The following is a 55681-nucleotide window of genomic DNA, read 5'->3' on the forward strand; positions in this document are numbered from 1 at the left end:
CCGACACCGCCGCCGCCGACCGCACGGCACCGACGGCCAGCACCGGAGACATCGCCGCGGCCGCCGCCGGTCTGCTGCTCGACCGCTCGTGGACGGGGACGGGCGAGGTCCCGGTGCTGGGCCCCGAGGACCTTTCGGCGAACGACATGGCGCGCATCATGTCCGAGGTGCTCGGCCGTCCGATCCGCTACCGGCGGCAGTCGCTGGAGGACCTCCGCGCCGCGTTCACCCGGCGCGGCGTCGGCGACGCCATCGTGCAGGGCTACGTCGACATGATGCGCTCCAAGGACGACGGCATCGACGAGGGCGTGCCGCGCACCCCCGAGACCGCCAGTCCGACGACCTTCCGCCAGTGGTGCGAAGAGGTCCTCAAACCGGCGGTCCAGGCGTGAACGCCCCCAGGACCGCGCTCATCGTCGGCGCGTCCCGCACCCTCGGACTCGGCCTCGCCACCGAGTACGCGCACCGCGGCTGGAACGTCATCGGCACCGTCCGGGGCGAGCGGCGCACCGGCCTCCACGACCTGGCCGAGGCGTCCGGTGGCCGGGTCACGGTCGAGTCGGTGGACATGACGAAGCCGGAGGAGATCGCCGCGCTGCGCGAGCGCCTGGCGGAGCGCACGCTCGACCTGCTGTTCGTCAACGCCGCCATCACCAGGGGCAACATTCCGATCGGCGACGTTCCGACGGAGATGTTCACCGAGGTCATGGTCACGAACGCGCTCAGCCCGATGCGCGTGGTCGAGTCCCTCCGCTCGCTGGTCGCCCCGACCGGGACCATCGGCGTCATGTCCTCACGCCAGGGCAGCCTCGGCATGAACACCAAGGGCGGCCAGGACGTCTACCGCGCCAGCAAGTCCGCCCTGAACCAGCTGATGCGCAGCTACGCCGCCCGGTACGCCGAAGCCGCGCACACGCTGCTGCTCATGTGCCCCGGCCACGTCCGCACCGAACTGGGCGGGCCCGACGCGCCGTTGAACATCGACCAGTCCATCCCGGGCGTGGTGGACACGATCGAACGGCACAGCGGCGAACCGGGCCTGAAATTCCTCAACCACCAGGACCAGCTGGTGCCCTGGTAGCCCAGGGAGTAGCCGCCGCACCCGGGTGCGGCGGTACCCGGGCCCTTCCCTCAGCCGGCCCGCATCCTTTCGTACAGCGTCGGGTCATGGGCGCAGATGATCGTCAGGTCGGGTTCCGCGCGCCGGTACAGCTCGCCGAGGCGGGCGTGGTTGGCGCGGACCTGTCTCCGGTCGTACGCGACGGCCGCCTCCATGGCGCGGAGGGCCGCGGGCACGGGGGCGCGGCCGTCGAGGGTGCCGGGGTGGTAGAAGGCGTCCCCGGCGTGCAGGATCCAGCGGGTGCCGGTGTCGACCGCGACGCAGGCGTGGCCGCGGGTGTGGCCGGGGAGGGCGACCAGGACGATGCCGGGCGCGACGGAGTCGAGCTCCTTGGCGGCGGCGAACCCGCGCCATGCCTCGCCGTCCGGGCTGTGTTCGACGACGCTCGGGCCGTGCGCCCACTGGGCCGGGCGGAAGCGGAGGCGTTCGCGCCAGGAGGGGGCGTGGATCGCGCCCTGTGCCTCGGCCGCGGTGACGTGGACGGTGGCGTGCGGAAAGTCGGCGAGGCCGCCGATGTGGTCGGCGTCGAAGTGGGTGAGGACGATGTGGCGGACGTCGTCGCGCCGGAAGCCGAGCCGTTCGACCTGGCGGGCGGCGGTTTCTTCGGGGTCCAGGGCCGGTTTGGTGTAGTGGCGGGCCGGGCCCACGCGGCGGCCTCGGGTGGCGATGTCCATGAGGCCGAAGCCGGAGTCGACGAGTACGAGCCCCTGGACGTCCGTCTCGATAAGAAGGACGTGGCAGACCAGCTTCGGTCCGCCGCGCAGGCGCATGGTGCCGCAGTTGAGGTGGTGGACCTTCACGACAGGTCCGCCTTCGGCGTGTTGACGAGGGCGGGGTGCGGGGTGCCGCCGGCTTCCCTCAGAAGTCCGCGCAGACAGCGGAAGGCCAGGGGCCAGTTGCGCGGGATGCGCAGATTCAGGCCGCCGATCAGCTGTTTCAGCAGCGTGAGGCTGTCGAAGTAGATCCGCTCGCAGATGAGGTTCTCGGCCCCGTCTCCGTCGTCCTCGAAGATGAAGTACGCGGTCATGCGCACTCGGAAGCGGTTTCCGGTGGGCGGGATCGCGCCCAGCGGGCCGAGGTGGGTGCCCAGCAGCCAGAATTCGACGATCACGGCGTCGCCGGAGTGGCGCAGGGCGATGATCTCGTGGTCCTGGTCGGGGAAGGCACGGCGACTGTCGCGGTAGTAGCCGCGCACCGCCGCGTCGCCGTCGTGGACCGTCATCGTGGGGATCAGCTCGTAGCGCGGATGCGGGAAGGTGGCCAGGACGTCGTCCCACTCCTGGCGGACCTCGTCGTGGAAGTGGTCCAGGACCAGCTTCTGGCGGGACGCGAGGATGTCGTCGCTGATCACGGTGGTCATCGGTGAGTCACTGCCTTGTGGGTGAAGGTGGGGCCGGTGCCGGGGTTGGTCCAGGCGGCGGTCAGCTCGCTGGAGGGGAAGAACTGAAGGAAGCGGGGGTCGGCCTGGGCGCGGTCGACGAGCGTCTTCTCGATGACGAGCGAGTTGTACTGCTCGGCGGTCGTCTCGATGGTGTTGGCGTTGAGGACGACCTCCTGCTGCCAGGCGCGGGCCCAGCGGGCGATGCCGGGCATGCGGGAGTGCTCGGGGGTCAGACACTCGGCGGCGATGGCGTTCTCACTGGACGCCCAGATGCCGCTGGAGGTGTTCAGCAGGAGGGTCTGGTTGCCCAGTACGTGGCCGGGGGTGGAGATGACCGCGACACCGGGGCCGAGGAGCAGCGAGCCGTCGACGGCGAGGAAGGCCTCGGGACGCACATCCCGATAGGTCTCGGGCTGGTACCAGGGCCGCTGGAGCGGGTGGAGCTCGGACATGGCCAGCAGCTCATGTCGCTGCACGATCACCTTGGCGCGGGGGAACACCGGCTCGACCGGAGCGTCGCCGAGGTCCGGCTGGGGTGTGCTGGTGCCGATCCACCGGCGCAGATCCTGGGTGTGCAGATGGTCGAAGAGGAGATAGTCGACATCCTCGGGCGCGATGCCGAGCCGGGCCAGATGCCCGAGGACGGTGCCGTGTTCGGTGACCATCAGGGATCGCACCGGGCCGGGTGTGCGACGGGCCAGTGCGGCGAAGTACGGGGTGTTGCGGCCGAGTTGGACATCGCTCGGCTCGAACAGCAGCACCCGCCGGCGCCCGTCGCTCTCGGTCCAGCGGATGACGAGCATCCGGTTGGTGATGGCGAGGAACGGGGCGATGGCCCGGGAGGCGCGGAAGAGGCCGAATCTCGTCGGATAGGGGAGGGTCACCAGGTCGCAGGTGGTGACGGTGTCCGGGGTGCCGGTCGCCGCGAACTCGGTGCGCAGCGCCTCCGCCCGGGTGCGGGCCCACACGAGCTGTGTGCCGTGGCCGCCGGGTATGTCCGCGAGGCCGTCGAGGGTGGTGATCGGGGTGCCGAGCGTGGGCATGTCGAGGATGTCGGTGTCCTGCCAGGCGAGTTTCATCGGTCGAGTCCTTCTTCCCCGGTCAGCTCGTGACCCCGGTGCGATCGCCCACGGCGACACTTGCACTGCAAGTCTTGTGGGCCGGAACGCTAGACTTGCGGCGTAAGTGATGTCAAGGGAGGGTGACGCATGGCGGCGCGAGGAACCGGCCGGGGCAGGCGGGTCGGCCTGACCCGCGAGAAGGTGGTCGCGGCGGCGGTGACGATGATCGACCGCGATGGCCCCGACGCCTTCTCCCTGCGCAAGCTGGCCACGGAGCTCGACATCGAGAACATGTCGCTCTACAACCACGTACCGAACAAGGAGGCCCTTCTCGACGGCGTCGCCGAAGCGCTGCTGGCCGGTATCGCCTTTCCCGAGGAGGAGGGCGGGTCATGGCAGAAGCGGATCCGGGCGCACGCCGCCGCCTTCCGTGCGGCCGCCAAGCGGCACCCGAAGGCTTTCCCCCTGGTGCTGACCCGGCCCACGCAGTCGCCCGCCGCCCTGGAGGCCATGCGCTCCACGCTGGCCTGCCTCGACGAACTCCGCCTCGCCCCCGAGGAGATGGTCCACGTCCTGCGCGGCTACACCGCCTTCATGGTCGGCTCGATCATGCGCGAACTGGGTTACGCCATCTATCTGGGCGCCATGGATAGCGATCAGGTCCAGCAGCGCACCGAAGCCATCGCGGCCTCCGGTGATCCGATTCTGACCGCGACCGCGCCCTATCTGGCCGACAGCGATCACGACGCGGAGTTCCAGTACGGCCTGGAGCTGATGATCTCCGGCCTGGCCGCCAAGGTCGGCGTTCCCTACGAGGCCCCGGCCGCGCGTCTCAGCTCGATGTGATGTGTCACGAGTGCGTATCCGTCTTGCGGTGGGGCGCCCACCTGGGGATGTGTGGCGTCGCGGCTCGCCTAGAGTGCCGATCATGTCTCAGTCAAAGATCTTCAAGAACCCTGTTCAGCACCCACGGTCCACCTCGATACCGTCCCGGCGGATGAAGAAGACCCTGATCGCGGCCGTCGGCATCGGCATGGCCGTCGCGTTGAGCGGCTGCAACGAGGACACCGGCAGCGCCACGGACAAGGACACCGGCGCCGCGGAGTCGAAGGCGCCTTCCGCGGGGTCGTCCCAGTCCTCGGCCCCGGCGAGCCCCTCGGGCGATCAGCCGTTGTTCACGGGGTGGCAGACGCAGACCTCGCAGAAGCACCACTTCCGTTACGACGTGCCCGCCAAGGCCGAGAAGTGGAAGACTCTCGACGAGGAGACGGCCCTCTCCTACACGGACGAGAACGGTCAGCCGATCGTCGTCATGACCGCGGCCGGCAACTACCGTGAGGGCGGCTGCGCGTCGAGCCCCAACCCCAAGGCCGTCGGCGAGGCGGGCAAGGGGCAGCTCGCCACCGTGGGCACCACGGGCGGCGGCAAGGACGGCTCGCTCCAGGAGAACGCCCGCAACTGGGCGGGGAACTGGGGCTTCGCCGCGTACGGCGGCGCGGACCACAAGCCCAAGATCAAGGTCAGCGAGCCCAAGCCGTGGAAGCAGGGGGGTATTGACGGCTACACCGCGACCGCCCAGGTCACCGTCACCAACCGGCCGAGCTCCTGCGTTCCGCCGAAGGCCGTCGTGCACAGCATCGCGCAGAAGCTCCCGGACGGGACGATGCACGGCTGGGTGATCTACGCGGACCAGGGTGTTCCGAAGGCGCTGACGGATGCCCAGATCAAGAAGATCATGAGCACCGTCCGGTCCACCGGCAGCTGACCACCGGCCGGCTGCCGGGCAGGGCGTGCCGCCAGGCCACGGAGCCGTACGGGGGTCGCCGGAGGTTCGGGTGCCGGACCCGGAAACGGGTCCGGCTCACCATCTCTTATAAGTATTTTTCGGATTGCGGATATTTTTTCGTGGTAGCTGCCGCGGAACCTCTCCAGTAGATTCCTGCTCGTGCGCGCACGGGAACGGCCGTGAAAATCCAGCGGGTTGCTTCCTGTTTTCCGTGCGCGACGTCAACGGAAGCCCATAGGCGTGATGGAGATCGTGGCAGTGCAGAGACGAGCGATGAATCTGATGGCGGCCGTGGTATGCGCCGGTGCCGTCGTGGTGGGTGCCGGTGCTCCGGCGAATGCGGTGGAGTCCGAGCCGGAAGTCATTCCGATCGACCTCCTGCTGGCCGGATCCTATGCGGATTCGGTCCGGGATGCGATGGGCATATGGAACAAGGCCGTTCCGGGAATCAGGTTCGTCGAGCAGGACACCCCGGCGGCTTTACGGGTCAAGGAATACACGACCGCGAACGGAACCGGTTCCCACGCCTTTGTCAATGGTTTGGGCAGGGGCTGGGTCTACCTCGAAACCGGGGATGCCCAGAAGTACAAGCCGTCCCGTATCGCCGTGCATGAACTGGGACACATTCTGTCGCTCAGCGACCTCGGACCGGGCAGCGTCTGCTCCAAGGTGATGTCCGGCGCCTGGGCCGGCCCCGAGTGCACCAACGATCAGCCGGACGCGGAAGAAGCCGCCGAAGTCGCGGATTTCTTCGCCGCGCACGATGTCGGTGACCCGGTACCGGGCTGGGGCACTCCCTCGGAGGGCTGAACACGCCGTCCGCGTGGCCGACCGCCCGATTCGGTCGGCCACCCGCCGTACCGCCCACCCGCCGTACCGGCCGCTCACCTCCGGCGCTCTCGCGCGCCGGGACGTATTGATCAAGCTCTCAACTGGCTGTTCCGCCTCGGGGAGGCATGCGCATGCCTCCCAACGGGCGGGAACCGATGCCATATCCGCCACGACTACTGGACCGGGGTGACGTTCCCTCCCCCTGTGGCAAGCGGATCCAGGAGTTTCGATGCGTTCTCGTGTGTGGTGGGGTGCGACGGCCGTCGTGCTGGGCGGCCTCCTCGTGGCGGGCTGTGGCGACGGAGACGGCAGTGGGGACGGCGACACGGCGGGCGCCGGCGCCGAGCAGCCCGCCACCGGCGGCTACCCCGTCACCGTCACCGACTGCGCGGGCGCCGAGACCACGTTCTCGAAGGCACCCGAGAGGATCGTCACCAGTAACGCCTCCAGTCTGGAGCTGCTGCTCCGCCTGGGCGCCGGTGACAAGGTGATCGGCACCGGTTTTCCGCCCGGCAAGGGCACGCTGCCCGGTGAACTCGGCGCGCGGGCGCGGAAGGTGAAGGTGCTCGCCCGATCCGTGATCCCGAAGGAGAAGCTCCTCGGTTCCGGCGCGGATGTGTACATCGACACCTTCGCCTCGATGAACATGGGCGGCGGCATGGGCGACGCTCCGACGGAGGAGGAGTACGAGGCGGCCGGGATCAAGCACATCTACCTCAAGTCCACCGCCTGTGCGGCGCGGAAGAAGCGCGCGCTGACCGGGTTGTCCGCGGTGGAGGCCGACATCACCTCCCTCGGCGCGGTCACCGGCACGAGCGCGAAGGCGAAGGAACTCGTCGACGGCATGAAGAAGAAGGTGGGCGCCGTCCAGAAGGCGGTCGGCGGGACGGCGGAGGACGAGCGGCCGACGTACTTCTTCTTCGACTACGACGCCGGTACCAAGCAGCCCATCGCCGTATGCGGGAGGCAGCTCGCCAACGCGGTGATCACTCTGGCCGGTGCCCGCAATGTCTTCGCCGACTGCGACGGCGACTACCAGCAGGTCGGCTGGGAGGATGTCATCTCCAGGAACCCGGACTGGATTCAGCTGGGCGTCCGGGACCGGGGCAGCGAGGCGGCGAACGAGAAGGCGTTCGACGAGGCGCGGACGTGGCTCGAGTCGAACTCCGCCACCAAGGGCCTGAAGGCCGTCAAGGAAGGCCACTTCCTGCGCATCGGCTCCGAGCAGACCACCATCGCCGGCGTCGAGAACGCCGACACCGTCCAGAAGATCGCCAAGACCCTCTACCCGGGCAAGGTCGGCTGACCGTGCTCGATGTCACGGTGAGCGGGAAGGGCACCGACGACGGCGCCGCCGACGCCGCCGCGCGCACGCGGCGTTCGGTGCCCGCCGGGCCGTCGGCGCTGCTCCTCGCGGTCGCGCTGCTCGCGGCCCTCACGGCGGCGGTCGCCTGGGGCTCCACGTCGATCCCGCCGGGCGAGGTGTGGAGCGTGGTCTGGCGCAGGCTGACCGGTCATGCCCCCAGGCCCGGCACGAATGACCTGATCGTCTGGCAACTGCGCCTTCCTCGCGCCCTGCTGGCCGCGCTGGTGGGCGCCGGACTCGGACTGGTCGGTACGGCGATGCAGGCTCTCGTCCGCAACCCGCTGGCCGACCCGTACTTCCTGGGCGTCTCCAACGGCGCCTCACTCGGCGCCGTCGCCGCCATCGTGCTCGGCCTCGGCACCGGGGGCGCCCTGGGGCTCGGCCTGTCCGCTGCCGCGTTCGCGGGAGCCCTGGCCACCTTCGCCCTCGTCTGGGCGGTGGCCCGGCGCGGCGGGGGATTCGCGCCGCTCAGACTGGTGCTCGCCGGGGTGGCCATCGGACAGTTCCTGTCCGGCTTCACCAGCTACCTCGTCCTCCAGGCCGGGGACGAGCAGCAGACGCACAGCGTGCTGTTCTGGCTCATGGGCAGCCTGGGCGGCGCGAGCTGGCCCCTGCTGGCCGCCCCGGCGGTGGCGGTTCCGGCGGTCCTGCTGCTGCTCCAGGCCAGGGCCCGAGGGCTCAACGCGCTGCTGATGGGAGATGAGACGGCCGCCGGGCTCGGCATCGACGTCGTACGGCTGCGCCGTGAGCTGTTCGCCGTCACCAGCCTGCTCACCGGCGTCCTCGTCGCGGTCTCCGGGGCCATCGCCTTCGTCGCGCTCATGGTCCCCCACGTCTGCCGTCTGGTCGTCGGCGGTGACCACCGTCGCCTGCTGCCGCTGTCGGCGCTCTTCGGCGCGCTGCTGCTGGTGGTGGTCGACCTCGTGTGCCGCACGGCCATGGAGGCGCAGGAACTGCCGGTCGGGGTCGTCACCTCGCTGATCGGCGCTCCGGCGCTGCTGTATCTGCTGGACCGGCGGTTGGGGAGCGGGAGTTGAGGAACGTACGGAGGGCGGGAGACGCGGTGCTGCCCGAGGAAGTGGGAGCCGGGGACGGACCGGGGGAGCGCCGGTTGCGGATCGACATCGAGGACCTGAATGTCGCGTACGCCGGACGCACGGTGGTGGCCGGCGCCCACCTCATCGCGGCCGCGGGCGAGATCACCGGCCTGGTCGGGCCCAACGGCAGCGGCAAGTCCACGCTTCTGCGGACCGTGTACCGGCACCTGAAGCCGGCCTCCGGGCGCGTTCTGCTCCAGGGCACCGACATCCGCGAGCTGAGCCCCGCCCGCTCGGCCCGGCACATCGCCGCCCTCCCGCAGGAGCGCGGTGAGGACTTCGAGCTGACCGTGCGCGAGGTCGTCGCCATGGGGCGCACCCCCTACAAGCTGGCGTTCGCAGGGGAGGACGCCAACGACCGGGACATGGTCGCCCGTGCCCTCGCCGATGTCGGCATGGCGCACCATTCCGCCCGCCGCTTCACCGAGCTGTCCGGCGGCGAACGCCAACGCGTGCTGCTGGCCCGCGCGTTCGCACAGGCGGCGGACGTCCTGGTCCTGGACGAGCCGACGAACCACCTCGACATCCGCCACCAGGTCGAACTGCTCGCCCTGCTGCGCGGCCGCCGCCGTACGACCCTGGTCTCGCTGCATGACCTCAACGCCGCCGCTTCGGTGTGCGACCGGCTCCACGTCCTGCACGAGGGCCGCGTGGTCGCCTCCGGCGCACCCCGCGACGTGCTGCGACCGGCTTTGCTGGCCGAGGTGTTCGGCGTGCGCGCGGCCGTGGTCGAGCACCCGCTGACCGGGGACCCGCTGATCGCCTTCGACCACCGGGAGGGCGCATGACGGACGACGCTTCCGGCGCGGAGCGGCGCGGGGACGCACCGGAGCGGCCCGGGGACGTACCCGAAGTCCACGACCGCTGGCTCCTGGTGTCCGTGGCGGGCGTCCTGTCGTTCGTGGCGATGCTCGACATGAACATCGTGAACGTGGCGCTCGCGGACATCTCCGAGGGCCTGGGGGTGTCGGCCGCGACGGCGCAGTGGGCGGTCCTGGGCTATCAACTCCCCGTCGTCGCCCTGCTGTTGCCCGTCGGCCACTGGCTCGACGACATGGGTGTCCGCCCCGCGCTGCTGGCCGCGACCGCCGGCTTCGGGCTGTGCGGCGCGCTCGCCGCCGCGTCCCCCTGGGCGTTCTGGCTGATCGCCGCCCGGATCGGACAGGGCGCGTGCGGCGCCGTGCTGTTCGTGCTGATGCCGGTGCTGGCGGTCCGCTCCGTGCGGCCGGAGCTGCGCGGGCGCGCGATGAGCGTGCCGGCGACCCTCGGCCCCCTGGGCGCCGTCGTCGGACCGGCGGCCGGAGGGCTGCTCCTGGACCATCTGGGCTGGCGCTGGATCTTCCTGGTCAAGATCCCGCTCTGCCTGGTGGCGCTGGCGGTGGTGTGGCGGGCGATGCCCCGGGGCGGGCGCCTGCGCGGTCCTGGCCGGCGCTCCCTCGCCGATGCGGCCCTGGTGGCCACCGGAGTAACGATCCTGCTGCTGTCCCTGACCCTGGGTTCCGTCGCGCCTGCCTGGCTCGCCCTCGTCGCCGTACCGCCGCTGTGGTGGTGGCTGCGGGGCCCGGGCGGCCGTCCGGTGACCGGTCTGCTGCGGGCCGCGGGGCTGCTGCGGGTGCACGGCGCGGTGCTGGCGCTGGCGGTGGGCTTCGCCGCCATGCACTACGTGGTCGCCCTGCGCCTCCAGCGCGACGAGGACGTCAGCGCGACCACCACGGGCCTGACCGTGCTCGCCTTCCCCCTCGGCATGGGGCTGGCGGGCCCCCTCGGCGGACGGCTCGCCGACCGCTGCGGTGCCAGGCCCGTCGCGGTCACCGGCGCCGCCCTGACCGCCACCGGACTGCTGCTGCTCGTCCTGCCGGGCGCAGGCTGGTCCCCGCCCGAGGTGGCCTGGCGGCTGGTCCTGGCCGGACTCGGCATGGGGCTGACCGGAGGACCCACCCAGGCTCTGGTCATGGGCGCCGCTCCGCCGGGCCGCGCCGCCACGGTCGGCTCCACGGTTCAGCTCGCCCGCAGCCTCGGCTTCACGCTCGGCCCGGCACTGGCCACGGCGGCCTGGAGGCTGACGGGCCCGGACGGCGGCGCACGGACGGGCCTGGCGCTGGCCGCCACCGCCGCCTGCCTCGCCGTGCCACTGCTCGCCCTGCCCGCCCGGGGCCCGGCGAGCCTCCCCGGAAGCGCCACCGACGCGGCACCCGCCGCACCCCGCTGAGCCATCGATCCTTAAGCCCTCACCGAGGAGTCGTACCCATGTGCGGAATCACCGGCTGGGTGTCCTTCCACAGGGACGCCCGCACCCAGGCCCCGGTCATCGAGGCCATGACCGCCACGCTCACCCCGCGCGGGCCCGACGCGGGCGGAGTCTGGCTCGGCGAGCACGCCGCGATCGGCCACCGCCGCCTGGCCGTCATCGACATCGAAGGCGGCGTACAGCCGATGACCGACCGGCCGGAGGTCCCGACGAGCGTCCTCACCTACAGCGGTGAGATCTACAACCACCATGAGCTCCGCGCCCGGCTGAGGAACCTGGGCCACGAGTTCCGCACCCGCAGTGACACCGAGGTGGTGTTGCGCGCCTACGCCGAGTGGGGCGAGGCGGTCGCCGATCACCTGGACGGCATGTTCGCGTTCGCGGTGTGGGACGAGCGGAGGCGGCGGCTGCTCCTGGTCCGCGACCGGCTCGGTGTCAAGCCCCTGTTCTGGGCGGCCGTCGACGGCGGTCTGGCCTTCGCCTCCGAACCCAAGGCGCTCTTCGCCCACCCCGAGATACGGCCGCGGGTGGACGCGGACGGGCTGCGCGAGGCGTACAGCCTGCTGTTCAACACCGGTCCGACGGTGTGGTCGGGCGTGCGGGAGGTCGAGCCCGGCGGCCTGCTCCTCCTGGACCGGCACGGCATCCGCGAACGCCGCTACTGGCAGCTGGAGGCCGGCGCCCACCCGGACGACCGGGACGCGACCGTCGCCCGCGTGCACGACCTGGTGAGCACCGCCGCCCGCGCCCAGCTGGAGGCCGACGTCCCGCTCTGCTCCCTGATGTCCGGCGGCCTCGACTCCACCGTCCTGACCGCCCTGCTCGCCGACGAACTGCGGCTGCGCGAGGGCCAGGACGCCCGCATCCGCTCCTACGCCGTCGACTACAGCGACCAGGCCGAGAGCTTCACCGGCGACGTCCTGCGCACCGGCCACGACACCCCGTACGCCACGGAAGCGGGCGCGTTCATCGGCACCGATCACCGCACGGTCGTACTGGACCCGCGTGCCCTGCTCGACCCCGAGCACCGCAAGGCCGTGGTCGTGGCCCGCGACTCGCCGATCGGCGTCGGAGACATGGACACCTCCCTCTACCTCCTCCTCGGAGAGATCCGGAAACACTCCACCGTCGCCGTGTCCGGCGAGGCCGCCGACGAGGTCTTCGGCGGTTACCCCTGGTTCCACGACCCCAAGGCGCTCGCCGCGCCCACCTTCCCCTGGCTGCTGGTGACCGGCGACGAGGCCGCCATGCCGCTCAACCCCGAACTCGACCTGCGCATCGGCGAGTTCCGCGACGACACCTACCGCGGCGCTCTGGCCGCCGTACCGCACACCGCAGGCGAGTCGAAGACCGAGCACCGGCAACGCGAGATGCAGCACCTGTCGCTCACCCGCTGGCTGCGCCAGCTCCTGCACCGCAAGGACCGGCTGAGCATGGCCCAGGGCCTGGAAGTGCGCGTCCCCTACTGCGACCACCGGCTCGTCGAGTACGCCTTCACCTCCCCATGGGCGCTGAAGAGCTTCGACGGCCGGGAGAAGAGCCTGCTGCGCGCGGCGGGCACGGGCCTGGCGCCCGAGTCGGTGCTGCACCGGCCCAAGAACCACTACCCGGCCACCCACCACCCCGACTACAACCGCGGTCTCCAGGACATGGCCCGCGACGCGCTCGCCGACGACCGGGTCCGCTCCCTCGCCGACGAGACCCGCATCAAGCCCTGCCTCGACACCGCGCCCGATCAACTCCGGTGGGGCCACCGGCTCCGCCTCGAACGCGTCGTCGATCTCGCCCTCTGGCTCGACCACCACCAGCCCGACCTCGCCCTCTGAGGAGCGCCCCCGCATGACCCTCCAAGAGCCCCTGCCCGCCATGAACGCGTACGGCCCACGCGACGAACCCCTGCCCGACCCGGTCCCGCTCATGGGCTGCCCGTACAAGGCCGACCCCTATCCGCTGTACGAGCGGATGCGGGAGAGCGGTCCCGTCCATCGCGTCCTGTTCCCCAGCGGTGTGCGCGCCTGGCTCGTCACCGGTTACGAGGCCGCCCACGCCGCGCTGAACGACGACCGCCTGGGCAAGAACCACGACCGCGGCAACGACCACTGGCGCGCCCGTGCCTCGATCATGCCCGAGCCGCAGCGCTCCCAGCTCCAGGTCCACCTCCTGCACCAGGACCCGCCCCACCACACCCGCATGCGGCGCTTCGTCACCGACGCCTTCACCCCGCGCCGTATCGAGCGGCTGAGGCCCCGGTTCCAGGAACTGGCCGACGCCCTCGTGGACGCCCTCCCGGACACCGGTCCCACGGACCTCGTCACCGGCTTCGCCGCCCACTTTCCGTTCCGGGTCCTCGCCGAAGTCATCGGCCTGCCATCCGAGTTGGCGAACCGTTTCGACCGCGACTGGGGCAAGGTCGTCCAGCCGGTGGGCCCCACCGACCCCGGACGCCCGCTGTACGAGGCCCGTCTGCACGGCCTTCAGCGCTATATCGCCGACGTCGTCGCCCACAAGCGAGAACACCGGGAGGACGACCTGCTCAGCGGCCTCGTCGAGGCCCGAGACCGCCGAGAGCTGTCGCCGGAGGAGCTGGACTCGATGATCTTCCAGCTCCTGGTGGCCGGTCAGGAGCCGGTCACGAACCAGATCACCACCTCCCTGATCGCCCTCTTCCGCCACCCCGCCGAGCTCGCCCGGCTGCGCGACGACCCGGACCTGACGCCCCGCGCGGTCGACGAACTCCTCCGCCACGACAGCGCCTTCGAGCTGACCACATGGCGCTTCCTCGACCAGGACGGCGATCTGCACGGTACGAGGATCCCGGCCGGCGACTCGGTGATCGTCTCGCTGTGTGCCGCCAACCGCGACCCGCGCCGCTTCCCCGACCCCGACGCACTCGACCTCGACCGCTCGCCCAACCCCCATCTGGCCTTCGGCCACGGCATCCACTTCTGTCCCGGCGCCGCCCTCGCCCGCACCGAGCTCCGGATCGCCCTGGACACCCTCCTGGCCCGCCTGCCCGGACTGCGCCTGGCCATCGACGACGCGGACATCGAGTGGATCCCCGCGGTCCTCGGCCGTGGCACCAACCACCTGCCCGTCGGCTACGACCGGCGCATATGACCCACCGCTCCACGAGCGGCACCAGCGCCGCCATCCTCGACCTGCTCCTGCCGCACCACCGCACGACCGGCCCTTCGCCCGGGGGAGTGGTGGCCTTCCCGCACCAACTGCGCCGGATCGCCGGCTTCGTACGCGCCGGAGAACCCGTGCTCTTCACCCTGCCCGGCTTCCCCTGCAAGTCCCCCAACCCCGCCAAGGTTCTCGGCCACCTCCCCGACCAGGGCGAACGCCTCTCCCTCGGCTTCCTGAACACCCTGTGCGAGAAGATCGAGCGGATCCACCCGCCGGGCGCCCGTGTGATCATCTGCTCCGACGGCCATGTCTTCGGCGACCTGATCCGCGTCCCGGACGACCACATAGACGCCTACGCGGACGCACTCGGACACCTCATACAGGAGGCGGACCTGCACCGCCTCTCCGTCTTCGACCTGCGCGATGTGCTGGGTGACCTGCCCCACGGCGCCAAGCGCGCCCGGGTGCACCAGGGTTACGCCCCCACCCTGGAGGCGCTGCGGGCGGAGGTCCGCTCCGAGGCCCACACCCTGGCCCTGTACCGGGGCATCACCCGATTCCTCGTCGAGGACACCGCCGACTTCACCGGCACCCGCTCCGCCCTCCAGCGCGAGTGCCGCCAACGCGCGTACGGCGTCATCCAGCGCAGTCGCGCCTGGGGCGAGCTGATCGCCGAGCACCACCCTCGCGCCGTCCGGTTGTCCATTCACCCCCAGCCCATCGGCGCCCCGAAGTTCGGCATCCGCCTGCTCGACGCTCCCGACGTCTGGACCACCCCCTGGCACTCCGCCGCCCTGCGCCGCGCCGACGGCACCTGGACGCTCCTGCCCCGCACCCGCGCGCGGCGGCTCGGCCGTCTCGTCCACCGGCACGGCAGGCCGAGCCATTACGAACAGGGCTGAGCCCGCGCCCCGCTGTGGCACGCGTCACCGCGAGGCATCGGAACTCGGGTGGAGGCCGTTCCGACTCCTCTACCGGTGCGGCCGGACTGGCTGAGGCCGTACGAAGCGATCGGAGTTTCGTCATATGAAGCAGAACCACCGACCCGCCCGCCGCCGGGCGGCCGCGTCGCTGTCCGGAGCGTTGCCCCCACCGGCGCTGTGCGGCTTCCTCCTGCTGCTCGTGGTGGTGTGCGCCGCTTCCTACGCCGTCGGCACGAGCGTCGGGCCCGTCGCCCCCGGCATGCACCGCACCGGCACGACACAGGACGGCTCAGGAGACGGCCACGAGGGTGGCGGCATGGAGATGGACGGCATGGGCACGGACCACGGAAGCGGGCGTTGATGGCCGCCGAATCGGCTTCCCGGACGGTCGTGACCGACCTCTCCGTCGGCGGAATGACCTGTGCGGCCTGTGTGCGGCGCGTCGAGAAGAAGCTGGCCAGGCTGGACGGGGTCACGGCGACGGCAAACCTCGCCACGGGCCGGGCCCGGGTGAACCACCCGCCCGGCGTCGGCCCGGACCAGCTGATCGCGACCGTCGAGCAGGCCGGCTATTCCGCCGCGCTCCCCGAGCCGCCCAGGAAGCGACGGCGCGAGGACGGGGATGGAGGGGATGAGGGGGACGAAGCGGAGGACGCCCGGCAGGAGCGCGACCGGCTGGTGATCACGGCCCTGCTCGCGGTGCCGGTGCTGGTCCTGTCGATGGTTCCCGGTACGCAGTTCCGCAACTGGCAGTGGCTGTGCTTCGTACTCGCCGCGCCCGTCGTCGTCTGGGGAGCCTGGCCCTTCCACCTGCGGGCGGCACGCGGACTGCGGCATGCGGCGGCGACCATGGACACCCTGGTGTCGCTGGGAGTCGCGGCCTCCTTCGCCTGGTCCTCCTACGCGCTGTTCCTCGGCGGCGCCGGCGCCCCTGGCATGCGGATGCCGTTCAGCCTGGTGCCCACCGCCTCGGACGGCGTCGCCCACATCTATCTGGAGGCCGCCGTCGGCGTACCGCTGTTCGTCCTGGCGGGCCGCTACCTGGAGGCGCGGGCCCGGCGGGGGACCGGCGCGGCACTGCGCTCACTGGCCCGGCTGGCCGCCAAGGAGGTCTCGGTACGCGACGGCGAGGGCGAGCGCCTGATCCCGATCGGACAACTGCGGGTCGGTCAGGTCTTCGTCGTCCGGCCCGGGGAGCGCCTGGCCACCGACGGCACGGTCGTGGAGGGCGGCTCGGCCGTCGATCTCTCCCTGGTGACCGGGGAGAGCGAGCCGGTGGAGGTCGGCCCCGGCGCGCCGGTGATCGGCGGTGCCGTCAACGCCGGAGGGCTGATTCTCGTACGGGCCACCGCGGTGGGAGCCGATACGCAACTGTCCCGTATCACCCGGCTGGTGACCGAGGCCCAGGCGGGCAAGGCACGGGCGCAGCGGCTCGCCGACAAGGCCGCGGGGGTCTTCGTCCCCGTCGTGCTCGCCCTGGCCGTCACGGTGCTCGGATTCTGGCTCGGGGCGGGCGCCGAGCCGCAGGCGGCGATCACCGCGTCCGTGGCCGTCCTGGTCGTGGCGTGCCCCTGTGCGCTGGGCCTGGCGACCCCCACCGCGCTGATGGCGGCGACCGGCCGGGGCGCCCAACTCGGTGTCCTGGTCAGCGGGGCACGGGCGCTGGAGGGACTGCGGCACCTCGATGCCGTGGTGCTCGACAAGACCGGCACGCTCACCTCCGGGCATATGAGCGTCGCCCGGGTCACGGCCGCGCCGGGCGGGCTCGGCGAGGAGCGAGTGGTCCGGCTGGCGGGCGCGGTGGAACAGGGATCGGAGCATCCGCTGGGGCGTGCCATCACCGCGTATGCCCGGCGAACCGTCCCCGGGGAGCCGCTTCCGGCCGTGGCCGACTTCCTCGCGCTGCCGGGGAGGGGCGTCCGCGGGCGGGTGGCGGGACGGCTGGTCGAGGTCCTGGCCCCGGACGACGTGTTGCCGCCCACCCTGGCCCAGGCGCTGCCGGCCGGCGGGACCGCCGCCCGCACCCCGGTCGTGGTCCGCGTCGACGGCGAGCCCGAGGCACTGATCGAGCTCGGGGACGTCCTGCGACCGGGAAGTTACCGGGCCGTGGACCGGCTCCGCCGCCTGGGGGTGCGACCGGTGCTCGCCACCGGCGACCGGGAGGCGCCCGCCCACGCCGTCGCAGCCGACCTCCGCATCGAGGAGGTGCACGCCCGTAGTACCCCGCAGGACAAGGCCGCCCTCGTCCGCGAGCTGCGGGAGCAGGGCTGCCGGGTCGCCGTCGTCGGCGACGGTGTCAACGACGCGGCCGCCCTGGCCGGCGCCGACCTCGGCATCGCCATGGGCACGGGCACGGACGTGGCGATCGGAGCGGCCGACGTGACCCTCGTACGCGGTGACATCGAGACCCTGGCGGACGCGGTCGGCCTCGCCCGCAGCGCTCTGGGCACGATCCGGGCCAACCTGCTCTGGGCGTTCGGCTACAACGCCGTGACGGTGCCGCTGGCCATGGTCGGCCTGCTCAACCCCATGCTTGCCGCGGCCGCGATGTCGGTCAGCTCGCTGCTCGTGGTCGGCAACAGCCTGCGGCTGCGGGTCTGGCGGCCGTCACCGACGGGCAGACGCCGACAGCCGTCACCGACCGGTGGCCCGACCGGTGGACCGACCGGCGGACGCCCTTCCCGGCCCGCCGCCCGGACGCCACTGTGATGCCCCTGCTGAGCGCTCCGCGGGAAGTGCCGCGAAATGCCGTCGTGCGTCTGCGGCCGCATCGTGGCTGGTCGCCCACGCGGCGGAGCCGCATATCGACACAGCCCCGCGCCCCTTCGGGGCGCTGCCCGAACCGTAGCGGACTTCCTCCGACCTGCTCAGCCGCTTGTGGACCGCCTGCCCGCGACCGCGCCCCGACACCGAGGTGGAGACCAGCCCGATGACGAACCCCTCCTGGACGCCCAGCCACCGTCGCCTCACGGACTCCCTGCGGGCCGCGGCCGCTCCGGCCTGCGCCTGTGTCCTGGCGCTGGGTGGCCTCGCCGTGTGGACCGCCTCGGGCAACGCGGGCAGTCCTCCGCGTATCGACGTCACCGGCGCACGGCTCTTCCTCCCCGCCCCGGGGGTGTCGCGGACCGCCGCGTTCTTCCGGATCACCAACACCGGCGGTGTGCGGGACCGGTTGGTCGAGGTGACGTCCTCCGCGGTCACCGGGGAGATCTCGCTCAGCCGCCACCGGATGACCGGGCGGGGATCGGCCTATCCGCAGGCCGCGGAGTCCCTGCCGGTTCCGGCGGGCGGCACGCTCGACATGTCACCGTTCACCAGCGATGTGACCGTCCCGGCCACGGCCCGCTGGCGGGCCGGAGACCTGGTGCCCTTCACCCTCCGTTTCGAACGCAGTGGACGTGTCGAGACCAACGCCGTCGTCGTGCGGCCCGGTGAGGGCTGAGTGAGGTCGAAGAAACCCGCCCGCGGTTTTTCCTTCCGCTGGGCAGAAAGCCGACTTCCGGGTGTCTCCGGCGCACTTTACGGTGCGGTCGCGCTGCGCTTCCGCAGCGCGCACCCGCGCCGCATCCTGGAGGTACACCGATGCGTCCAACCCGTCGTCGCTCCAGATCGACTGCCCCGTTACGGTCCCGATCCCGCCTCGTGGCCGTGCTGATCGCGCTGGCGGCCACCCTCACCTCGGCGCTGTTGACCGTCTCCGTCACACCCACCGCGGCCGCCGAACGGCCGTCCCGGAGCAATCCCGCTGCCGGCTCGGCCACCGAGAACGCCGCCGTCCCCGCGGCGATCCCGGATCCGACGACCGCTTCGCTCGAGGCCACGAACGGGCCGCTGGCCACCGCCAATTACACCGTTCCCCATCCGAACGGGTACGGGTCCGGCACGATCACGTACCCGACGGCCGGCGGCTCGTACCCGGGCGTCGTGCTGATGCCGGGCTATCAAGGCACCCAGCAGAACCTCCAGTGGCTCGCGCCCCGCCTCGCTTCCTGGGGCTTCGTCGTCATCAACGTCGGCACCCTTGCGCTGGGCGACGATCCCGCGTCGCGCGGCCGTCAGATCAGCGCCGCCGGCACCCAACTGCTCTCGCTCGGCTCCACCACCGGCAACCCGATCTACGGGAAGGTGAACGGCACGCTCGGCGCGGCCGGTCACTCGATGGGCGGCGGCGGTGTGATGGTGGCGCTCCGGGACGACTCCCGCTTCAAGGCGGGCGTGCCCCTGGCCCCGTACAACCCCAGCCAGAACTTCTCCGGAGTCACCGACCCCACCTTCTTCATGACCTGTCAGAGCGACCCCGTCGCCCACGCCAACACCTACGCTCTGCCCTGGTACAACTCCATGTCCCGGGCCGAGAAGCTCTTCGTCGAGGTTCCCGGCGACCATCTCTGCCCGATGACCGGCTACGGCAACAAGGCCAAGCAGGGCAAGTGGATGGTGTCGTTCTTCAGCCGCTGGCTGTACGGCGACACCCGCTTCAGCCCGTTCCTGTGCGGTGCCGCGCGGGAAGCGGACAAGAACAACCCCTCCCTGGTCACGCGCTGGCAGGACACCTGTCCGTTCTGAGCGGATCCTCGTAGGGCCCCTGGGGAGGGCTCCCGCGGGTCCACCGCGGGAGCCCTTCTCACGAGCCCGTCCGTGCCCACTCCGCGCGCGGCGCCCCCTGGAGGCGTCGGCTCACGCGCCGTTCTGCCGACGGGACAACGCGCGGGAGATGGTCCGGCCGGTGGCCATGACCAGGGGCGCGAGCGCGTTCCGTCCGGCATCAGAGGTCCCCGGGACGACGGACACGGCGGCGACGACCTCGCCCGTCGCGTCCCGCACGGGGGCCGCGGCCGACACCGTGCCCCCGGGGCCGGGCCACCGGCCGTTCACCGCGAAGCCTGCCCCCTCCACCTCGGCGAGCACGCGACGCAGGCCGGTCGCCGGGGCGTGGTGGACCAGATAGTGCTCTCGGACGGTGGACCCCGCGTACGCGAGGAGCACCAGGCCGTCACCGGTGGTGTGCGCCGGGCGCCGGCCGCCGACCGGTTCGCCCGCTCCGCCGGTTCCCGGGGCGCCGATCCGCTCCACGAGCACGGTCTCCATGCCGTCCAGCACCGCCAGCCGAACCTGCTGCCGCCCGGTCTTCCGGTACAGGCCGAGGAGGAAGGGCATCGCCACGTCTCTCAGCTCCAGCCAGCGTGGGGCCATTGCGGCGACCGCCCACAAGTGCAGACCGATCTCGTAGCGGCCGCTCCGGTGCCGTTCGAGGGCACCCCAGGACAACAGCTCGCCGACGAGCCGGTGCGTAGTGGCCAGCGGCATCCCGGTTCGTCGGCTGATGTCCGTAAGGGTCAGCCGACGGCGTTCCCCCGCGAACGCGTCCAGCACGCTGAGAACCCGGCCGGCCACCGAGCGGGGGGCCGGTTCCTTCCCGGCGGGCGCGCCGCCGGGCGGAGGTGGAGGCGGCGCTGAACGCATCGGGGGATCCTCTCGGCGGATAGGGCCGTGTGCCGCACAAAGGAGGCATGCGGTTGATAGTTGACATGCCTGCAAGCTTCGGATGCGGGTAGCGGCAGGGCCACCCCTCGCCCTTGGATATGAAGCTGTCGTTTGCGCATAAGCCCGTTGTGCACGTCCTGGAGCCCCCGGGAGCGGGGCGCACGAGCACGCGGCCGGATTGATGCGGATGACGCATCGACAGATCCCGGTTTCGACGCTGGACACCGTTCGAACACAGCTTGGAGACTCACGGGTGGTACGGCGATGCCCGCCACCCGCCTCGCCCGCTGAACGACCCGGCCCGGCCACGCATCGGCGCTCACCCCGCCCTACCGCTCCTTCTCGGTTCCCCCGCACCAGGCGATCGGCTCCACGTCCGGCCCTCCCGGGCCGCCCGACATCTCACGGAGGACCCTTGAGAAAGATGACCAGACGTACGGCCTTCGCCATGGCGGCGGGCACCGTCACCGGCTCGTTGGTGATCAACACGGCCACCGCGGCGGCCGATGCCCCGGCGCCGGGACGGCCGGTGGCGGCCGGAGCCAATCCCGTGCTGCGGACCGCCCTCATCACGCAGGTGACGCCCAGGAACAACTGGCGGGTGACCGCCGTCGCCATCCGCTACGCGGCCCCCATCGACTTACGTGGCGGCGTCATCCCGCCCTCCGCCTTCCAGGTCACCGCCGACCTCGGCGGGCAGAGCGCGGCTCGGACGGTCACCCGGGTCTACCCGAACACTGCGGCCAGGACGGACGACGTCCCCGACGCGGGACGGCCGGGCAGATACCTCGTCATCGAGCTCGACCCGGACGACACCAATGCGCAGGCTGCCGGCACCGACCCGCTTCCGCTCCAGCGCGCCTACACCGTCAGGCAGGTGGCCGATGTGCGGACCCCCGGTGGTGACGTGGTGCTCGCGGCAGGTCCGTTGGCGATCCGGAACGACGACGTCATCACCCCGGTGGTCGACGACTTCACAGCGGGATCGTTCACCGACTCCACCGGATTCGAACTGGCCTTCCGGCTGTACCAGCCGGAGGGGTTCGTGCGGAGTCCGGGGGCGGCCGCGCGGTATCCGCTCGTCGTCACCCTGCACGGCGGTGGCGAGGTCGCCGACAACAACATGACCCAGCTCACCGCCAATCGCGTCGCCGTCACCTTCGCCAAGCCGGAACGCCAGCGTCGGCACCCGGCGTTCGTGCTCGCCCCTCAGATCCCACTGCCCCGCCCCATGGACGGACCCGACGGTACGGACTGGACCGACCCCAAGGTCCGCTCGGCGCTGGTCGAACTCATCGACGCCTTCACAACACAGCGCCCCGTCGATGCGGATCGGCTCTATCTCGTCGGCCTGTCATCGGGTGCGCGAGGCATCTTCAACCTGCTCCCGAGGCGTCCCCACACCTTCGCCGCGGCCCTGGCCACCGCCGGCTGGGGCGACCCGTCCACCATGGACGGGATCACGCACATCCCGATGTGGACCGACCACTCCATCGACGACCCGGTGGTCCCCTACCGCGAAGGACGGTTCGGAAAGCCCGGCACCTGGACGCTGATGAACGCGCTGGAGAGCGCCGGTGCGCGGGTCACCCGCGGGGAGTGGGCCAACGACCTGCCGAAAGCGGAGTTCGAAGCCCGCTCCAGGGCCCTGCTGCACCGGGCCCGCCGGGCCGGCAGCCATGTGCTGTTCACGAGCTACACGCCCGGCACGACGCCGGTGAGCCCGCACTTCGCGTGGGCCCAGACTTACGAGAACGACGTCGTCATCGACTGGCTCTTCGACCAGTCCCGTTAGGCGTACCGGACGCGCCCGGCCCCACCGCGCTGGTGGGACTGGCCGCTCCGCTACGCGGATGAACGTGCGCGGCGCTACTTGCTCACCTTGACGGAGAACCAGTCCACGCTCATTCCCTCACCGGAGGTGGTGTCCGCCGCCGGTGAGGTGCAGCCGCAGACCTTGTTCGGGTAAGAGCCGCCGACCGCGACGTTGAAGATGGCGAAGAACCCGTGGTCGACCGCCTTCTTCCAGGTCTCGGCCGACACCTGGTTCTGCTTCACCGTGAAGGTCTCCTTGCCGTCGCGGTAGAAGCGCAGCTGTTCGGCGGAGGTGTCGGTGCGATCCACGATCACGGAGTACGTGTGGTAGTCGGTCTGACAGCCGTCGCACGGCAGCAGATCGCTGGTGATCCCGTCCGGGTCGTGGCACTCGCCCGCCCACTCACCGCAGTGGAAGGTGCTCGAGTGCTTGCTCAGCCCGTTGACGGCCTCCATGATGTCCAGCTCACCGATGCTCGGCCAGTTGGTGGCCCCGACCGGGCGCGCGTCGGCGCCCATGGCCCAGAAGGCGGGCCAGATTCCGAGGGCCTTCTCCGGGTTGGGCTGCTTGAGGGAGGCACTGATCTCCAACTGCCCACCGGCGGGCGCCTCGAAGTCGGTGCGCTGGGTCTCCACGCGGCCGGAGGTCCACTTGCCGGAACCGTCACGGATCGGCTTGATCACCATATGCCCGTCACCGTCGTGGTAGACGTTGTCGGTGGAGTCCGTGACCGACTCGATCTCGCCGGTGCCCCAGTTCGCGGCGCCGCCCGGGTAGCCGGTGCCGATGTCGTACAGCCAGTCGTTCTTGTTCAGACCGGTGCCCGCCGCGCCGTCGAAGTCGTCCTGGAAGACGGTGGTCCACTCGGCCTTGGCCGCGGGCTCGCCCGCGGCGGCGGTGTTGGAGGACACCGTGAGAGCCAGCAGTCCGGTCACCGGAAGCGACAGGGCGGCCACGAAGGCCAGAACGCGTCGTCGGCGGCGGCGGGGTTTGGCCTCCGCCGTCGTAGCTGAGGAAGTGATCCTGAACATGTGGGGGGCTGCTTTCGTTCGAAGGAACAGCGGTGCCCGGATGTGCGAGCCCCCGTGGCCCGCTCCTGGCGTGGGGGTGATGGGAGATCGGGCTACGGGAACTCGGGCACAGTGGGCAGAGCGAGCGCCCATGGGGTCGAGAGAGCGCTCACACGGAACGACTGTCTTGGACCCCGCCCTTGTCGGTCAAGGGCCTTGCTGAATTCACTAGTTGAACGAAAGCCGTTTCGGTTGACCGCACCGCGGCGGATGTATCGATCGCCCCACTTCAGAGTTGGAGGCATGTTCGGGGTGCCGGTACTGGTGCTCGCCAACTCTTGACGACGCGGCACGCCGTCCTGGCGGACCTGCTGCTGGACGCGGTCCTCACCGAGGGGACCGACGAAAACGCCGCGCAGGCGGCGGTGCGGGCCGCCGAGCGGCGCGGCCGGCGGATGGCTGGCCGTTCCACCCGCTCACCGGGAAGGCCCCCGACTTGGTGTGCGGCATGAACCATGCCTTCCTCGCCGGTTACGTCAACGGGCTTGAAGAATGATGGGCGGATGGCCCGGGATCGCTGATACGGGCCGCTCTCGGGCGGCCCACTGGCCCGTCGATGGACGGCGGAGCCAGCGGGCGGCGGCCGGTTTCACCGGCGGGGTGATGCCTCGGAGAGGCGAAGAAGCCGAGAGGTCGAGAGGTCGAGATTGTCGACAGACTCAGCGGCCTGGAAGCCTAGAACAGGCGGTTCAGGCGGAGCGACAGGTAGCAGCCGCCGGCGCGGCCGTCGGTGTCGTCGCTCACGGTCACGGAGTGGCCCTCATAGGCCGTGTCGTAGGTGTCCTTGGGGCGGTAGTTCTTGCACTGCCCCCCGGCGTCGGCGCCGCCGTCTCCGTAGAACTGCACGTCGAGGCCGATGTCCGAGCGACCGGAGAGGGCGAAGGTGAGGTTGCACCAGCCCGCTCGGCCATCGGTGTCCACCCGGATGTTGTCGCCGAAGGTCTTGAACGGCTTGATCGGGATCACGTGCGTGCCCCCGTTCTGGCACTGGCTGTCGTCGCTGCCGGGCTCCGGCTCCCAGGTGTAGGTGGCGGTCAGGCCCGCGAGGGAGTTCGACGGGTCGTAGATGCCGAAGGCCAGCTGGCAGCCGCCCGCGCGATTGTCGGTGTCCAGGCGGATGGCGGTGGACCAGTCGGGCGCGGTGACCCACCGCTCCGGCGGATTCGTCGGCCCGTCGCACTGGCCGTCGCCGTCGGGGTAGAAACGAACGCCCAGCTCGGGCGAGGCGTTGGCCGAGGACGACGCGGCGCCGGCCGACGTGGCCGTCAGGCCGCTCACCATCAATAAGCCGACCGCCAGCGCGGATCCCATTCGGGTCGATCTTTTGCCCAGCTTCAGCTTTCTCACGTGTGTCTCCCAGGGTGTCTTCGCTTGATGCCGAAAAGGTGCCGAACCGTTCCACGAGCGCGCATGACCATCACTGAATTCCTGGCAGGTGCGTTGGAACAGGGCGGAGCAGGGAGGAGCGGAGAGGAACAGAGGGAAACCGAGGTGGATCCGATGGAGCAGACGGGAAGGCGAAAATGGACCCTCCCCGGACCGCGGCGCCGCTCTGGCAGGTCACGGCGGCGACGGCAGAATTATCCAGGCCACGTCGGGACGAGCGGCAAGCTGGATATCGGCCAGGTATGGCCGAATCAGAGGCGCCTTCAGGACGAAGGTGAATATGGGGTTTCCTGGTGGTGGAGCGATGGGCGCGCGCTATCAGATGGGGCTCTGTCCTGGGGAGGGGCCGGTCGACCCCGGGATATGGGCCAAGGCCATGGGCTGACGAGTGGGGCGCGCGCTGCCCGACCGGAAGCGCTCATGGCCGAATATGGCGGGGAAGGGAGAGGTATTTCTGGACACCACCGGCGCTTGCGGGAAGCATGACCACCTGGCATACGCAGGTGAAGGCCTCTCGCGTCCGAGGCGGGTCCGAGGCGGGTCCGAGGGCGGGCTGGGGGCGGGGCTCGGGTCGGGGGGAGACCATGCGCGTTCAGGTACTTGGGCCGTTACGGGTCTGGCACGGCGAGGCCGGAATCGACCTCGGCACACCTCATCAGCGAGCCCTCCTCGGCCTGCTGGTCCTGGCAGGGGGACGGTCGCTGTCCCGGGCGGAGCTGGCCGACGCCCTGTGGCGGGCCCGGCCACCGCGCAGCGCCGTCAATCTCATCCAGACCTACGTCAAACGATTACGCCGCCTGCTGGAGCCCACCCGTCCGGCCCGGACCCCCAGCGCGCTGCTGCCCAGGGTCGGGGACGGCTACGCGCTCCGCGTTCCCCAGGACGACGTCGACCTGTCCCGCTTTCGGCAGCTGGCGACGCGGGCCGAGGCCGCACGGCGCGACGGCGACGATCGCGGCGCGGCAGCGCTGCTGGCTGAGGCGCTCCGGCTGTGGCAGTCCCCGCCGATGGCGGATCTGCCCCTCCTGGCCGCCCATCCCGCGGTGGTCGCGCTGGCCGAGGAGCGGCGGGCCGCGGTGGCGAAGTACGGCGACGCGATGATCGCCGCGGGGGACGCCGAGGAGGCCCTGCCCATCCTGGCGGAGACCGCGGCCGCGCACCCGCTGGACGAGCGGGCACAGGCCCGTCTGATGCGGGCCCACGGCGCCGTCGGACAGCGGGACACGGCCTTCACGATCTATCTGGACAGCCGCCGCAGACTCGCCGACGAACTGGGTGTGGAGCCCGGCGCCGAATTGACCGCCGCCTACGCCGCGTTGCTGGGGGAGGCGGCCGGGAGACCGGGAGCCTGTGCGGCAGGCCCCACGGGAACCCGTTCCCGTGGGGCCGACGTCATTCCGGACGCCCCCGGGCACGAAGCCCGGCCCGTCCCCGGGCACGAACCCGGGCCCGCGTCGGGATCCGTCCCCGAGCCCGCGTCGGGATCCGCCCCCCGACCCCGGCCTGGGGACGATCAGCCGACGAGCCCGGACCGGCCCGCCCCGCCCGCCCAACTCCCGGCGGACGTCTACGGCTTCACCGGCCGATCGGCCGAGCTGTCCGCGCTCGACCGGCCCTGGGCCGGGGACGAGCGGCCCGGCCTCCGGGCGCCCGGACCCGCGACCATCGCGCCCGGACCCGCCACCATGACGATCTCGGTGATCTCCGGAACCGCCGGCGTCGGGAAGACCGCGCTGGCCGTCCACTGGGCGCATCAGGCACGCGACCGGTTTCCCGACGGGCAGCTGTACGTCAATCTGCGCGGCTACGACCCGGACCGGCCGCTGTCCTCCGGTGACGCCCTCACCCGCTTTCTGCGCGCCCTGGGGCTGAGCGGTCGGCACATCCCCCTCGACCCGGACGAGCGGGCGAGCCGCTACCGCACCGAGATGGCCGACCGCCGGATGCTCGTCGTGCTGGACAACGCCCTCTCGGTCGAACAGGTGCGCCCGCTGCTGCCGGGCACACCCTCCTGCGCGGTGTTGGTCACCAGCAGGGACAGCCTGGCCGGTCTGGTGGCGCTGCACGGCGCCCAGCGGATCGAGCTCGGCCCGCTGGTCCCCGCCGAGGCGACCGCGCTGCTGCGCCTGCTCATCGGCGACCGGGCTCGGACGGACCACACCTCGTCCGCCGTGCTGGCCGAGCAGTGCGCACGGCTGCCGCTGGCGCTGCGGGTGGCGGCCGAACTGGCTGCCACCCGTCCGGGAGTGACCTTGTCCGAGCTGGTGGCGGAGCTGAGCGACCAGCAGCGGCGGCTCGAACTGCTGGACGCGGGCGGGGACTCCCGGGCCACCGTGCGATCGGTGTTCTTCTGGTCGTACCGTCATCTGCCTCCCGCGGCCGCCCGGACGTTCCGGCTGCTCGCCCTGCACCCGGGGCCGGACTTCGGCGTCCACGCCACCGCCGCCCTCACCGGCGAGGACGTGGACCGGGCCGGCAGCCGGCTCGCCCTGCTGACCCGGGCCCATCTGGTGCGGTCCTCCGGGCCCGGGCGGTACGCCATGCACGACCTCCTGCGCGCCTACGCGGACCGCCTGTCGCTCAGGTACGACGAGCGGGCGGACCGCCAAGCGGCCGGCATCCGCCTGCTCGACCACTATCTGGCCGGTGCCACCGCGGCGATGGACACGCTCTACCCGGCCGAGCGGCACCACCGCCCCGGCACCGCGCCCACGGCGGCATCGGCCCCGCCCATGCGGGACCAGGCGGCGGCGCGGGCCTGGCTGTCCGCCGAGATCCCCGTCATGAGCTCGGTCTGCGCCAGGGCCGCGGACGGACACCGGGCCGACTACGCCGTGCGCCTGGCCGCCGTGCTCTTCCGCCACCTGGACGGCGGCCACCACATGGAGGCGCTGTCGTTCCACACCCACGCGCTGCGCGCGGCCGAGCACATCGGGGACAGCGCCGGCCGGGCCCACGCACTGACCAACCTCGGCGTCGTCCACTGGCGGCTCGGCGCGTACCGATCGGCCGCCGTCCACCTGCGGCAGGCCCTGGTCCTCCATCGCGCCTCGGGCGACCGTGCGGGCCAGGCCCGTACGCTGTCCAATCTGGGCAATGTGCACTGGCGGTCGGGCGACCACCCGTCCGCCGCGCACTGCCACCAGCAGGCCCTGTCGCTGTACGAGGAACTGGCCGACCGGGTCGGCCAGGCCCGCACCCTGACCAACCTCGGCAATGTGTGCCAGCGGCAGGGGGAGTACGACCTGGCCGACGCCTATCAGCGCCGGGCACTGGAGCTGCACGGCGTGACGGGCGACCAGATCGGCCGGGCCCGGACGCTGACCAACCTCGGCACCGTGTGTCTCCGCCAGGGCCGTTACGAGGCGGCAGCCGACCACCACGGTCAGGCCCTCGAGCTCTTCCGCCGGTTCGGTCACCACGGGGGGCAGGGATACGCGATGACCGGCCTGGGGGATGTGTATCTGCGGCAGGGGCTGCCTCTCGTGGCCGCCGACCACCACCGCCAGGCCCTGCGCCTGTTCCGTACCAACGGCGAGCGCTACGGCGAGGCGTCCGCGCTCAACGGCCTGGGCGAGGCGCTGCGCGGGGCCGGGCGCCCCGGCGAGGCCGTCGTCTACCACGTCAGGGCCGAGGCGGTCGCGGCGAGCACCGGTGAGCGCGACGAGCAGGCGCGCGCCCGGCTCGGCGCCGCGCTGGCGCGTGGCGACAGCGACGCCGCCGACGCGTCCCCCACCTTGCGTTAGCCCCACGCCGGCCCCCTCCCGCCACCCGGCCGCGCCTTCGGCTCAGACGAGAAGCTGACGTCCGGCCAGTTCCCGGTACAGGGGCGAGGCGTCGAGGAGTTCGGCATGGGTACCGCGGGCGACGACCCGGCCCTCTTCGAGTACGACGATGAGGTCGGAGCGGACGATCGTGGACAGCCGGTGGGCCACGACCAGCACCGTGCGGTTGACGGAGACGGAGTCGATCGCCTCGGCCAGAGCGGCCTCGTTGCGGGCGTCCAGGCTGGCGGTGGGTTCGTCCAGCAGGAGCAGCGGTGGCGCCGCCAGCAGCACGCGGGCGATGGCCAGCCGCTGGCGTTCGCCACCGGAGAGCAGCACCCCGCCGTCCCCGACCTGGGCGTCCAGCCCCTGGGGAGTGCGGTGGACGAGACCGCACAGGTTCACGGCGTCGAGTACGCGCAGCAGGGCGGCGTCGTCGGCGCCGGGCGCGCCCAGCAGCAGGTTGTCCCGCAGGCTGCCCGCCAGCGCGGGCGCGTCCTGCTCGACATAGCCGAGCTGGCCGCGCAGGACGGCGAGCGGCAGTTCACGGGCGTCGACCCCGTGGAGGCGGACGGCGCCCGCGGTGGGCTCGTAGAACCGCTCGGCGAGGGCGAGCAGGGTGCTCTTGCCCGCGCCGGACGGCCCGACCAGCGCGACCCGGAAGCCCCGCGGGATGTCCAGGCTGACGCCGCGCAGCACGGGTGTGCCGTCGGGATAGTCGAAGTCCACGTTCTCGAAGGCGAGGACCGGCCGGTGCGCCGGGCCGACGGGGACAGGACGGTGGACGGCCGCGGCGCCGGCCTGGGGTTCGGTGGGCAGGGCCCGTACCTCCTCGATCCGGGCGAGCGCCCCGAGCCCGGCCTGGAAGGTGGTGTACGCCTGGAGCGCCTGGGCCATGGGCTGGACGAACAGCAGGAGATAGAGGACGAACGCGACGAGGTCCGCCACGTCCACCGCGCCCGACGCCACGCGGGTGCTGCCGTAGCCCAGCACGGACAGCAGGGCCGCCTGCATCGCGACATTGGTCAGGGGTACGGCCAGCGACTCCAGGCGGGCCACCCGGAGCCCGGCTTCGTAGGCGGCCGCGGCGCTCCGCTCGATCTGCGCGGCCTCACGTTCCTCCGCGCGGGCGGCACGGATGGTGCGCACCGCGGTCAGCGCCCGCTCGACGGAGGCCGTCATGGCGCCCACGGCCTGCTGCGCCAGGCCGCTCAGGTGCCGGACCCGGCGCGAGACCGTGGCCACGGCGACGACGCCGGCCCCCACCGACAGCAGGGTCACCACCAGCAGTGGCGGATCGATGCTCCCCATCAGGACCACGGCACCGAGCGCGACCACCACGCCCGAGCCCAGGTCCACCAGACCGCCGGTCACCACGGACCGCAGCAAAGTGGTGTCGGCGCCCACCCGGGAGATCAGGTCCCCGGTGCGCCGCCGGTCGAACTCCCCGACCGGCAGCCGCAGCAGAGTCCCCACCAGGGTGCGGCGGGCCATGAGGACCACGCCCTCCGCGGTGCGCTGGAGCAGATAGCGCTGGACTCCCTCCAGGGCCGCGGCCGCCACCACCACACCGACCAGGAAGGCGAGGGCGGCGCCGAGACCGGAGCCCCCGCTCGCCGCCCCCAGCGTCCGCTGGACCAGCAGCGGCTGGGCGAGGGCCGCCGCCGCCGACACCAGGGACAGCCCCATGACCGCCAGCAGCGCGCCGCGGTGCGGGGCGAGGTACGGCCACAGCCGGGACGGCCGGCGGCCGGACGCGCCTGGTGCGCCGCTCACGGGGTGAGCCCCCGTCGCCGTCCCGGCGCCGCCGGAGTGTCCGCCGGCTGGGCGGAGCCGATGCGCTGGAGTACGCGATAGCCGACGGTGACGTCCTGGTTGTCGTTGAGCACGACGCCGTGGACCTCGGTCCAGGCATGGAAGGTGTCCTTCTCGAACGTGCTGGTCAGCGCCCTGGCCACACAGACCTCGGCGGGCAGGCCCAGCGCCGCCAGATAGCGGGCCAGGGCCAGTGAGCGGGGCAGGCAGTCCGCCCGGGGCAGCAGGACCCGCAGCACCGACTGGGACCAGAACACCTGTCGCCGGGCCAGGAGGACGCCCACATCCGGGTGGAGTTCGCGCGGACGCCAGGCGCCCGGGGCCGGCCGGGCTCCTTCGAGGAGCGGGCGGGCCCTGCTCCAGCCGCGACGGCGGTAGGTCCACGCTGCCACGGCGGTGGCCCGGAGCGCGCGCAGCCGTAAGAGCGGTGGCACGCCCGGCGGCGGCGCCGCGCCCGGGGCCGGATCCGCCAGGAAGAACTCCCAGTCCGCCAGCGGCTTGGTGAGGGCTCTCACGGTCGCCCCTCCTCGGCCGGGGCGAGCAGGCCGTGCTGGGCGAGCTGGTGCGCGAGGGTGGTGACGCCGGCTTCGAGGGTGCCGCTGGGTGCCTCCACCAGTTCCCCGAGATGGGCGACCACCTCCTCGACCGTGCCGAACCGCAGGGCGGCGCCGAGCATCAGCGTCGCGGTCGCGTTCAGGGCCAGATAGACGTCCTTACGGGTGTCGAGGATCACCCCCGCCTCGTCGGTCGGATCGAAGACGGCGTGGTCGGCCAGGCGCAGCAGAGGGGGAGCGGGGTTCACGGTCATGGGGTCCTTCCCTCGTAGTGACGCAGGAAGATCTCGGTCATGGCGGCGTGGACCAGCGTCTCGGCGTTGCGGCGCCTGCGGTGCGGGTCGGTCAGCACCTCGGTCAGCCGTGCCGGGTTCACCACACCCATGCGGACGAGCCGGGAGTCGGGCCCGCCCATCAGTTCATGGAAGGCGTCCGTGTCCGCCAGGGCGCGGTGCTTGTGCGCGGAGGACATCCACAGGCGTCCGTACCGGCGCCATACGGACGCGGGCAGCCGGGTGGACAGCAGCAGCCGGAGCACCGGCTTGGTGATCACCTGCCCCTGGTAGGGGATCATCCGGTACGCGTCGGGCATCCGCGCGGCCAGCCTGCGCAGGTCCCGGGAGCCCAGAGGGTTGCACATCATGATTCCGCGCGGCCGCCACGACGTCAGTTGCGCGCAGGCGTCCTTGACCGAGTAGTCGTCCTCGGCCGGTACGTCTGCGAACGGGTCGTCCGGGACGCCGGGCACGGGTTCGAGGAAATCCGTGGCCCGGGCGAGGCCGCCGCCGGACCGGATGTCGTCGAACAGCGAGCGGGTCCGGGAGGCGGTGCGGACGATCCGCGGGGATTCCCAGCGGGAGCTGATCAGACCCGCGCAGAGCGCCGCCCTCTCGCGGAACGGGATGTCTCCGGCCAGGGCGTCGTGCAGCCCGTAGCGGAGCGGGCCGAACCGCAGGTCGCCGTCCCTGCCCCACACCAGCAGTCTGACGCCGTCGGTGTGCACCCGCTCCGCCAGTTGCTCCAGCCAGGGAAACCCCACATTCAGGAAGGGGTGGGGGAAGGCGCGCCCGCGCGGTGGGAAGTCGCCGTCGTAGCCCGCCTTGACCATCTCCAGCGGAACGGACAGGTGGTCGCAGATCGTTCGCGCATAGGCGGACTCGTCGGCCAGCGGGTCGTCCACCACATGGTGGTAGGCCACCACATCGGCCCCGGCCTCGACCAGGGCGCACAGCACGGCCGCCGAGTCGAGCCCGCCGCTGACCATGACTCCGACCCGGCCCGCGCCCACGTACGCCCGGGCCTCCCGCAGCAGCATCTCGTAGGCGAGCTCGGCGTACTGGGCCAGGGGCGTGCGGCGCGGCAGGTCCAGCGGCGCGAGGGCGTCGAACCGGACGGTGGACAGGGTCCTTTGGTCGGCGACGACGAGCTCGCCGGGGCGCACGGGGGTCAGTCCGTGGTAGATGAAGACCTCGTCGCCGCGACAGCACCGCCAGATGGCCTGCCGGCTGAACTCCTCGCGTTCCCGGTCGAGCAGGCCGGCCGGGTCGGTGGACCAGCTCACCACCGGGCCGTCCCTGCGGTACAGCAGTCCCTCGGTGCTGACGAGGTTCCGGAACAGCGTCACCTTGCGCGGGGTCACCAGGGCCCCGCACAGCTCACCGGGCAGCCGCGCGAGTTCCGCGTGGCGGCCCTCGCGGACCAGATCTGCGATCCGCCGCTGCCATCCGTCCGCCGCCGGACGGGTCACCGGACCGGACAGCAGCAGATGCTCCCCGGGGCCGGTCTCCACCGGCCGGAGGGAAGTGTCCGGGGCCGGTCGCCGCACCGCCCGGTGAGGTGTCGGCGGTGTTCCCCGGTTTGCGAACGGCAGGCGGGCGAGCCCGATTTCCGCGTCGGCGGCGTCGAAGTCCACCCGACCGGAGATTCCGAGAAAGTCCCCGACCAGCAACAGAGCACCCCTTTTCGCCACATGGTCCAGCCGGTACCTGATGCCCCGCCCAGGTCAGGCGGGGCCGAGCGCATCCGCTCCCGCCCGAAGGGGGCGGGAGCGGAGCGGGTGGTATCGGCCGCCGTCAGCTGAGGCGCCGGTGCGTGGTGATGACGTTGTCGAAGGTCTGCCCGATGGTGAGCCATCCGGTCAGTTCCTCGACCGTGCCCAGCACGGTGACATTGGGCTCCACATACGCCAGCTTGATCTTCATCGGAGTTCCTCCCCTTTGGCCGGGTTCGGTGTGTGTTCCTCCTCAGGTTGCGTCGTACGTTTGGACGAGGACTGGACGTCCGGTGGACACGGCCGCGCCGTCCCTGTCAGGGCACCTCCGGTCCGCGGTACTCGCGCATCGCGTCGATGAGCCAGCGCGCCAGATAGTCGGCGAACGAGGACCGGGGGAGGAGCCGGTACGTGGGCGCGTCGTCGAGCTGCCAGAGCAGCACCGGGACGGGGCCCACCGTGGTCGACACCGCCCGGCCGGGGCCGAAGGCGCGGGGGTGCAGGTCCAGCCGGCAGCCCTTCTCCAGCACCTGGCGGGCGGCCGGGCCGCTCAGTTCGAGCGTGGTGCGGTTCGCCGAGACGTCCACGACCGAGCCCGGGTCTCCCGCGAGTGCCTGCCGCAACTCGGCGGTGTCGATGGGCGCTTCGCACAGCACGAGCCACTCGTCGGGGCCGAGCCAGACGGCCGTGTGGGGGCCGGACGCGGCGGTGTGTCCGCACTCCCGCGGCAGCGGCGCCCCCAGGGTCTTCTCCACGCGGCCGGCCGCCTCCGAAGCGGGGTCGAGGCGCAGGTTCACCATGGAGAGGAACGGCCGCTCGGCCAGGGTGACGCCGCGGGCGCCGGTGACGGCGGCCGCGCGCATCCGGTCCGCCAGATGTGCCAGGGGGCTGGTGCGCAGCCCCACCGGGCCCGCGTCGGTCGGCTCAGCCATCTCGCTTGGTCCCTTCGGGGTCGTAGAGCACGGGTTCGGTGACCTGGACGGATACGAGGTCGTCGCCGACGGGGGCGAGCAGCGTGTCCCCGACGCGGTCCCGCCCGGCGCTGACCAGGGCGAGGGCGAACGGCCGGCCCAGCGCCTGGCTGTGGTAGCTGGAGGTGACATGGCCGAGCATCGGCACCGGCCCGGCCTCGGGGGTGACGGGCACGTCCGGCGCGATGAGCTGGGTGCCCTCGGGCAGCCGGGTGACGCGATCGCTCGGCAGGAGGCCGACCAGGTGCTTGCGGTCGGGGCGGGAGGTGTCGGGGCGGGAGTACGAGCGCTTGCCGATGAAGTCCTTCTGCTTGGAGACCACCCAGGACATCCCGGCATCCTGCGGGGTGACGGTGCCGTCGGTGTCCTGGCCGACGATGATGTAGCCCTTCTCGGCCCGCAGGACGTGCATGGTCTCGGTGCCGTACGGGGTGATGTCGTACGGTCGGCCCACCGCGTACACCTCCTCCCAGACCGCAAGGCCGTACCACGCCGAGACGTTGATCTCGTAGGCCAGTTCGCCGGAGAAGGAGATCCGGCAGATGCGGGCCGGGACACCGGAGGCCAGGGTGGTCTCGCGGAGGGCCATGAAGGGAAACGCCTCGTTCGACAGGTCGACGTCGGGGGCGAGATGGGCGACCACCTCGCGCGACTGCGGGCCGACCACGGCGATCGTCGTCCACTGCTCGGTCACCGAGGTGCAGTGGACGTCGAGCTCGGGCCACTCGGTCTGGAGCCACTCCTCCAGCCAGTCCAGGACCCCGGCGGCGCCGCCGGTCGTGGTGGTCATGAAGTAGCGGTTCTCCTCGAGGCGCAGCGTGACGCCGTCGTCGAAGATCATGCCGTCCGGCTTGCACATCACGCCGTAGCGGGCCATACCGGGCCTGAGCTTCTTGAAGCCGTTGGTGTAGACGCGGCCCAGGAACTCCCCGGCGTCCCGGCCCCAGATCTCGATCTTGCCGAGGGTGGAGGCGTCCATGAACGCCACCCCCTCGCGGGCCGCGCAGCACTCGCGGGCCACGGCCGCGTCCATGTCCTCACCCGGCCGGGGGTAGTACCAGGGGCGCTTCCACTGCCCGACGTCCTCGAACACCGCCCCCTGGGCGACATGCCAGTGGTGGATGGAGGTCATGCGTTCCGGGTCGAACAGCTCACCGCGCTCCCGTCCGGCCAGGGCGGCGAAGGCCACCGGCGTGTACGGCGCCCGGTAGGCCGTTGTGCCGATCTCTCCGGGCGACGCGCCCGCGCCGAGGAGCTCGGCGATGACACCGATCGCGTTGACGCCGGAGGTCTTGCCCTGGTCGTTCGCCGTGCCGAGCGAGGTGTAGCGCTTGACGTGCTCGACACCGCGCATGCCGGTCCCGGTGGACCGCCGGATGTCGGCGACGGTGGCATCGCGCTGGAGGTCGACGAAGTGGGTGTCCCAGCCGCCGGGCTCGCCCTCGGGGGCGGGCACCAGCCACAGCGCGCGGATCGGGCCGGCTCCGGGCCGTGCGTCCCCGGGCGACGGCAGGGGGACCGGGAACCCGGCGTCCGTCGCGGCCCCCGCACCGGCCCGCGCCCCCTCGGCCAGACAGCCGTCGAGGTCGTAACGCCCCCGGGCCGCGCCGACGACCCGCTGGTCCCGTACGGTGCCGTCGGGTACGAACGCGACCAGGTCCTCGTCCCAGCGCAGCCTGCCCTGGCGCTGGCTGTGCAGGTGCACCACCGGGCTCCAGCCGCCCGAGACGGCGAGCAGGTCGCAGTCGAACGACTCCGGCTCGCCGGTGAGCCGACCCTCCTCGCCGAGGGCCTGGACGGTGACACCGGTGAGCCGGCCGCCGCCCGCGGTGCCGACCACCGCACTGCCCGTCAGCACCCGCACACCGGTCGCCGTGGCGACCTCGGCGGCCCGGCGGGACAGCTCGGGACGCGCGTCCACGACGGCGGCGATGTCGATCCCGGCGGCGTGGAGATCGGCGACCGTGTCATAGGCGCTGTCGTTGGTCGTGCTCACCACCGCCCGCGAACCGGGCACCACGGCGTACCGGTTGAGGTAGGAGCGCACGGCTCCGGCGAGCATCACCCCGGGCCGGTCGTTCCCGGCGAAGACCAGCGGACGCTCGTGGGCGCCGGTCGCCAACACCACCTGGCGGGCGCGGATGTGCCACAGCCGCTGGCGCGAGACGCCCTCGGCGGGGTCGGGCGCCTCGGCTCCGAGGTGATCGGTGCGCCGCTGCACGGCCAGCACATAGTTGTCGTCGTAGGAGCCGAACGCCGAGGTGCGGTGCAGGACGACGGCCTCCGGGGCGGCGTCGAGCGCGGCGCGGACCTCGGCGACCCACTCGAGGGCGGTCTGCGCGCCGACCCGCTCGGCGCGCCCGGAGAGCAGCGAACCGCCGGGCTCGGGCTGGTCGTCGAGGAGGATCACCCGGGCGCCGGAGCCCGCGGCAGCGGCGGCGGCCGCGAGTCCGGCCGGTCCGGCGCCGATGACCAGGACGTCGGTGTGGATGTACTTCTTGTCGTAGACGGCGGGGTCGGGGGCCGGGTCGAGCCGTCCCATCCCGGACAGCGTGGTGGCGGACAGCCCGTCGTACAGCTCCACGGTCGTCGCCGGAAGCATGCCCTCCGAGCACGGACCGCCGAGCTGTACCAGGGCGTTGGGCTCCTCGACGCCCGCGGCGACGATGCCGCGCGGGCGGCCGCGGTAGATCGACGGGGCGACCTCGACGACCCCGTTCGCCAGCATCGCCGAGGCGACGGTGTCCCCGGGGTGCCCGGTCAGCTCCCGCCCGTCGACGGTGAACCGCAGCACGGTGCCACGCTCGATACGGCCCCCTTGCCGGAGCCGGCAGCGCTGATGGGGCTGGTCGGTCATCGATTTCCTCCGGCCTGGGGCAGTTCGGGGCGGGGCGCGTCGAGCCGGTAGGAGGCCAGCACCTCGTAGCTGACGGTGTCGCGCAGGACGTTGAACCAGCGGCGGCAGCCGGTGCTGTGCGTCCACCGCTCGGCGAAGGGGCCCTTGGGGTTGTCCCGGTAGAAGACGTAGGCGGCCCACTGCTCGTCGTCGAGGTCGGCGGGGCGCTCGGGGTAGGGGACATGGGCCTGTCCCCCGTAGTGGTACTCGGCCTCGTCGCGAGGACCGCACCATGGGCAGGTGATCAGCAGCACGGTGTCCTTCTCTCAGCGGGCTCTCAGCGGGCTCTCGGCGGGCTCTCGGCAAGCGCTCAGTGGGCGCTCGGCCGGGTTCTCAGTGGGCCACGGCCGCGGCGCCGTGTTCGTCGATCAACGCGCCCGTCGCGAAGCGTTCGAGCGCGAAGGGGGCGTTCAGCGGATGCGGTTCGCCCCTGGCGATGGTGTGCGCGAAGGTCCAGCCGGCGGCCGGGGTGGCCTTGAACCCGCCGGTGCCCCAGCCGCAGTTGACGTAGAGGTTCTCGACGGGGGTGGTGCCGATGACGGGGGAGGCGTCCGGGGTGACGTCGACGATGCCGCCCCAGGTCCGCAGCACATGCGCGCGGGCGAAGACGGGGAACAGCTCGACGGCGGCGGCCATCTGCTGCTCGATGACATGGAACGAGCCGCGCTGCCCGTAGCCGTTGTACGAGTCGACGCCCGCGCCCAGCACCAGCTCGCCCTTGTGCGCCTGGGAGACGTAGACGTGCACATGGTTCGACATGACCACGGTCGGGTGCACCGGCTCGTGCAGCTCGGATACCAGCGCCTGGAGCGGATGGGACTGCACCGGCAGCCGGAAACCGGCCAGCTCGGCCAGCACGCTGCTGTGCCCGGCGGCCGCGAGGCCGACCCGGCCCGCGCGGATGCGGCCACGGCTGGTCTCGACGCCCACCACCCGGTCGCCGTCCTTGAGGAAGCCGGTGACCTCGCACCCCTGGATCAGGTCCACACCCATGGCGTCGGCCCGGCGCGCCAGCGCCCACGCGACATGGTCGTGCTTGGCGATACCGGCCCGCGGCTGGAAGGTGGCGCCGAGGACCGGATACCGGGTGCGGGACGAGACGTTGAGGATGGGGCAGACCTCAGCGACCTCGTCCGGCGTCAGCCACTGGGCGTCCACGCCGTTGAGGCGGTTGGCGCCCACCCGGCGCACGCCCTCGCGGACGTCCTGAAGGGTGTGGGCGAGGTTGAGCACGCCGCGCTGGCTGAACAGGAAGTCGTAGTCCAGCTCCTCCGGCAGCCCCTCCCACAGCTTGAGCGCGTGCTCGTAGATCGCCGCGCTCTCGTCCCAGAGGTAGTTGGAGCGGATGATCGTGGTGTTGCGCGCCATGTTGCCGCCGGCCAGCCAGCCCTTCTCCAGGACCGCGACGTTGGTGATGCCGTGGTTCTTGGCCAGGTAGTAGGCGGTGGCCAGGCCGTGGCCGCCCGCGCCGACGATGACGACGTCGTACGAGGAGCGTGGCTCGGGGTTGCGCCAGAGGAAGTCCGGGTGCTCCGGCAGCGGCTGGGCGGTCATGCCGCGCCTCCGTTCGGGCGGGGGTAGAGGGGGAAGGCGGAGGCGAGCTTCTCGACCCGGTCGCGGAGCAGGCCCGCGCGCTCGTCGTCGAGCCGCTCGTCCTTGAGGGCCTGGGCGATGATGTCGGCCACCTCCCGGAACTCCGTCTCGCCGAAGCCGCGGGTGGCCAGGGCCGGTGTGCCGATCCGCAGCCCCGAGGAGACCATCGGCGGACGGGGGTCGAACGGCACCGCATTGCGGTTGACCGTGATGCCGACGCGGTGCAGCCGGTCCTCGGCCTGCTGTCCGTCGAGCGCGGAGTCGCGCAGGTCGACGAGGACCAGATGGACCTCGGTGCCGCCGGTGAGCACCGTGATCCCGGCCTCGGCCACATCGTCGGCCAGCAGCCGCCCGGCGAGGATGCGGGCTCCGGCCAGGGTGCGCCGCTGGCGATCCCTGAACTCCTCACCCGCCGCCACCTTGAAGGCCACTGCCTTCGCCGCGATGACATGCTCCAGCGGGCCGCCCTGCTGACCGGGGAAGACCGCCGAGTTGATCTTCTTGGCCAGGCCGGCACGGCTGAGGATCACCCCGCCGCGCGGGCCGCCGAGGGTCTTGTGCGTGGTGGTCGTCACGACATCGGCGTACGGCACCGGGTTGGGGTGGAGGCCCGCGGCCACCAGCCCGGCGAAGTGCGCCATGTCCACCATCAGATACGCGCCGACCTCGTCCGCGATCCGGCGGAAGGCGGCGAAGTCCAGCCGGCGGGGGTAGGCCGACCAGCCCGCGACGATCATCTTGGGGCGGTGCTCCTTGGCCAGCCGCTCGACCTCGTCCATGTCGATGCGCAGATCGGACTCGCGCACGTGGTACGGCACGACGGTGTAGAGCTTGCCGGAGAAGTTGATCTTCATGCCGTGGGTCAGATGGCCGCCGTGCGCGAGGTCGAGGCCGAGGATGGTGTCGCCGGGGGAGAGGAGGGCGAACATCGCGGCCGCGTTGGCCTGGGCGCCCGAGTGCGGCTGGACGTTCGCCGCCTCGGCGCCGAAGAGCTCCTTGACCCGGTCGATGGCGATCTGCTCGACCACGTCGACGTGCTCACAGCCGCCGTAGTAGCGGCGGCCGGGGTAGCCCTCGGCGTACTTGTTGGTCAGGACCGAGCCCTGGGCCTCCATGACCGCCGACGGGGCGAAGTTCTCCGAGGCGATCATCTCGAGCGTGGACTGCTGGCGGTGCAGCTCGGCCGCCACCGCGGCGGCGATGTCGGGGTCGAGCTCGCTGAGCGGGAGGGTGAGCGGGGAGGCGAATGTGCTGGTCGACGGATTGATTGCCATCTGTGCACCATCCTGAGAGCCAACTAATGGGCAACTGATATATCAGCCTCTGCGGTAAGGTATGAGAGCTCGCGACACAGGTCAAGGGGGCATTTCATGCAGCAGGTGGCGACCGAACCCGCGGGCGAGGAACTCTCCCTCGCCGAGCGCGCGTATCGTGCCATCCGCGACCGGCTCGTCATGCTCGAGATCCGCCCGGGCGCGCCGATCAACGAGGACCAGCTGGCGCAGTCCCTCGGCGTCGGACGCACACCGGTGCGCGAGGCGCTCAAGCGGCTCCAATACGAGCGCCTGATCACGACCTACCCCCGGCGCGGCACCTTCGCCACCGATGTCAACATCACCGACCTGGCCCATATCTCCGAGGTGCGCCAGGAGTTGGAGCCCCTGGCCGCCGCCCTGGCCGCGCGGCGCGCCACGGCCGCGGACCGTGCGACCCTGACGGCCGCCCTGCGCGAGCTGGCGGGCGCGGACTCACCCCAGCGCGACGCCGCCGAGCTGATGCGCCTGGACCTCCAGGTCCACCGCGCGATCTACGCCGCCACGCACAACCCGTACCTGGAGGACACGCTCGTCCGCCACGACAATCTGGCCACCCGCATCTGGTGCCTGTTCATCGACCGTCTGTCCGACATGGCCGGTCACGTCGGAGAGCACGGGCCGTTGATCGAGGCGGTCGTCGCCGGTGACGCCGACAAGGCGGCACAGCTCGCCCACAGCCATGTCGAGGGCTTCGAACGGGCCATTCGCGCCGCGATCTGAGGCAGGATCCGGCCGTACGCGGCGTCCGCCTCAGTGTGTGGCGCCCCGCGGATCCTCCCGGTGCATACGGGGCCTGCCCGCCGGCGTGGTCCACAGGCGCGGCTCGCCGAGCACCCGGACGTCGACATGATCGCCCTGACCGGTTCGGTCACCAGTGGCCGTGCCGTGGCCCGGGCAGCGGCCGACAGCCTCAAGCGGGTGCATCTCGAACTCGGCGGCAAGGCCCCGGTGGTGATCTTACCGGACGCCGATCTCGCGGCCGCCGCGTCGACCCTGCGCGTCGCCGGTTTCTGGGCCCCATGGTCTCGAAGGCGCACTTCGACCGGGTCACGGGGTACGTGCGAGGTCGGACCAGGGGCCGAGGCGCGGCGGGGGAGGTACGACCACGGTCCGATCTGGAAGTGTGGTCCGTGCTCCGACGACGTGGCGTACGTGCCGGCGACATCGTTGCCCCCATGACCGTCACTTCTCCGTCAACCGCCGCGCCGCGGGCTCTCTTCCCGGGACGCTGGGTGGGTGGCGCATCCCTCGTGGTCGGGCCCTTGCTGGTGCTCACCGGTGTGCTGCTCCGTATGCGCTTCGACTTCTTCTTTCCCGCGCAGCTGCGCGCGTACGAGCGGCACCCGCATCTCATGACCGCCTCGTACAGCCTTGTCGCTGCGGGGTGGGTGCTGCTCTGGCCGGGAGTGGCGCTCCTGGCCGCCCGGATCGGTGAACGTTTCCGGGAGCTGGCCGTATGGGGTGGTGTTCTCACGGTCCTGGGCCTGTTCGCCCGGGCGTTTCACGCGGGTGTGGACCACGCGGACTTCCAACTGGTGACCGCCGATGGCGCGGCGTCTGCGGCGCGCACCGTGAGCGAGACCTATGGCGCCTTCCACGTCTTCAGCGTGCTGAACGCGGCCATCATGGGCGGCTGGATCCTGCTGGCCGTCGGCGCCCACCGCGCACGGGTGCTCGGACCTCTGCGTGCGGCGGCCCTTGGCCTGGTGTCGATGATGCCACTGGGGGTGCTGAAAGGGACGACCGCGTGGTCGGTCGCGGCTGCCACGGGGCTGTGCGTGGCACTCGTACCGCTGGGCGTGGCCACGTGGCGCGCAGGGCCGACTCCGCGGGCGGCCACCGTCGTCGGGCGGCTTGTGCTGGTGGCTGCGGTGGCCACCGCGATGTTCTGCTTCGGGCAGGCGGGATGAGCGCTCGGTATTGTCGTGCGGTGCGCATTGTGCGGTGGCGCCCGCGGACCGGGCCGCATCTGCTGGCAGTCGACGCCTGTGTGGCGGGCGTGGTGACGGCCGCGTATGTGGCACTGGCCGGGCAGGGCGGGTCCGACGGCCTGCCCCGGTTCTCCGGCCCAGCGTGGGCGGGCTGGCTGGTGGCGGCGGGGGTGGGGGCACCGCTGGCCGTTCGGCGCCTGTGGCCCCTGCCCGCCCTGGCGGTGGCGCTGGGCGCCACGGCGGCGGCGACGCTCCTCGACATCACCCGCGACCCCTACGTGTCCACCGCCCTGACCCTCTACGCGGTGGCGCTCCTGGTACCGCCCCGCCGGGCCGTGGCGGCGCTCGCACTGACCCTGGCCGTCTCGGCGGCCGTGGTCATCACCGGGGAGGCGGCGCTGACCCCATCCGGCCCATGGCCGGAAGCGGCCGGAACCGCGGCGCTGGTGTGGCTGGTGGCCGGTGGCGCCTGGGGCGCGGGCCGTGCCGTACGTGAGCGGCGGGCCCGGGCGGCGCGGCGCGAGCGGCGCCTGGCCGAGGAAGCGCTGACCGAGGAACGCCTGCGCATCGCCCGGGAGTTGCACGACATCGTCTCGCACAGCCTCAGCGTGATCGTCGTCAAGGCGTCCGTCGCCAACCACGTGGCCAAGGAACGCCCCGAGGAGACACAGGACGCCATCGGCGCGATCGAGCGGACCGGCCGGGAGGCGCTGACCGAGATGCGGCGCGCCCTGGGCGTACTGCGCGGCGACACCGCCACAGCACACCCGCCAGGTGCCGACGCCGTACCGTACGCACCAGGTGCCGGTTCTGCGCAGTTGGCACCTCCGCCCGGACTGGACGACCTGCCCTCCCTGGTCCGACGCGCCGAGCAGGCGGGTATCCGCACCAGGCTGCGTACCCGGCTGGCGGCCGACCTCCCCGCGGGGATGGCACTCACCGTCTACCGCATCGTCCAGGAGGCGCTGACCAACGTCGTCAAGCACGCCGGCGACGGAACGCACTGTGAGGTCACCGTCACCGCCGACTCGCGCGGCCAGGTGCATATCCAGGTGGTGGACGACGGAGCGGGGAGGGCGGCCGTGTCCGGTCGAGGGGACCTCAGGGGCGGTCACGGACTGGTGGGGATGCGGGAACGGGTGATGATGTACGGAGGCACACTTGACGCCGGGCCCCGGCCCGGCGGCGGGTTCGCCGTCTCGGCCCGCCTCCAGGCCGAACACGCGCCCGGCGTCGCACCGGACCGAAGGGAGCCGACCGCGTGACCGAACCGATCCGGGTCCTGGTCGCCGATGACCAGTCCCTGCTCCGTGGCAGCTTCCGGGTGCTCATCGACACCGCGCCCGGGCTGACCACGGTGGGCGAGGCCGGCACCGGCGCCGAAGCCGTCGAGAGCACCCGGCAGCTACGCCCGGACGTGGTGCTCATGGACATCCGGATGCCCGGCATGGACGGGATCGAGGCAACCCGGCACATAGCCCGGTCGCCCGGGACAGCGCGGACACGCATCCTCATCCTGACCACCTTCGACCTCGACGAGTACGTGTACGGCGCGCTGCGGGCCGGGGCAGCGGGGTTTTTGCTCAAGGACACCTCGCCCGAGGTCCTGCTGGCCGGTATCCGCACCGTCGCCGCCGGAGAGTCCCTCCTGGCACCCTCGGTGACCCGGCGCCTGATCGCCGCGTTCGCCCGTCTTCCCCACGCCTGTCCGGCGCCCGGCTCCTCGCTGGAGCACCTCACGGACCGCGAGCGAGAGGTACTGCTCCTGGTGGCCCGCGGCTTCTCCAACACCGACATCGCCGAGTACCTCCACCTCAGCCACGGCACCGTCAAGACGCACATCGGGCGGCTGCTGAGCAAGCTGGCAGCGCGCGACCGTGCGCAACTGGTCATCAGCGCCTACGAGTCAGGGCTCGTCCGCTCGCAGGAACCACCCCTCACCACCGGTGAACTCGATGACCTGGAATGAGGCACTGGTCATCACGTGATCGAATCCGAGTTCCCGGTGAGCAGGTCTGGGGGGTCGGCTCGAAGGCTTTGGTGACGAAGTAGCAGCAAAGGCCGACTTGGGTCGGCCGGCGGGGATCCATGGCCGACGGCTCACCACCACTCGGGCGGAAGGTGGCCGTCGCGGTGGCTATGGGAGCTCACGGCGGACGAGCGCGTGGCTGAACGGCTCACCGGTGGTTTGGGCGTATGCCATGCGTTCGCGTACCTCGCGGAGTGTGCGTGGGCGGTATCCGGGCCCTCCGCAGCAGCTCTTGTGGAATCGCACGCCCGCGTGGAGCAGCACGGAAAGTACCCGCCACCCTGCCTTGTCCCGCCGGGGAGGGGCAGCGAAGGCGGACCCCACGTGGATCATCGGCTTTGCGCAGCGCGGGCACGGCCGGTCGTGGTCACCGTGGTAGGGCTGCTTGTACGAGGCCCGGCATGGCAGACACACGTACGAGGTCTTCGCGGGAGGCATGCACTCAGGCTAGGTGCCTCGATACCGGCGGGCGACAGGTTTTCCGCAGGCAGGACCGCGCTGCCGTCGCGACTGGAATATCGACCGTACGACTCGACGTCGCATGCTGTATCGCGGCCCTGGCCCGTTGCCGCGTCGAGAGCACCGCATGTCGCCGTTGGACATCGACGCTGAGCAGGACTCCCCTCCGCTGGCGGCGAGAATCTGTTCAGGTGCTGCTGGCGGAGTGCTGCTCGGCCCAGCCTGTCGCGGTTACCACCTCGCGCGCGATATCCACGACGGCACGCCCATCCGTCATCACCCGTACGGTCTCCGCGGTGGTTTTCTGGTCCAGCAGCCGTGCCTTGCGAGCACTGCTTTCCAGTTCCTGCTCGAGCTCGGAGCCGAGTTCCCGGCGTACCAGCCGCTCTCGGACGGTGGCGTCGGAGGCGGTGAGCAGAACCCGAATGATCCGTGTCCCCGTTCCCATAGCGCGCTGGAACATTCCCGTGGACTCAGGCAGCACACTCACGGTGTTGGTGTAGATCAGCCGGCGGTAGCCGCGTTGGGCGAAGTTCGCCCACACGGCCGTCAGGTTGCTTTCGGTGATGTCCGAGCAGTGAGGATCTCCCTCAGGGGGCGGATGGGCCTGTCCCATGAAGTCGCCGTCGATGACCGTGTGCGAGACGGCCGCGGCCCGCAGTACGGCCGATACCTCCCACCCCACCGTCGTCTTGCCGACTCCGGCCCGCCCTCCGATGAGCAGCACTTCCGCGTGATCCATGGGGGCAGCCTGCCAGCACACGTCCGTCTGAGGCGATCCGATTTCGATGGGCCATGTGTCTCAGTGCGGGAGTCGGCGGCTCACGGGGTCTGCTCGCCTCCGGTGAACATGTTGATCAGGCCGTGGGGTGCCTCGTCTCCGTAGAACAACTCGTGGACGTGGATGCCTTCGGTGGCGGCCGCAGCGCTGCGGGGGAACATGGCCCGCTCGTATTCGGTGAGCGCGGTCTCGACCTCGCCGGGGTGCGCGGCAAGGGCCTTGCCGAGTTCGGCGGCGTCGTACATGGCCAGGTTGGCGCCCTCGCCGTTCGGGAGCGAGAGGTGGGCGGCGTCCCCGAGCAGGGTCACCCCCGGCACCCGTGCCCAGCGGTGCTCGACGGGCAGGGCGAAGAGGGGGCGCGGCACCGGAGCGGTGTCGCCGTCACTGATCAGCGCGGTGAGCTCCGGGGCCCAGTCGGCGAACTCCCGCGCGATCCGCGCGGTGGCCGCGGCGGAATCGGTGAAGTCGATGTTCGCGAACCAGTCGCGCGGCCGGGCCAGCATCACGTAAGTGTGCAGGATGCCGCCCTTCTCCCGGTGAGCCAGGAATCCCTTGCCCGGCGCGAGCGCGAACAGCGACCCGCCGCCGACCGCTTTCGCGCTGGCCGGGTGGCGGGTGTCGGCGTCGAACAGATAGGTCTCGACGGCCGACATGCCGATGTACTCGGGGCTGGCGTCGGACAGCAGTGGCCGGACCCGGGACCACGCGCCGTCCGCACCGACCAGCAGGCCGGTGGTGACGGTGGTGCCATCGGCGAAGGTCACCTCATGCCGGCCCTCCCCGAGGGCACGGGTCCTGCTGACCTTGTGCCCCCACCGGACGGTGTTGGCCGGGAGCGAGTCGAGGAGCATCTGCCGCAGCTCGCCGCGCAACACCTCGGGGCTGTCACCCGTACCGTCGTCGACCTTGTCGAACAGGACGGCCCCTTCCCGGTCGAGGACCCGTATCGCCTGGCGGCCCTCCAGAACGAGGCCGCGGAACTCATCCGTCAGGCCGGCCGCCTCGAGAGCCGGCTGTCCGCTGTCCTCGTGGATGTCGAGCATGCCGCCCTGTGCGCGCGCCGTTGCGGAGGCCTCCGCTTCGTAGACGGTGGCCGGGATGCCGTGGACGTGCAGGACGCGGGCGAGCGTGAGGCCGCCGAGTCCGGCGCCGATGATCGTGACGTCAGTGGTCATGATGGTTCCTTGTTGTCGCACGCCTGCCGGATGGGCGCCCGGCAGGATCCATGCGAAAGGTTCCAGGCCCCGCCGACCGACCACCGACAACGGACCGACAGCCACCGATGTGCGACCGACACCACGGTTTTTCCGTCCGATCACCCCCAGTTCGGGCGGGGGAGCGGCGTGGTGGTTGCGGGCGGCTCGCCCGCACACCAGCGCATCGCACGGCAGGGGCGGCAGGATTCGAACCTGCGGCGCGCGGGTTTGGAGTCCGCTGCTCTGGCCGGGCTGAGCTACGCCCCTTTGACGCGGTCAGTCTGACACCGGCCGGCCGTGACCGGCCACGGGATTTCTGAGCGGCTGAGTGGCGGATGACGACCAGTCCTTCGATGGCCGCGCGACCCGGGCCGGAGGGAGGCCGGGAGAGCGCCGACCCCCTCGCGAAGCGACGGCCGGGGGTGGTTAGGGTTCCATGGGCGGTTGGGGTTCCCTCACCTCGGCGCCACTACCGGACGCCTCGGCAGGAATCCAGATGAGGAAACGCGCCCGGGCGGTTGCGGTATCGCGTCGCTCGGCCGACCGCACACAGTGGGAAAGGCACATCACGATGATGAGCGGTGACGGCCGTACCACCGGTGCCGGCGGTGACACCGCGGCACTCGACGACCCGGTGGGCGAGTCGCTGCGCGGCCGCCACGCAGACCTGGGGCGCCGACTGGGCCGGGCTGCCACCTACCTGCCGGGAGTCGCGACCTTCTCCGCGGTACCCGCCGACGCGGACACGGCGGACTGGGCCGGTCTCGCACGGCTCCTCGGCCCTGACGCGTTCGCCGACATGTTTAGCTGCCAGGCGTCCCCTCCTCCGGACTGGGAGCAGGTTTTCGTCCTCGAAGGCCGGCAGATGATCTGGCCCGGCAACAGCCGCCCCGATCAGCCTCATGCGGCGAACGGCACCGACGTGGTCGAACTGGACGCTGCCGATGTGCCTCAGATGCTCGACCTGGTCGCACAGACCCAACCGGGACCGTTCTGGCCGCGCACCCTCGAACTCGGCACCTACCTCGGCATCCGCGACGGCGGCGCACTGGTGGCCATGGCGGGCGAACGGCTCCGGCCCCCGGGATGGACCGAGATCAGCGCCGTCTGCACGGCCCCCGAGGCACGCGGGCGAGGCCACGCCGCCCGCCTGGTCAGTGCCCTCGTCGCAGGCATCCTGGCTCGGAACGAACGCCCCTTCCTGCACGTGGCCGAGACGAACACCGGCGCGATCGCGCTCTACGAACGGCTCGGCTTCGCGAGCCGGAAGCGGGTAACGTTCCGCGGCTTCCGCACCCCCTGCCTCCGCACCCCCTGACGGCACCGCCACGCCGCCGTCAGCCGTCCTGGCCTGCGGAGGCCGCAAGAGCATCTGTCCCCATGTCCTTGCGCATAGCCTCCCTGACCGCCTCCAGCGTGCCAATGACGTTGAAAGAGTCCTCCCGCTCCACCTCCTGCCGGCCCAGGCCGGCGCCCGCCGCGTCCCGAAGGGGCGTGTGTCGAGTAGAGCGTGATCCAGGCCCAAGCGCGGCGTCACGAGCCGAGCTGGTGGGATGGTCGTCGACCACCGGCTCCGGGGGCGAAATACCCGCACACCACAGCCTGAGCGGTCCCTGAACGCGCGGGCGACCTGAACGACTCGCCTCGGGTCGTCGCATGGGGCGGCTGTCAGCCGAAGTCGTCGGGGACGATGCGGAGTTTTTGTGCGATGCGGGTGAGTGCCTTCTGGTCGGCGGTGTTGAGCGCGTCGAGGACGATGCGGCGTACGGCGCGCAGGTGGGTGGGCGCGGCCAGGTGCACGATGTCGAAGCCGGCGTCGGTGAGTTCGGCGAGGGTGTAACGGCCGTCGGCCGGGTCAGGTGTCCGTACGACCCAGCCGCGCTGTTCACAGCGTTTGATGACGTTGGACAGGCGGGAGAGCGACCCGCTGGCGAGGAAGGCGAGTTCTCCCATCCGCAGCTTGCGCTGCGGGGCCTCGGAGAGGTGGCTGAGCACGAGGTACTCGAACAGGGTGAGGCCGTGTTCCTGCCGCAGCGGCGACTCCAGCTTGCCGGGCAGCAGCAGGACAAGGGAGATCATCCCCGTCCACGCCGCCTTCTCCTGCTCGTCGAGCCACCGCAGCTCCTCGTCGTCCTCGTGTTCGCCCGCGCCGCTCATGGGCCCTCCCGTGCTGGTCATGGATCTCCCCGGCTCTCCGGCGAAGGCCGGAATGACTTTACGCTTGAAGTCATCGCCTGCTAGTCTCACTTTACGCGTGAACTCATGTACGAGGAAACGCACCCCTATGGACAGGAAGATGGAGCATCATGAGCACCGTCACCTTCGGCATCACTCCGGGCTCCGGCGAGAAGCTGCACGAGGCCCTCGGCTACAGCGGGGCCGTCCGCGTCGGCGACCGGGTCGAGATCTCCGGTCAGGCCGGGGTGGATGACGCCCTGGTCATCCCCGACTCGCTGGAAGACGAGATCATCCAGGCTTTCGACAACGTGGAGCGCACGCTCGCCACGGTCGGCGCGACATGGAAGGACGTCATTCACGTCAACTCCTACCACAAGGTCGCACCGGGAGCTGACGCCATCGGCGACGACCACAACACGGTCATGGCCGAGCAGTTCCGCCGTCGCCTCGACGGCCGCGCGCCGATCTGGACCGAGACCGGCGTCACGGCCCTCGGCCTCGCCGCCATGCGCGTGGAGATCCGCGTCACCGCCATCGTCGGCTCCGGGAACTAGCTGGACCGGGATCCCGGCCACCCCGGCCTCGTGAAGGAGCTGGCGCAGGCCACGTGGCCGGGGCCGACCGCCCAGTAGGACTCCGTCAGGGGCGGTTTCGTCGAGTCCGGTGACTCCCCGGGCGACACAGGCCGGCCCGCGAGGTCAGCCGGCGAGACACGCTGCGGCTGCCCCTGGAAGAACTGGTCGTTGCGGCGCGGCCGGCGGTCGCGGCGATGACCGCGTGGAAGTCGTAGGCGCCGTCGTGCAGCACGCACGCGGCGAGGCGGTGCTCGAAGGCGGCCGCCCTCGAGGAACAGCACGGTCACGACCGAGGCGGGGCCAGCGCGGGAGGCCACCCGCGCCCGCGCAGAAAGCGGGGCCCACCGGTACCCCCCCGTTCGTGCTGTGCTATCGCCGCTGTCCGGGGCGGGGCCTGTGGGCGAACACCCATCGGTTGCCCGCCAGTGCGTCGTTGTGTTCGGGGCGCGGGCCGCGTCCGTGTCGGCGGGTGTAGTCGAAGGGGGTCCGGACGGTTGTGGTCCAGCCCTTGCCCGCGAGGTCGCCCGCGGAGTCGGGCCGCGGTTCCAGGCTGAACAGATTGAGCAGGTCGATGCCGATCTGGTGTTTCGTCGCGGTGTAGAGGGGGCTGTCGCGGTATTCGAGCAAGTCCTTCTCGAGTTTGACCTCGAACGCCAGCGCGCTTCCGCCCGCGCTCAGCCGGTCCACCGTGTGGATGAGGTTCGTCTCGGAGGTGTTCGGCAGGTAGAACAGCAGCCCTTCGGCCAGCCAGGCGGTCGGTGCGGCCGTGTCGAAGCCCGCGTCGGTCAGCGCCGTGGCCCAGTCGGCGCGCAGGTCGAGGGGGATCGGTACGCGGGCCGCCTTCGGGGTGGTCGGCAGTCCGCCGAGCACCTTGTGCTTGAACTCCAGCACGCCTTCCCGGTCGATCTCGAAGATCACACAGCCGGGAGGCCAGTCGAGTCGGAACGCCCGCGAATCCAACCCCGCCCCGAGCAGGACCACTTGGCGCGCCCCTCCTGCCCGCACCGACTGGAGGAGGAAGTCGTCGAGGACCCTGGTCCGCAGGCCGAAGTAGCGGGCGAAGCGCCCCCACAGCGGGTTCGCGTCTCCGTCCGCGACCTGGTGTATGCGCACCGGCCAGTCCGCGGAGGCCGGTGCGGCGTGGACGAAGTGTTCCGCGTAGATGTCTTGTGCCAGGCTGTCGTGGCGGTGGGTCTCGATCGCCCGGGCCGCGGCGACCATGAGAGCGGTCAGGCCGACGCCCTCTTCCACGCCTTCCACACCGGTGTTGTGATGCGCTGTGTCGGTCATGTGTCCTCCCTTGGCCCCGCGGGAATCAGGACGGGTTTGACCACGCGGCCCGCGTCGCAGTCGCGTTCGGCTTGGTTGATGTCGGTGAGGGGATAGGTGCGGATCAGCTGGTCGAAGGGAAACCGCCCGGCCTGCCAGAGCCTGGTCAGCCGCGGGATCAGCAGTCCGGGCACCGCGTCCCCTTCGCAGATGTGGGAGATCCTCCGGCCCCGGTCCAAGGTCCCCGGTTCCAGTGGCAGTGGGGTGTGGAGACGTGCCACCAGGCCGAGGTGGCCGGTCGGGCGCAGGGCCCGGAGGGCGTCGTTGATCATCCGGGGGGAGCCCGTGGTGTCCAGCGCGTAGTGTGTGCCGCCGTCGGTCAGTTGCCGGATGCGGTCGGGCAGGTCGGGCAGGTCGGGCGGGCCGGGCGAGTCGTTCGATGCGGCGCGCAGCGGGATCGCGTGGAGCCGCTCGGCGAGGGCCAGCCGCCCGGGGTGCCGGTCGACGGCCACGGTCACCGCCCCGGCGGCGGTGGCCGCCATCACCGCGGCCAGGCCGACCGCTCCGGCGCCGTAGACCGCGATGGTGTCGCCGGGGCCGACGCCGAAGGAGTGGAAGACCGCTCCGGCGCCGGTGAGGAAGCCGCAGCCGAGCGGTCCGAGGAGTTCGATGGGCAGCGTGGGATCGACCCGGACGGCGTTGCGGGCCGGGACCATCGCGTATTCGGCGAAGGAAGACTGGCCGAACCAGCGGGGGGCCAACGCGCCTCCGTCCGCGTCGGTGAACCGCGCCGCGTGTTCCCCGCGTCCACCGAAGAGGTTCAGGCTGGGGAAGGAGTCGCAGTAGGCGGGCGCCGCGCCCATGCAGTTCCGGCAGCGTCCGCAGGAGTCGAAGCTCAGAACGACGTGGTCGCCGGTGCTCAGGCCGGTGTCCGGGCCGCCTGTCTCCACAACGACTCCGGCCCCTTCGTGGCCGAGCACCGCGGGCAGTGGTGAGCGGCCGGCCGAGTGCCGCACCGCGAGATCGGTCCGGCACATCCCGCAGCCCGCGATCTTCACCAGGACCTCGCCGTCGCCCGGCCCCGCGTGCAGCATCACCTCCTCGAGGGTGAACGGGCTCTCGTACGAGCGCAGTACCGCCGCGGCGAACCTCATCCGCGCACCTCAACCGGTCGGTGTACGACGAACGGGCTGAGGTTGCCGTACAGCCTTCACGGCCCCCACAGCCCGCCCGCCACGCCGACACCGCTGTCCTTGATGCCCGCGAAGGGCTGGGCGAGGGAGGTCTCGGCGTGGTTGTTGATCCACGCCGTTCCGCATCGCCGCCGTGCGGGCGACCTCCGCGTACGACTCGGCCAGGGGTTTGCCCTGTGCACGGGTGAGCAGCGGGGCGAGGCCGGCCCCGGCCGCCTCCACGGCGTCCGCTGCCGCGAGCAGCGCGGTGGTGCGGGCGGCGGGGTCGGCGCGCCGGCCGCGCCAGGCGGCGCGGGCCCGGCCGACGATGGCGTCCGGCTCATCCGGCCGCTGGCCGGGGGCCTCGTCGAAGGCCTCGCCGGTGGCCGGATCGAGGACGGCGAAGCACCCGCCACGGGTCCCGGGCGCCCGACGGGGCCGGGATATGGGCATGCCGGGCCTCAGCCCGCGGTCGCGACGGACGCCGCGTGTTCCCGGGCGTGCCGGTCCATCTCCGCGCGGAAGGCGGCCACCAGCCGCGGCTGGATCCTTCCGGTGTCGCGGTCGCCTCCCTCGCAGACCGCGCCGCGCACCCCCACGATGTCGGTGCCGATGCGGGTGAGCGCGCCGAGGTCCGCGGCTTTGACGCTGCCCGCGAGGGCGGCGCGCAGACCGGCCTCGTGGGTCTGCCGGACGAACTCCGCGCAGAGGTCGGGCGGAACGTGGTCGAACAGCCGTGTCCCGTCCTTGATCGCGGTGTCGAGCATGGCCGCGTCACAGCCGGAGCGGCGGGCGATGTCGGGCAGCGCGAGCGGGTTGACGCAGCCGATCCGGTGGGCGTCGGCGTAGCCGGAGGCGACGACGAACGCGTCCGGCCGGTAGTCCTTCACCGCCCGGACGACCCCGCGCATGACATCGATGGCCTGTTCGGGCGTCGTGCATCCGTAGAGGCCGACCTTGATGTAGGTGGCTCCGGAGACCGCCGCACCCAGCGCCGCCTGGGCCACTGTGCCGGGCTTGTAGGGGACGTCTCCCACGGTGGCGGAGACCGGCTTGTCCGCCGGGACCGTGTCGCGGATCTGCCGGATGACCCAGGGGAAGTTCGCGCCGAGCGAGCCCTCGTCGGGCTTCTTGACATCGACGATGTCGAGGTGTTCCGCCGCCTTCGCGCAGTCGAGGGCCTCCTCGACGCCGTCCGGGGAGATGAGAAGCAACAACGTGGCGTCCTTCCACCGCATACCACCTGCCCAGGGGGCGGCTGTGCGGAGTCGTGTGGATCACGCGCGGTCCGCTCATCATCGCCGCGTCCCGTGGCCCACGGCAGGGCGCGCGGAGTCCGGACGGGGCGTTGTCATGACGCTCCACGCCCCCGGCACGCCGTCCACGCCGGTAGCCGGTGCGGCGATCGAGACGCTGCGTTCCGCCGAGACGCTGCGTTCCGCCGAGACTATGTGCTCCGCGCCGATTGCCGAATGATCAGGTCGGTCAGCAGGGCCAGCGGGGGCCAGCTGTCGCGACCCCGGCGGGCGACGGCGAAGGCGCGCAGGACGACGTCCGGCGCGGTGAGCGGCACCAGCTGGACACCGGGCAACGTGGAGGTGCCCATCGGCAGCAGCCCTACGCCCATCCCTGCCGCGATCATGCCCTGTACGAGGTCGAGGCTGTCCGCCTGGTGCGTGAGGTGGGGGGTGAAACCGGCCATGGAGGCGAGTGTCCGGATGACGGTCTCGTCACCGGGGTTGCGCGAGTTGCCGATCCAGTCCGCCGTGCGGAACCGGCGGAAGAGCTCGGGGGCGCCCGGCACTGAGGGGCGGGCGGCGTGGTCAGGAACGCCCAGACCCCAGGGAGCGGTCCACAGGGGAGTGATCACGACCGCGGGGTCCGGCTCGGCCGGTGCCAGGTTGTAGTCGTAGGTGAGCGCGAGGTCGGCCTCGTCGTTCGCCAGCAGCTGGAGGGCTTCGGCGGGCTCGTGCTCACGCACCAGGACGCTGAGCTGAGGATGGCTCGTCGACAAGTCGCCGATGATGGGCAGCAGTTGGGCTCGGATGGCCGTGGCGAAGCCGGCCACCCGCACCGTGCCGGTCGGCGGGGCGTCGGGGCTCAAGTCCCGCTGTGCGGCCTCGACCGCCGCAAGGATCGTCACGGCGTGTTCCGCCAGTCGGCGGCCCGCCGGTGTGAGCCTGACCCTGCGCCCATGCGGCTCGATCAGTGCCGTGCCCATCTCCTGGGCCAAGGCGGCGACCTGCTGGGAAACGGTCGAGGTGGTCGTGCCGGTGGCCTCGGCCACGGCGCGCATCGAGCCTCGCCGGGCCAGCTCGGCCAGCATCTGGAGGCGGCGTGTTTCCATCCCCCTATTGTCCATGAATCCCGAACGAATCATTCGGGATTGGCACGTGGACGTGAACGGTGTCAAGGCTCTCTACTGGAGCCCATGAACGCTCCCGAACCGCCCGAGACTCTTCCGTCCCGTCGCTCGCGCCATGCCGGCGCCGGTGCCCTCATGGCTGCCACCGCGATGTGTACCGTGCAGCTCGGATCGGCTCTGACGGTTCCGCTGTTCGGACAGCTCGGGGCGCTGGGAACCGCGGGGCTGCGCCTGGGCTGGGCGGGGCTGATTCTGCTGGTCGCCATCCGCCCCCGGCCGCGTGATTTCAGCTCCCGGGATCTTCTCGCCTGCATGCTGCTCGGTCTCGTGACCGCCGGAATGATGGTCTTCTTCATGCAGGCGATCGCCCGTCTCCCGTTGGGAACCGCGAGCGCGCTGGAATTCCTGGGACCGCTGACGGTCTCCCTCTTCGGACCGAGGAAGGGACGCCTGGTCTGGGCGGCCGCGGCGGCGACGGGCGTCGTGCTGCTGACCGAACCCTGGCACGGCGGCGCCGACCCTCTGGGGGTGGGGAGCGCGCTGCTCGCCGCGGGATGCTGGGCCGCGTACATTCTGCTGACCCAACGGGTCGGTGATCGTGTCACCGGCCTGAAAGGACTGGCCGTCTCCATGCCGGTCGCCGCGGTGGTGGGGCTGGCCATCGCCGCCCCGGACCTCGCCGACCGCATCACCTGGTCACCGGTGTGGACCATGCTGGCTCTGGCGGTGCTCAGCCCCGTCATCCCCTTCGCGCTCGAATTTCTCGCCCTGCGCCATCTGACCACGTCCGCGTTCGGCACGCTGATGAGCCTCGAGCCCGCCATCGCCCTCATGGTCGGTCTGCTCGTTCTCGGCCAGCGCCCCGGGACGGCCGCGACACTCGGTCTGGTCCTCGTGGTCGTGGCCAGCGTCGGCGCCACCCGCGCCGGTGTCCGTCCCCCGGCATCCTCCCAAGAGGCGCCGGTTGCCCGGCATGAGCCCGGCCGGGAGTCCGTACGACGCGATCAGATGTCATCGAACGTGGCAAGCTGACGTCTCGCAACCGGTCGATCGCGGTCCTGTTGTGGCCTGGAGCAGCACGCTGAAGATCTCCCGTTTCGCTTGGAGGAGACCATGTCCACATCCATCGGCAGGCCCGCCGATCCGACGTTGAGCCATCGAGCCATCGAGAACTTGATCGCACGTTACGCCGAACTCGTGGACGACGGTGATTTCGCGGGACTCGGCACGCTGCTCGCCGACGCCACCTTCACGGGCAGTGGCGAGCCGGTCAGCGGGCGCGAAGCGATCGAGGAGATGTTCAAGGAGACTCTGATCGTCTACGCCGACGGCACGCCGCGAACCCACCACGTCACCACCAATGTCGCCATCGAGGTCGATGAGCAAGCGAACACGGCGGTCTCGCGCTCGTACGTCACCGTCTTCCAGGCACTGCCCGACCTGCCCCTGCAACCCATCGCCGCCGGTCGGTACCACGACCGCTTCGAGCGCCGTGACGGGCAGTGGCGTTTCGCGGAGCGACGCGTCCGCATCAACCTGATCGGCGATGTGAGCCGCCATGCGCACCAGGCCGCCGCACGGCGGTAGCCGCTCCCGGGGGAGGAGGCCCCGCCCGTCGGACCGGCGGGGCCTCCACGGCCTCAGATCATGAGCAGCAGCCGCGTGTGCGGTGTCAGCTTCCGATTAACGCTGGTGCTCTGCACGAAGATCGTGAAGTCGTCGTTGTGATCCGGCTTGACGCGGACTTCCGTGTCCGGCAGGCCGAGCAGGGATCGGGCTTCCGGCCCCGTGTACACCCGGTCCGTCTTCTTCTCCAGCACCGCTATCTGCTTTCGCGCCTGGATTTTCTCCGACTTGCTCAGCTGATAGAACGCACAACCGGTGCGGAAGGTGTGCCCGCATTCGATGACCCATTCCCGGATCGCCGCTTCGCGGGCCACCGGAATCAGCTGGTATTTCGACGGGTCCACCGGGGTGAGGCCGGCTGCCTTGATGGTGTCCTTGTTGACCGCCTCCGCACCCGTGGAGAACACCGCCCGCGATCCCCGGATGCCCTGGGCCCGGCCCACCATAAAGTTCTCGGTGGCCTGCTGGATAACCTGCCCCGCCTCCTCCAGGCCCTGAGTGCT

53 protein-coding genes, 1 tRNA gene and 1 pseudogene (2 of these 55 only partly in view) are annotated in these 55681 nt (G+C 71.5%); 28 read left to right on the top strand and 27 right to left on the bottom strand.

Going from position 1 to position 55681, the window contains the following annotated elements; all coding sequences use genetic code 11:
* Together ACT2CW_RS34385 and ACT2CW_RS34390 are read left to right on the top strand one after the other, a co-directional pair.
* Window positions 1–392 carry the final stretch of an NAD(P)H-binding protein gene (locus tag ACT2CW_RS34385; RefSeq protein ID WP_445517430.1) on the top strand. 505 nt of this gene lie to the left of the window's left edge, so the window shows 392 of its 897 coding nt (coding positions 506–897); the start codon falls outside the window, past its left edge; its stop codon occupies window positions 390–392.
* Window positions 389–1081 carry an SDR family NAD(P)-dependent oxidoreductase gene (locus tag ACT2CW_RS34390; protein WP_445517429.1) on the top strand — a complete coding sequence of 231 codons (693 nt, stop codon included), beginning with the start codon at window positions 389–391 and terminating at the stop codon, window positions 1079–1081. Before ACT2CW_RS34385 ends, ACT2CW_RS34390 begins: the two co-directional genes overlap by 4 nt.
* 50 nt (window positions 1082–1131) lie before the next feature.
* On the opposite strand, the gene ACT2CW_RS34395 is transcribed toward ACT2CW_RS34390, so the two are convergent.
* From ACT2CW_RS34395 to ACT2CW_RS34405, 3 genes are read right to left on the bottom strand one after another with little or no spacing between them, the layout of a single operon-like run.
* Window positions 1132–1920 carry an MBL fold metallo-hydrolase gene (locus ACT2CW_RS34395; RefSeq protein ID WP_445517428.1) on the bottom strand — a complete coding sequence of 263 codons (789 nt, stop codon included), beginning with the start codon at window positions 1918–1920 and terminating at the stop codon, window positions 1132–1134.
* A complete protein-coding gene (locus ACT2CW_RS34400; RefSeq protein WP_445517427.1) occupies window positions 1917–2480 on the bottom strand; it encodes an ester cyclase in 564 nt (187 codons plus the stop codon). The genes ACT2CW_RS34395 and ACT2CW_RS34400 overlap by 4 nt, the downstream gene beginning before the upstream one ends.
* On the bottom strand, window positions 2477–3580 hold the full coding sequence (locus tag ACT2CW_RS34405) for a hypothetical protein (RefSeq protein WP_445517426.1): 1104 nt from the start codon (window positions 3578–3580) through the stop codon (window positions 2477–2479). The genes ACT2CW_RS34400 and ACT2CW_RS34405 overlap by 4 nt, the downstream gene beginning before the upstream one ends.
* A gap of 129 nt (window positions 3581–3709) precedes the next feature.
* Here ACT2CW_RS34405 and ACT2CW_RS34410 point away from each other — a divergent pair, with 129 nt between their 5' ends.
* The 14 genes from ACT2CW_RS34410 (at window position 3710) to ACT2CW_RS34475 (ending at window position 19508) form a co-directional block, all read left to right on the top strand.
* The gene (locus ACT2CW_RS34410; protein WP_445517425.1) at window positions 3710–4408 is read left to right on the top strand and encodes a TetR/AcrR family transcriptional regulator C-terminal domain-containing protein; all 699 of its coding nucleotides are present in this window, start codon (window positions 3710–3712) and stop codon (window positions 4406–4408) included.
* An 82-nt stretch (window positions 4409–4490) separates the two neighbouring features.
* On the top strand, window positions 4491–5327 hold the full coding sequence (locus tag ACT2CW_RS34415) for a hypothetical protein (protein ID WP_445517424.1): 837 nt from the start codon (window positions 4491–4493) through the stop codon (window positions 5325–5327).
* 264 nt (window positions 5328–5591) lie between these two features.
* Complete coding sequence (locus ACT2CW_RS34420; protein ID WP_432047873.1) at window positions 5592–6158, top strand: snapalysin family zinc-dependent metalloprotease; 567 nt, start codon at window positions 5592–5594, stop codon at window positions 6156–6158.
* A gap of 250 nt (window positions 6159–6408) precedes the next feature.
* Entirely contained in the window at window positions 6409–7485 is a 1077-nt protein-coding gene (locus ACT2CW_RS34425) for an ABC transporter substrate-binding protein (protein ID WP_445517423.1), read from the top strand.
* Window positions 7486–7502: 17 nt separating this feature from the next.
* Entirely contained in the window at window positions 7503–8582 is a 1080-nt protein-coding gene (locus ACT2CW_RS34430) for a FecCD family ABC transporter permease (RefSeq protein ID WP_445517733.1), read from the top strand.
* A gap of 74 nt (window positions 8583–8656) precedes the next feature.
* Window positions 8657–9430, top strand: coding sequence for an ABC transporter ATP-binding protein (locus tag ACT2CW_RS34435; RefSeq protein ID WP_445517732.1), 774 nt, complete (start codon window positions 8657–8659; stop codon window positions 9428–9430).
* Window positions 9427–10851, top strand: a complete 1425-nt coding sequence (locus ACT2CW_RS34440; protein ID WP_445517422.1) for an MFS transporter — start codon at window positions 9427–9429, stop codon at window positions 10849–10851. Before ACT2CW_RS34435 ends, ACT2CW_RS34440 begins: the two co-directional genes overlap by 4 nt.
* Window positions 10852–10889: 38 nt before the next feature.
* Window positions 10890–12716, top strand: coding sequence for an asparagine synthase (glutamine-hydrolyzing) (asnB, locus tag ACT2CW_RS34445; RefSeq protein ID WP_445517421.1), 1827 nt, complete (start codon window positions 10890–10892; stop codon window positions 12714–12716).
* Between the two features lie 13 nt (window positions 12717–12729).
* Entirely contained in the window at window positions 12730–14007 is a 1278-nt protein-coding gene (locus ACT2CW_RS34450; protein ID WP_445517420.1) for a cytochrome P450 family protein, read from the top strand.
* Window positions 14004–14921 (top strand): L-tyrosine/L-tryptophan isonitrile synthase family protein, encoded by a 918-nt coding sequence (locus tag ACT2CW_RS34455; protein WP_445517419.1) that lies wholly within the window; start codon window positions 14004–14006, stop codon window positions 14919–14921. Before ACT2CW_RS34450 ends, ACT2CW_RS34455 begins: the two co-directional genes overlap by 4 nt.
* A 124-nt stretch (window positions 14922–15045) precedes the next feature.
* Window positions 15046–15303 carry a hypothetical protein gene (locus tag ACT2CW_RS34460; protein ID WP_445517418.1) on the top strand — a complete coding sequence of 86 codons (258 nt, stop codon included), beginning with the start codon at window positions 15046–15048 and terminating at the stop codon, window positions 15301–15303.
* Window positions 15303–17651: a heavy metal translocating P-type ATPase gene (locus tag ACT2CW_RS34465; RefSeq protein WP_445517417.1), complete on the top strand. Its 2349-nt coding sequence runs from the start codon at window positions 15303–15305 to the stop codon at window positions 17649–17651. Before ACT2CW_RS34460 ends, ACT2CW_RS34465 begins: the two co-directional genes overlap by 1 nt.
* Window positions 17652–17871: 220 nt before the next feature.
* The gene (locus ACT2CW_RS34470) at window positions 17872–18384 is read left to right on the top strand and encodes a copper chaperone PCu(A)C (protein ID WP_445517416.1); all 513 of its coding nucleotides are present in this window, start codon (window positions 17872–17874) and stop codon (window positions 18382–18384) included.
* Between the two features lie 200 nt (window positions 18385–18584).
* Window positions 18585–19508 (top strand): poly(ethylene terephthalate) hydrolase family protein, encoded by a 924-nt coding sequence (locus ACT2CW_RS34475; RefSeq protein WP_445517415.1) that lies wholly within the window; start codon window positions 18585–18587, stop codon window positions 19506–19508.
* Between the two features lie 111 nt (window positions 19509–19619).
* On the opposite strand, the gene ACT2CW_RS34480 is transcribed toward ACT2CW_RS34475, so the two are convergent.
* The gene (locus ACT2CW_RS34480; RefSeq protein WP_445517414.1) at window positions 19620–20405 is read right to left on the bottom strand and encodes an IclR family transcriptional regulator; all 786 of its coding nucleotides are present in this window, start codon (window positions 20403–20405) and stop codon (window positions 19620–19622) included.
* Between the two features lie 445 nt (window positions 20406–20850).
* On the opposite strand from ACT2CW_RS34480, the gene ACT2CW_RS34485 reads away from it, so the two are divergent.
* The gene (locus ACT2CW_RS34485) at window positions 20851–22221 is read left to right on the top strand and encodes a PHB depolymerase family esterase (RefSeq protein WP_445517413.1); all 1371 of its coding nucleotides are present in this window, start codon (window positions 20851–20853) and stop codon (window positions 22219–22221) included.
* Between the two features lie 74 nt (window positions 22222–22295).
* Here the strand turns inward: ACT2CW_RS34485 and ACT2CW_RS34490 are convergent, their stop codons facing one another.
* A complete protein-coding gene (locus ACT2CW_RS34490) occupies window positions 22296–23273 on the bottom strand; it encodes a glycoside hydrolase family 16 protein (protein ID WP_445517412.1) in 978 nt (325 codons plus the stop codon).
* 317 nt (window positions 23274–23590) lie between these two features.
* On the opposite strand from ACT2CW_RS34490, the gene ACT2CW_RS34495 reads away from it, so the two are divergent.
* Entirely contained in the window at window positions 23591–23764 is a 174-nt protein-coding gene (locus ACT2CW_RS34495; RefSeq protein ID WP_445517411.1) for a hypothetical protein, read from the top strand.
* A gap of 223 nt (window positions 23765–23987) precedes the next feature.
* Here ACT2CW_RS34495 and ACT2CW_RS34500 read toward each other — a convergent pair whose 3' ends face one another.
* Window positions 23988–24623, bottom strand: a complete 636-nt coding sequence (locus ACT2CW_RS34500) for a hypothetical protein (RefSeq protein ID WP_432047849.1) — start codon at window positions 24621–24623, stop codon at window positions 23988–23990.
* A gap of 659 nt (window positions 24624–25282) precedes the next feature.
* On the opposite strand from ACT2CW_RS34500, the gene ACT2CW_RS34505 reads away from it, so the two are divergent.
* Window positions 25283–28444, top strand: a complete 3162-nt coding sequence (locus ACT2CW_RS34505) for an AfsR/SARP family transcriptional regulator (protein ID WP_445517410.1) — start codon at window positions 25283–25285, stop codon at window positions 28442–28444.
* A 42-nt stretch (window positions 28445–28486) separates the two neighbouring features.
* Here the strand turns inward: ACT2CW_RS34505 and ACT2CW_RS34510 are convergent, their stop codons facing one another.
* The 10 genes from ACT2CW_RS34510 to glyA form a co-directional block, all read right to left on the bottom strand.
* Window positions 28487–30238, bottom strand: a complete 1752-nt coding sequence (locus tag ACT2CW_RS34510; RefSeq protein ID WP_445517409.1) for an ABC transporter ATP-binding protein — start codon at window positions 30236–30238, stop codon at window positions 28487–28489.
* Entirely contained in the window at window positions 30235–30792 is a 558-nt protein-coding gene (locus ACT2CW_RS34515; protein ID WP_445517408.1) for a lasso peptide biosynthesis B2 protein, read from the bottom strand. The genes ACT2CW_RS34510 and ACT2CW_RS34515 overlap by 4 nt, the downstream gene beginning before the upstream one ends.
* The gene (locus ACT2CW_RS34520; protein WP_182468216.1) at window positions 30789–31085 is read right to left on the bottom strand and encodes a PqqD family protein; all 297 of its coding nucleotides are present in this window, start codon (window positions 31083–31085) and stop codon (window positions 30789–30791) included. The genes ACT2CW_RS34515 and ACT2CW_RS34520 overlap by 4 nt, the downstream gene beginning before the upstream one ends.
* Complete coding sequence (locus ACT2CW_RS34525; protein WP_445517407.1) at window positions 31082–32620, bottom strand: asparagine synthase-related protein; 1539 nt, start codon at window positions 32618–32620, stop codon at window positions 31082–31084. The genes ACT2CW_RS34520 and ACT2CW_RS34525 overlap by 4 nt, the downstream gene beginning before the upstream one ends.
* A gap of 283 nt (window positions 32621–32903) precedes the next feature.
* Window positions 32904–33032 (bottom strand): hypothetical protein, encoded by a 129-nt coding sequence (locus ACT2CW_RS34530; RefSeq protein WP_267950677.1) that lies wholly within the window; start codon window positions 33030–33032, stop codon window positions 32904–32906.
* Window positions 33033–33138: 106 nt separating this feature from the next.
* A complete protein-coding gene (locus tag ACT2CW_RS34535) occupies window positions 33139–33753 on the bottom strand; it encodes a sarcosine oxidase subunit gamma (protein ID WP_445517406.1) in 615 nt (204 codons plus the stop codon).
* Window positions 33746–36649: a sarcosine oxidase subunit alpha family protein gene (locus ACT2CW_RS34540; RefSeq protein WP_445517405.1), complete on the bottom strand. Its 2904-nt coding sequence runs from the start codon at window positions 36647–36649 to the stop codon at window positions 33746–33748. Before ACT2CW_RS34540 ends, ACT2CW_RS34535 begins: the two co-directional genes overlap by 8 nt.
* Window positions 36646–36942 carry a sarcosine oxidase subunit delta gene (locus ACT2CW_RS34545; protein ID WP_020865506.1) on the bottom strand — a complete coding sequence of 99 codons (297 nt, stop codon included), beginning with the start codon at window positions 36940–36942 and terminating at the stop codon, window positions 36646–36648. Before ACT2CW_RS34545 ends, ACT2CW_RS34540 begins: the two co-directional genes overlap by 4 nt.
* Window positions 36943–37021: 79 nt before the next feature.
* Window positions 37022–38242 (bottom strand): sarcosine oxidase subunit beta family protein, encoded by a 1221-nt coding sequence (locus tag ACT2CW_RS34550; RefSeq protein WP_445517404.1) that lies wholly within the window; start codon window positions 38240–38242, stop codon window positions 37022–37024.
* Window positions 38239–39555 (bottom strand): serine hydroxymethyltransferase, encoded by a 1317-nt coding sequence (glyA, locus tag ACT2CW_RS34555; protein ID WP_445517403.1) that lies wholly within the window; start codon window positions 39553–39555, stop codon window positions 38239–38241. The genes ACT2CW_RS34550 and glyA overlap by 4 nt, the downstream gene beginning before the upstream one ends.
* Window positions 39556–39651: 96 nt before the next feature.
* Between glyA and ACT2CW_RS34560 the strand changes: the two genes are divergently transcribed.
* The 5 genes from ACT2CW_RS34560 to ACT2CW_RS34580 all read left to right on the top strand — a co-directional run bounded on the left by ACT2CW_RS34560 (window position 39652) and on the right by ACT2CW_RS34580 (window position 43497).
* Window positions 39652–40317: a GntR family transcriptional regulator gene (locus ACT2CW_RS34560; protein WP_037965141.1), complete on the top strand. Its 666-nt coding sequence runs from the start codon at window positions 39652–39654 to the stop codon at window positions 40315–40317.
* A 126-nt stretch (window positions 40318–40443) separates the two neighbouring features.
* Complete coding sequence (locus ACT2CW_RS34565) at window positions 40444–40776, top strand: aldehyde dehydrogenase family protein (protein WP_445517402.1); 333 nt, start codon at window positions 40444–40446, stop codon at window positions 40774–40776.
* Window positions 40773–41507 carry a hypothetical protein gene (locus ACT2CW_RS34570; protein WP_445517401.1) on the top strand — a complete coding sequence of 245 codons (735 nt, stop codon included), beginning with the start codon at window positions 40773–40775 and terminating at the stop codon, window positions 41505–41507. The genes ACT2CW_RS34565 and ACT2CW_RS34570 overlap by 4 nt, the downstream gene beginning before the upstream one ends.
* 20 nt (window positions 41508–41527) lie before the next feature.
* Complete coding sequence (locus ACT2CW_RS34575; protein WP_445517400.1) at window positions 41528–42793, top strand: sensor histidine kinase; 1266 nt, start codon at window positions 41528–41530, stop codon at window positions 42791–42793.
* Window positions 42790–43497, top strand: coding sequence for a response regulator (locus ACT2CW_RS34580; protein ID WP_445517399.1), 708 nt, complete (start codon window positions 42790–42792; stop codon window positions 43495–43497). Before ACT2CW_RS34575 ends, ACT2CW_RS34580 begins: the two co-directional genes overlap by 4 nt.
* Before the next feature lie 168 nt (window positions 43498–43665).
* Here ACT2CW_RS34580 and ACT2CW_RS34585 read toward each other — a convergent pair whose 3' ends face one another.
* From ACT2CW_RS34585 to ACT2CW_RS34600, 4 genes are all read right to left on the bottom strand, one after another.
* Entirely contained in the window at window positions 43666–43995 is a 330-nt protein-coding gene (locus ACT2CW_RS34585) for a deoxyxylulose-5-phosphate synthase (protein ID WP_445517398.1), read from the bottom strand.
* Window positions 43996–44203: 208 nt separating this feature from the next.
* Window positions 44204–44758, bottom strand: coding sequence for an AAA family ATPase (locus ACT2CW_RS34590; RefSeq protein WP_445517397.1), 555 nt, complete (start codon window positions 44756–44758; stop codon window positions 44204–44206).
* Window positions 44759–44838: 80 nt separating this feature from the next.
* Entirely contained in the window at window positions 44839–45972 is a 1134-nt protein-coding gene (locus tag ACT2CW_RS34595; protein ID WP_445517396.1) for an FAD-dependent oxidoreductase, read from the bottom strand.
* A gap of 213 nt (window positions 45973–46185) precedes the next feature.
* Window positions 46186–46260, bottom strand: a tRNA-Trp gene (locus ACT2CW_RS34600).
* Between the two features lie 304 nt (window positions 46261–46564).
* Here ACT2CW_RS34600 and ACT2CW_RS34605 point away from each other — a divergent pair.
* Window positions 46565–47311: a GNAT family N-acetyltransferase gene (locus tag ACT2CW_RS34605; RefSeq protein WP_241788062.1), complete on the top strand. Its 747-nt coding sequence runs from the start codon at window positions 46565–46567 to the stop codon at window positions 47309–47311.
* A gap of 350 nt (window positions 47312–47661) precedes the next feature.
* On the opposite strand, the gene ACT2CW_RS34610 is transcribed toward ACT2CW_RS34605, so the two are convergent.
* Window positions 47662–48171, bottom strand: a complete 510-nt coding sequence (locus ACT2CW_RS34610; RefSeq protein WP_037963508.1) for a MarR family winged helix-turn-helix transcriptional regulator — start codon at window positions 48169–48171, stop codon at window positions 47662–47664.
* Between the two features lie 128 nt (window positions 48172–48299).
* On the opposite strand from ACT2CW_RS34610, the gene ACT2CW_RS34615 reads away from it, so the two are divergent.
* The gene (locus ACT2CW_RS34615) at window positions 48300–48725 is read left to right on the top strand and encodes a Rid family hydrolase (RefSeq protein ID WP_037963511.1); all 426 of its coding nucleotides are present in this window, start codon (window positions 48300–48302) and stop codon (window positions 48723–48725) included.
* A 390-nt stretch (window positions 48726–49115) separates the two neighbouring features.
* Here the strand turns inward: ACT2CW_RS34615 and ACT2CW_RS34620 are convergent, their stop codons facing one another.
* The 5 genes and pseudogenes from ACT2CW_RS34620 to ACT2CW_RS34640 form a co-directional block, all read right to left on the bottom strand.
* Window positions 49116–50036 (bottom strand): class I SAM-dependent methyltransferase, encoded by a 921-nt coding sequence (locus ACT2CW_RS34620; RefSeq protein WP_037963513.1) that lies wholly within the window; start codon window positions 50034–50036, stop codon window positions 49116–49118.
* Window positions 50033–51169: an NAD(P)-dependent alcohol dehydrogenase gene (locus ACT2CW_RS34625; protein WP_037963515.1), complete on the bottom strand. Its 1137-nt coding sequence runs from the start codon at window positions 51167–51169 to the stop codon at window positions 50033–50035. Before ACT2CW_RS34625 ends, ACT2CW_RS34620 begins: the two co-directional genes overlap by 4 nt.
* A gap of 165 nt (window positions 51170–51334) precedes the next feature.
* A pseudogene (locus tag ACT2CW_RS34630) lies at window positions 51335–51640 on the bottom strand (aldehyde dehydrogenase family protein); the annotation flags it as partial.
* Window positions 51641–51648: 8 nt separating this feature from the next.
* Entirely contained in the window at window positions 51649–52425 is a 777-nt protein-coding gene (locus ACT2CW_RS34635; RefSeq protein WP_037963518.1) for a (5-formylfuran-3-yl)methyl phosphate synthase, read from the bottom strand.
* 209 nt (window positions 52426–52634) lie between these two features.
* Window positions 52635–53534 carry a LysR family transcriptional regulator gene (locus ACT2CW_RS34640; RefSeq protein WP_445517395.1) on the bottom strand — a complete coding sequence of 300 codons (900 nt, stop codon included), beginning with the start codon at window positions 53532–53534 and terminating at the stop codon, window positions 52635–52637.
* A 168-nt stretch (window positions 53535–53702) separates the two neighbouring features.
* Between ACT2CW_RS34640 and ACT2CW_RS34645 the strand changes: the two genes are divergently transcribed.
* Together ACT2CW_RS34645 and ACT2CW_RS34650 are read left to right on the top strand one after the other, a co-directional pair.
* Window positions 53703–54584 carry an EamA family transporter gene (locus ACT2CW_RS34645; protein WP_445517731.1) on the top strand — a complete coding sequence of 294 codons (882 nt, stop codon included), beginning with the start codon at window positions 53703–53705 and terminating at the stop codon, window positions 54582–54584.
* Between the two features lie 81 nt (window positions 54585–54665).
* Complete coding sequence (locus ACT2CW_RS34650; protein ID WP_037963568.1) at window positions 54666–55139, top strand: nuclear transport factor 2 family protein; 474 nt, start codon at window positions 54666–54668, stop codon at window positions 55137–55139.
* A gap of 53 nt (window positions 55140–55192) precedes the next feature.
* Here ACT2CW_RS34650 and ACT2CW_RS34655 read toward each other — a convergent pair whose 3' ends face one another.
* Window positions 55193–55681 carry the final stretch of a vWA domain-containing protein gene (locus ACT2CW_RS34655; protein ID WP_037963525.1) on the bottom strand. The gene runs 552 nt beyond the window's last position, so only the last 489 of its 1041 coding nucleotides appear in the window; its start codon lies beyond the right edge, outside the window; the stop codon is at window positions 55193–55195.

Source organism: Streptomyces sp. NEAU-174 (assembly GCF_052665095.1).

Excerpts from the sequence above, each read along its gene's own strand:
- asnB (WP_445517421.1), top strand. The coding sequence starts at position 10,890 with ATGTGCGGAATCACCGGCTGGGTGTCCTTCCACAGGGACGCCCGCACC.
- ACT2CW_RS34530 (WP_267950677.1), bottom strand. The coding sequence starts at position 33,032 with ATGAAGATCAAGCTGGCGTATGTGGAGCCCAATGTCACCGTGCTGGGC.
- ACT2CW_RS34605 (WP_241788062.1), top strand. The coding sequence starts at position 46,565 with ATGATGAGCGGTGACGGCCGTACCACCGGTGCCGGCGGTGACACCGCG.
- ACT2CW_RS34590 (WP_445517397.1), bottom strand. The coding sequence starts at position 44,758 with ATGGATCACGCGGAAGTGCTGCTCATCGGAGGGCGGGCCGGAGTCGGC.
- ACT2CW_RS34425 (WP_445517423.1), top strand. The coding sequence starts at position 6,409 with ATGCGTTCTCGTGTGTGGTGGGGTGCGACGGCCGTCGTGCTGGGCGGC.
- ACT2CW_RS34615 (WP_037963511.1), top strand. The coding sequence starts at position 48,300 with ATGAGCACCGTCACCTTCGGCATCACTCCGGGCTCCGGCGAGAAGCTG.
- ACT2CW_RS34455 (WP_445517419.1), top strand. The coding sequence starts at position 14,004 with ATGACCCACCGCTCCACGAGCGGCACCAGCGCCGCCATCCTCGACCTG.
- ACT2CW_RS34635 (WP_037963518.1), bottom strand. The coding sequence starts at position 52,425 with ATGCGGTGGAAGGACGCCACGTTGTTGCTTCTCATCTCCCCGGACGGC.
- ACT2CW_RS34595 (WP_445517396.1), bottom strand. The coding sequence starts at position 45,972 with ATGACCACTGACGTCACGATCATCGGCGCCGGACTCGGCGGCCTCACG.
- ACT2CW_RS34610 (WP_037963508.1), bottom strand. The coding sequence starts at position 48,171 with ATGACCAGCACGGGAGGGCCCATGAGCGGCGCGGGCGAACACGAGGAC.
- ACT2CW_RS34400 (WP_445517427.1), bottom strand. The coding sequence starts at position 2,480 with ATGACCACCGTGATCAGCGACGACATCCTCGCGTCCCGCCAGAAGCTG.
- ACT2CW_RS34550 (WP_445517404.1), bottom strand. The coding sequence starts at position 38,242 with ATGACCGCCCAGCCGCTGCCGGAGCACCCGGACTTCCTCTGGCGCAAC.
- ACT2CW_RS34585 (WP_445517398.1), bottom strand. The coding sequence starts at position 43,995 with ATGCCTCCCGCGAAGACCTCGTACGTGTGTCTGCCATGCCGGGCCTCG.
- ACT2CW_RS34410 (WP_445517425.1), top strand. The coding sequence starts at position 3,710 with ATGGCGGCGCGAGGAACCGGCCGGGGCAGGCGGGTCGGCCTGACCCGC.
- ACT2CW_RS34650 (WP_037963568.1), top strand. The coding sequence starts at position 54,666 with ATGTCCACATCCATCGGCAGGCCCGCCGATCCGACGTTGAGCCATCGA.
- ACT2CW_RS34450 (WP_445517420.1), top strand. The coding sequence starts at position 12,730 with ATGACCCTCCAAGAGCCCCTGCCCGCCATGAACGCGTACGGCCCACGC.
- ACT2CW_RS34540 (WP_445517405.1), bottom strand. The coding sequence starts at position 36,649 with ATGACCGACCAGCCCCATCAGCGCTGCCGGCTCCGGCAAGGGGGCCGT.
- ACT2CW_RS34500 (WP_432047849.1), bottom strand. The coding sequence starts at position 24,623 with ATGGGATCCGCGCTGGCGGTCGGCTTATTGATGGTGAGCGGCCTGACG.
- ACT2CW_RS34490 (WP_445517412.1), bottom strand. The coding sequence starts at position 23,273 with ATGTTCAGGATCACTTCCTCAGCTACGACGGCGGAGGCCAAACCCCGC.
- ACT2CW_RS34535 (WP_445517406.1), bottom strand. The coding sequence starts at position 33,753 with ATGGCTGAGCCGACCGACGCGGGCCCGGTGGGGCTGCGCACCAGCCCC.
- ACT2CW_RS34625 (WP_037963515.1), bottom strand. The coding sequence starts at position 51,169 with ATGAGGTTCGCCGCGGCGGTACTGCGCTCGTACGAGAGCCCGTTCACC.
- glyA (WP_445517403.1), bottom strand. The coding sequence starts at position 39,555 with ATGGCAATCAATCCGTCGACCAGCACATTCGCCTCCCCGCTCACCCTC.
- ACT2CW_RS34470 (WP_445517416.1), top strand. The coding sequence starts at position 17,872 with ATGACGAACCCCTCCTGGACGCCCAGCCACCGTCGCCTCACGGACTCC.
- ACT2CW_RS34405 (WP_445517426.1), bottom strand. The coding sequence starts at position 3,580 with ATGAAACTCGCCTGGCAGGACACCGACATCCTCGACATGCCCACGCTC.
- ACT2CW_RS34520 (WP_182468216.1), bottom strand. The coding sequence starts at position 31,085 with ATGACCGTGAACCCCGCTCCCCCTCTGCTGCGCCTGGCCGACCACGCC.
- ACT2CW_RS34485 (WP_445517413.1), top strand. The coding sequence starts at position 20,851 with ATGACCAGACGTACGGCCTTCGCCATGGCGGCGGGCACCGTCACCGGC.
- ACT2CW_RS34620 (WP_037963513.1), bottom strand. The coding sequence starts at position 50,036 with ATGACCGACACAGCGCATCACAACACCGGTGTGGAAGGCGTGGAAGAG.
- ACT2CW_RS34480 (WP_445517414.1), bottom strand. The coding sequence starts at position 20,405 with ATGCGTTCAGCGCCGCCTCCACCTCCGCCCGGCGGCGCGCCCGCCGGG.
- ACT2CW_RS34640 (WP_445517395.1), bottom strand. The coding sequence starts at position 53,534 with ATGGAAACACGCCGCCTCCAGATGCTGGCCGAGCTGGCCCGGCGAGGC.
- ACT2CW_RS34505 (WP_445517410.1), top strand. The coding sequence starts at position 25,283 with ATGCGCGTTCAGGTACTTGGGCCGTTACGGGTCTGGCACGGCGAGGCC.
- ACT2CW_RS34460 (WP_445517418.1), top strand. The coding sequence starts at position 15,046 with ATGAAGCAGAACCACCGACCCGCCCGCCGCCGGGCGGCCGCGTCGCTG.
- ACT2CW_RS34565 (WP_445517402.1), top strand. The coding sequence starts at position 40,444 with ATGATCGCCCTGACCGGTTCGGTCACCAGTGGCCGTGCCGTGGCCCGG.
- ACT2CW_RS34420 (WP_432047873.1), top strand. The coding sequence starts at position 5,592 with ATGGAGATCGTGGCAGTGCAGAGACGAGCGATGAATCTGATGGCGGCC.
- ACT2CW_RS34570 (WP_445517401.1), top strand. The coding sequence starts at position 40,773 with ATGACCGTCACTTCTCCGTCAACCGCCGCGCCGCGGGCTCTCTTCCCG.
- ACT2CW_RS34560 (WP_037965141.1), top strand. The coding sequence starts at position 39,652 with ATGCAGCAGGTGGCGACCGAACCCGCGGGCGAGGAACTCTCCCTCGCC.
- ACT2CW_RS34645 (WP_445517731.1), top strand. The coding sequence starts at position 53,703 with ATGTGTACCGTGCAGCTCGGATCGGCTCTGACGGTTCCGCTGTTCGGA.
- ACT2CW_RS34415 (WP_445517424.1), top strand. The coding sequence starts at position 4,491 with ATGTCTCAGTCAAAGATCTTCAAGAACCCTGTTCAGCACCCACGGTCC.
- ACT2CW_RS34440 (WP_445517422.1), top strand. The coding sequence starts at position 9,427 with ATGACGGACGACGCTTCCGGCGCGGAGCGGCGCGGGGACGCACCGGAG.
- ACT2CW_RS34465 (WP_445517417.1), top strand. The coding sequence starts at position 15,303 with ATGGCCGCCGAATCGGCTTCCCGGACGGTCGTGACCGACCTCTCCGTC.